At 60.9% G+C, this 44170-nt stretch carries 23 protein-coding genes and 1 tRNA gene; 8 read left to right on the forward strand and 16 right to left on the reverse strand.

Translation table 11 applies throughout. The features are described 5' to 3' along the window. The coding region (locus tag B384_RS19750; protein ID WP_050994965.1) for a malectin domain-containing carbohydrate-binding protein at positions 1 to 9240 on the reverse strand (9240 nt) is incomplete at its 3' end. Between the two features lie 524 nt (positions 9241 to 9764). On the opposite strand from B384_RS19750, the gene B384_RS0111190 reads away from it, so the two are divergent. Both B384_RS0111190 and B384_RS0111195 read left to right on the forward strand, forming a co-directional pair. Then, a complete protein-coding gene (locus B384_RS0111190; protein WP_192813089.1) occupies positions 9765 to 10679 on the forward strand; it encodes a beta-1,6-N-acetylglucosaminyltransferase in 915 nt (304 codons plus the stop codon). Positions 10680 to 10776: 97 nt separating this feature from the next. Further along, complete coding sequence (locus B384_RS0111195) at positions 10777 to 12075, forward strand: lipopolysaccharide biosynthesis protein (RefSeq protein ID WP_019483203.1); 1299 nt, start codon at positions 10777 to 10779, stop codon at positions 12073 to 12075. A gap of 70 nt (positions 12076 to 12145) precedes the next feature. Here B384_RS0111195 and B384_RS0111200 read toward each other — a convergent pair whose 3' ends face one another. Genes B384_RS0111200 through B384_RS19755 form a run of 6 tightly spaced genes read right to left on the reverse strand, consistent with a single transcriptional unit; the run spans position 12146 to position 19067 of the window. Beyond that, on the reverse strand, positions 12146 to 12904 hold the full coding sequence (locus B384_RS0111200; protein WP_156809072.1) for a hypothetical protein: 759 nt from the start codon (positions 12902 to 12904) through the stop codon (positions 12146 to 12148). 13 nt (positions 12905 to 12917) lie between these two features. Then, positions 12918 to 13790 carry a glycosyltransferase family 2 protein gene (locus B384_RS0111205; protein WP_019483205.1) on the reverse strand — a complete coding sequence of 291 codons (873 nt, stop codon included), beginning with the start codon at positions 13788 to 13790 and terminating at the stop codon, positions 12918 to 12920. A gap of 3 nt (positions 13791 to 13793) precedes the next feature. Then, the gene (locus B384_RS0111210; RefSeq protein WP_019483206.1) at positions 13794 to 15182 is read right to left on the reverse strand and encodes an O-antigen ligase family protein; all 1389 of its coding nucleotides are present in this window, start codon (positions 15180 to 15182) and stop codon (positions 13794 to 13796) included. Further along, on the reverse strand, positions 15172 to 16074 hold the full coding sequence (locus B384_RS18690) for a glycosyltransferase family 2 protein (RefSeq protein ID WP_019483207.1): 903 nt from the start codon (positions 16072 to 16074) through the stop codon (positions 15172 to 15174). Before B384_RS18690 ends, B384_RS0111210 begins: the two co-directional genes overlap by 11 nt. Positions 16075 to 16128: 54 nt before the next feature. Beyond that, positions 16129 to 17073, reverse strand: coding sequence for an NAD-dependent epimerase/dehydratase family protein (locus B384_RS0111220; RefSeq protein ID WP_019483208.1), 945 nt, complete (start codon positions 17071 to 17073; stop codon positions 16129 to 16131). Next, positions 17070 to 19067 carry a WecB/TagA/CpsF family glycosyltransferase gene (locus B384_RS19755; RefSeq protein WP_083850924.1) on the reverse strand — a complete coding sequence of 666 codons (1998 nt, stop codon included), beginning with the start codon at positions 19065 to 19067 and terminating at the stop codon, positions 17070 to 17072. The genes B384_RS0111220 and B384_RS19755 overlap by 4 nt, the downstream gene beginning before the upstream one ends. Positions 19068 to 19557: 490 nt before the next feature. On the opposite strand from B384_RS19755, the gene B384_RS18700 reads away from it, so the two are divergent. The 5 genes from B384_RS18700 (at position 19558) to B384_RS0111250 (ending at position 26585) form a co-directional block, all read left to right on the forward strand. After that, positions 19558 to 21132 (forward strand): polysaccharide biosynthesis tyrosine autokinase, encoded by a 1575-nt coding sequence (locus B384_RS18700; RefSeq protein WP_019483210.1) that lies wholly within the window; start codon positions 19558 to 19560, stop codon positions 21130 to 21132. A 206-nt stretch (positions 21133 to 21338) separates the two neighbouring features. Beyond that, entirely contained in the window at positions 21339 to 22883 is a 1545-nt protein-coding gene (locus B384_RS0111235) for a sugar transferase (RefSeq protein ID WP_019483211.1), read from the forward strand. 37 nt (positions 22884 to 22920) lie between these two features. After that, a complete protein-coding gene (locus B384_RS0111240) occupies positions 22921 to 24234 on the forward strand; it encodes a UDP-glucose dehydrogenase family protein (protein WP_026041140.1) in 1314 nt (437 codons plus the stop codon). 401 nt (positions 24235 to 24635) lie between these two features. Then, positions 24636 to 25913, forward strand: a complete 1278-nt coding sequence (locus tag B384_RS0111245) for a carbohydrate-binding domain-containing protein (protein WP_019483213.1) — start codon at positions 24636 to 24638, stop codon at positions 25911 to 25913. A 105-nt stretch (positions 25914 to 26018) separates the two neighbouring features. Beyond that, positions 26019 to 26585: an arsenate reductase/protein-tyrosine-phosphatase family protein gene (locus B384_RS0111250; protein WP_026041141.1), complete on the forward strand. Its 567-nt coding sequence runs from the start codon at positions 26019 to 26021 to the stop codon at positions 26583 to 26585. 297 nt (positions 26586 to 26882) lie between these two features. Here B384_RS0111250 and B384_RS0111255 read toward each other — a convergent pair whose 3' ends face one another. The 6 genes from B384_RS0111255 to B384_RS0111280 form a co-directional block, all read right to left on the reverse strand. Then, entirely contained in the window at positions 26883 to 29504 is a 2622-nt protein-coding gene (locus tag B384_RS0111255) for a LuxR C-terminal-related transcriptional regulator (RefSeq protein WP_019483215.1), read from the reverse strand. A gap of 46 nt (positions 29505 to 29550) precedes the next feature. Further along, the gene (locus B384_RS0111260) at positions 29551 to 32223 is read right to left on the reverse strand and encodes a helix-turn-helix transcriptional regulator (RefSeq protein WP_272942573.1); all 2673 of its coding nucleotides are present in this window, start codon (positions 32221 to 32223) and stop codon (positions 29551 to 29553) included. A 246-nt stretch (positions 32224 to 32469) separates the two neighbouring features. Then, the gene (locus tag B384_RS0111265) at positions 32470 to 35121 is read right to left on the reverse strand and encodes a helix-turn-helix transcriptional regulator (RefSeq protein ID WP_019483217.1); all 2652 of its coding nucleotides are present in this window, start codon (positions 35119 to 35121) and stop codon (positions 32470 to 32472) included. Between the two features lie 31 nt (positions 35122 to 35152). Next, complete coding sequence (locus tag B384_RS0111270; protein ID WP_019483218.1) at positions 35153 to 37795, reverse strand: helix-turn-helix transcriptional regulator; 2643 nt, start codon at positions 37793 to 37795, stop codon at positions 35153 to 35155. A 363-nt stretch (positions 37796 to 38158) separates the two neighbouring features. After that, positions 38159 to 38746, reverse strand: coding sequence for an aminoacyl-tRNA hydrolase (pth, locus tag B384_RS0111275; RefSeq protein ID WP_019483219.1), 588 nt, complete (start codon positions 38744 to 38746; stop codon positions 38159 to 38161). 19 nt (positions 38747 to 38765) lie between these two features. After that, the gene (locus B384_RS0111280; RefSeq protein WP_019483220.1) at positions 38766 to 39389 is read right to left on the reverse strand and encodes a 50S ribosomal protein L25/general stress protein Ctc; all 624 of its coding nucleotides are present in this window, start codon (positions 39387 to 39389) and stop codon (positions 38766 to 38768) included. Positions 39390 to 39721: 332 nt separating this feature from the next. On the opposite strand from B384_RS0111280, the gene B384_RS0111285 reads away from it, so the two are divergent. Beyond that, a complete protein-coding gene (locus B384_RS0111285; protein ID WP_026041142.1) occupies positions 39722 to 41035 on the forward strand; it encodes a UDP-glucose dehydrogenase family protein in 1314 nt (437 codons plus the stop codon). A gap of 30 nt (positions 41036 to 41065) precedes the next feature. Here B384_RS0111285 and B384_RS0111290 read toward each other — a convergent pair whose 3' ends face one another. From B384_RS0111290 to B384_RS0111300, 3 genes are all read right to left on the reverse strand, one after another. Then, positions 41066 to 42046 carry a ribose-phosphate diphosphokinase gene (locus tag B384_RS0111290; protein WP_019483222.1) on the reverse strand — a complete coding sequence of 327 codons (981 nt, stop codon included), beginning with the start codon at positions 42044 to 42046 and terminating at the stop codon, positions 41066 to 41068. Next, positions 42043 to 43593, reverse strand: coding sequence for a bifunctional UDP-N-acetylglucosamine diphosphorylase/glucosamine-1-phosphate N-acetyltransferase GlmU (gene glmU, locus B384_RS0111295; protein ID WP_019483223.1), 1551 nt, complete (start codon positions 43591 to 43593; stop codon positions 42043 to 42045). The genes B384_RS0111290 and glmU overlap by 4 nt, the downstream gene beginning before the upstream one ends. 91 nt (positions 43594 to 43684) lie before the next feature. After that, positions 43685 to 43756, reverse strand: a tRNA-Gln gene (locus tag B384_RS0111300). Between the last annotated feature and the right edge of the window lie 414 nt (positions 43757 to 44170).

Here is a 44170-nt window from a genome sequence, read left to right on the forward strand (position 1 = left end):
GGGGATGATTTCGATGGCTGAGATCTTCGCCTGATCCACCGTCGAGGTGAAGTCCAGGTCAAGATTCCCATCCGTTACCGGGACCACCGTCGAGACCACATGGGCCGTCATCGGGGCCACCACAGCATTCAGGTCAAGCCCTGCGATCTCCACCGGACCGCCCTCAAAATTGACGCTGAACACCCGCTTACCAGCACCACCCGGACCACCACCGCTCGCACCATGCCAAATCTCGGCGAAGTGCAGCTTCACCGTGTACTCCCCGGCCGGCAGCGGCACGTTATAGCCAAACGACGCCGCACTACGCTCCGAGAAATACAGGTCATCCATCGTGGTCCCAGCAATCTGGGTCACCTTCGCGTTAGTGAACGACTTCCCACCAGCAAACTTCTCATCCGCCAGCCACTGCACCCCACCAGCAACCACCGCAGAACCACCAGCATTAATCCGCACCACATCCCCCACCTGCTCCTCCGGCGGCAGCGTGGCTGTCACCACCGTTGAGGGACCTGAAAGGTTGGCTGCCGCATCCGTTGCAAGGACCCGGTAGTAGGACACGGCGCCTGCAGGCGCCGAGGTGTCAGCGTAGGCGGAGGTTGTTACCGGCGAGCTGGTGAGCCGCTGCCATGGACCGGAGGCACTGGTGCCCCGCTCCAGGTAATAGCCCGCGAGATCGGGTTCGGAGTTGTCGTTCCAATTCAGATTGACTGTGGATCCGGACACCGTCGCGGCCAGTCCGGCGGGAGCCGCCGGTGGTGTGGTGTCGGTTGCTCCGGCTGGAGTCGCATTGGTCATCAGGTAAACGTTGTCCTGATAATCACAGTTCACGTCGCCCGTGCCGCACTGGTTGGCGGCCGTGACATAGTCGTGCCCTACGATCCAGGCGCCCGGAACTGCAGCTCCCGTCCGATCCTTGACTGGCCAGGTCTTGATTGGGACGTGCGTGTTGTTCTGGGTTGATTGACCACCGACCACCAGTGGAAAGTTGACCGTCGGGCTGGCCGAGAGCTGAGCTCCACCGGTCAAGGCACTGTTGAGCGGGAGGGTGGTCTGGCCGTAGGTAGGATGATGTGAGGCGGTTGTTCCCGCAATATTGATGGTTTCCGATGCCGTGCAGCAGCCATGGAACGCGGCTATCTGACGCACCGTGACGGGCTTCGTAGTATCCATCCGTTTCCAGGTCTTGGACCGGACTTCGTCACCGTTGAGCGGCGAGCCGGTGTTTTCGGCACCGTTCCCCAGAGTTCCAAGGTTCGTGGTCCAACCGAAAGCCTTGGTGATCTCAGCCAACGGCAGTTCATTGTTTCCTTCGGGGCTGGGCATATAGATGCCCCGTAGCTGAATGGTAGTCATCGGCTTTGCTGGGTCGCTCGTGGTCAACTCGACCTGCGCGGTGCGCACTGACGACAATCCTGTGACAGAAGTGAAGCGGGCCTTGAAGGCCTGGGTTCCGCCCGGTGGGATGACGAAGGGGCGGGCCGGCAGGTCGATAAGCACGAACTGGGACGCGTTGAGGCCGCTCAGGGTAGCGTCAGACACCCTGAGGTCCTTGGTGCCCGTGTTCGTGATAGTTGCCGCCGCTTCGTCGACCACCTTATGGGTGGTGACCCCCGAGTTCAGCCGATGCATGACCAGCCAATCCTCGGAGAACCCTGGGATAGGTTGGCCCGCAGTCCTCGTTGCCTGCTCATTTCGAAGGGTGAGGGTGCCGCCCACATCCAGGACCTCAAATTTGACGGTTCTTTTGAAGGTTCTACTTGCGGAGTCCGTAGCGGCGACATCGAGCGTGTAGTTGCCTACCTCATCGAAGGTGAACGGTGCCGTGTAGGGCGCCGCCGTACCGCCGTTGATTGAGTAGGTCAGCGAGGTGAGGGTAGCGTCAGGAGACGCTTCGGCGGCCAGTGCCACTTTTGCGACACCACCCGAATATTGAGCCCCTACCTCAAGGCCGTTGGCAGTGACACTAATGTCAGGTACCGCGAGATTCACTCCCTTGATACTGACCCAGTTGATCTTCGTGTTGGTGCCCGTGGGAACCAGGGTTAGCATCCCATCGGTGACCTCCACAGTGATCGTCCCCGTTTTGAACGGGGCAGATCCGGTAGGGGTATACGGCGCGAAGACGGGCTTGCCCTCAACAGAGATCGCGTGCGTCGAGTCGAGGTAATTGGCATCGCCGACCGCGAGGGAAACCTGGTAGGTGCCGTTGCCGACGGCGTGCTGCCAGACTCCTGTTGAAAAGGCGTCCTGCATTTGCACCAGGGACTGCAGCGTGGGATCCGCCGGATAGATGATGCCCGTGGTTGGGGTGGCCCTGTTCCGGGCCGAAGTAAATCGGTCGGTGGGTTGTCCGTTGACGAACCAACCGTGAGCGTCCTGGTCGAACGCTCCCCCGGTGTCTGCCACCCAGCCTGACGGTGTGGGCACCGACGATGGCTGGAAATTGTATTTCACCTGCGGCGCCGTGTCCGGAACGGCACTGAGAGCGTCCCCCTTAATCGACACCCAGTTGAGCTTGGTATTGGTGCCTGTTGACGCGAGGGTGAGGGCCCCGTCGGTGACTGTCACTTCCCGCGTTCCTGTTTGGAATGGGGTTGCGCCGGTGGGCACGAACGATGCAACGAGCGGCTGACCCTCTACCGAAACACCATGAACCGAGTCCAGATATCCGGCGTCACCCACCGATCCTGCTACCTGATAGGTGCCATTGGGAACTTTGTACTCCCAGACACTGCTGGGAAATGCGGCTGCCGGTCCCATATGGATATTGGTCTGGAGCAGCGGGTCACCCGCTGGATAGTTGATGCCAGCCGTAGGCGACGTCCGATACCGTGTTCCGCCGCTGGCGTCGTACGGTGTGCCATTGACCGACCAGCCGGAGCCGCGAGTCGCCGAGTACGCTATTCCGGTGTCAGCCGTCCACCCTGCGGGAGTCGGCGCCGTCGTCGTTTGGAAGTTGACTTTTACCTGGGCACCCTCGGTGGGATCATCCCCAGTAATCGGGCCCTCAACCGGAACGATGTCGAGGTAGTTAATCTTGGTGTTGGTACCACCGTTGGCATCCACCGTAAGGAAGCCATCGTTCACTGTGACACGTGTTGTAACGGTCCGGTGCCGGGTGGCTGAACCTGAGGTCCCACTGGGGGTAAACCGGTTGATGACACTTTGGCTCTCCAGGTTGATTGAATGCGCTTCCGGCGCAGTCTGGGCCAGTGCATCCCCAACCGCCACGGTGACGTCATAGTCGCCGTCCTCCAGACCGATCTCCCAGTAGGCGTAGGTCGATACGCCGTTGAAGTTGGTGATGTCCCCGGATTGCATGTGCATTAGGGTGCGCAGCCGCTGATCGGACTGGGGCGCGAACGTTCGGTCGCGCCCGTTACCTTCGGTTCCGCCAGTGGAGATGTCCAGGGGATTCTCGGTGGCCTGGCTCTTCCAGCCGTACTTCAGCCCGCCTGGCTGGTCGCTCCTGGTGCGATCGCCGAACGCCTGTCCAAAGTCCCGTGCGTAACCCGCTGGGAGAGTCCCAGCGAGGTTCGAGAAGTTCACCCTGATCGCTCCAGGCGACTCAGGCGGAACATCTCCGGCAGGCCGCACTCCGGTCACCAGAAAGACGTAGTCCTGGTAGTCACCGTTGGATGCGTCCTCGAAGGTAATGAGATAGCTGTTCGCCAGGGAAACACCTTGACGGTCCTTGGCCGGGTAAATGCGGGCACGGTGGGCGATTCCGGTATTCAGCCGGTCCTCCGTGTAGCCGAACCGCTGGAATGCGTTCGAATAGTAGTAGAGGCCAAATGCATCAGTTCCCGGATCGAACGTTTCAGCCGTTCCGGTGCTGGTCGGGGGCAGCAACGACTGGTAGCCCTCGATTGCGATGGACCCCAGCTTGCGCCGTTCCTCGGTCGCTGCGTTCCCGGTGTACCAGCCGTAGGGCAGGTCTTCACGCGGCGCGTACTGTGCCAGAGGCTTCATCGTCACCGGTGCCAGCCCGGCCTTGACGAAGAGCGGCTCCAGCACCTCCTCGCCTTTAGCGGACGGCTGGACTCCAGCCTCGAGGTTCTGCCAGCCCGGATCAACCTTGTAACCCAGGGTGCCGAAAACGTTGGCTAGCGTTGGCTCGTTGAGTCCCTCGATCCCGTTCATCGTCAGCCCATAGAGGCCGACGTCGACGGCGATACCGTCACCGCCGGTCAGTCGCAGGATCGCGCTGCGCTGCCCCACGGTGGTGCCTGGTTTGAAGGTGACGTTAATGGTGGTGGAGGCACCCGCTGCGAGGCTCACACCGTTGCCCCCCGAAAAGGTGAATTCGCCGCTATTCGCCCCAGCCAGGGTGGCGCTCAGGGTGAGTGAGCTGGTGCTGGAATTGGTCACAGTTACCGGCTTGGAGGAGCTTGTGGTGCTCTTCACCGCCGAGAAGATGACCTCGGGCACTGATGCCTTCACGGATGCCGCCTGCTGGGCTGCGGGTACCCGCAGCAGGAACATCTTCTGGTTGCTGCCGCCGCGATCGTACTGGTTCACGTAGAGGTTGCCTGTCTTGGGGTCCTCCACAACTTCCAGGGGATCGATAAACTCCGATACGTTGCCGATCATCGAATCGGCGACGCCGGTGATCCCAACCGAGGTCTGGGCGCCCAGAATCTTTCCGCTGGCAGTGTCTGGCTGCAGGAAAATCAAATCATTGTTGTTGGAGAACCGGGATACGATCAACCGGCCTTTGAGCTGACCCCCAAAAGTGTCGCTCTTGTACTCGATTGCTCCGTTGGGTGACTTGTTGTATTCGAAGTTGTAGGCCACTCCGCGATAGTTCGGGTCGGCCTTTACGCCGGAAGGATATTTGCTGCCGCCCTGCCCCGCATACAGCGGGGGCTTCGCAGGATCGTTGCCTTCGTTCAGCACCCATTCGCAGCGTTCCGGGTTCGGGTGTCCGTAGTAACCGCCGGCTACGACATCGAAGAGGAAGTCCTGCTGCGTGGGGTGATTGGCGACGGCCGGAACGCTGCCGCCCTGATAGTTGCGGCGCTGGCACTGTTGCGTCACATCCAAACCGTTGACCGAGCTGTAGCCGGGGATACCGGTGGCAGCTACCCGTGTGAAGGTCCCGTTGGAGTTGGCCGTCACCCCTGGCGAGTTCGCACCACCCGCGGTGCCGTTGGTTGGCACATACAGGTGACCGTTGGAGTGCCACACCAGGTCATACGCATTACGGATGCCCGTGGCGTAAATCTGCAGCGGGGCTCCGGGCGCGTAGGGATTATAGGTACCGCCATCAGCGGTCTTCACGTTAATGGGCTCACCCGAGGTCGCGGCCTGCTGCACTGCTGAGTGATTGGGATCAAAAACCAGGGTTGCCGCGGTGAGGAGTGTCTCCCCGCGTTGGCCCCACGAATTGTCGAGGTCTCCCGCCGCCTGGTTGGAGCCCTGCAGGAAGTACAACCGCCCGTCTGGGCCGTATGCCATGGAGTTGGTGAGGTGATCCGCCTGCGAGCGTGGCAATCCGATGAACACCTGGGACTCGACCTGCAACTGGGCCCCGCTCAGCACACTGACACTCGATACCCATTCGCCCGTTTCATTGAAGGTGTTTGCCGTGGTCGATGTGATCCAGACACGGAGGTTGTTTGCCGTAGACGCCTTGTCGAAGACCAGGCCCACGATGGCCCGGCCCCCATAACCTAAGGCCTCTTTGTTACTGAGTGACCCGTCAGGACCGACGGTGAACCGGTACAGGCCTTGGCCGATAGACGCGGCATACATTTTGCCGTCCGGGCCGAACGTCATGGAGGACCAGTAGGTGCCCTCCGCAACCGGCTGTTCTTCCCGCTCGAAGCCGACTCCGCGTACCGGGGTGAAGTCATCCGACGCTTCAATAACATCGGTTCCCGTGGTGAAGATTGAAGTGAACGGCGCGAAGGCCACCCCGTAATTGTCTTTCACCCCGGAGGTGACGACGAACCGGTAGTTGGTGTTGGGTTTCAGCGCGTTGTCGGGTTGAGTCGCGATAACATCGTTGCCACCTGATGTTCCTGTTGAGGAAGGCACCTCCGCACCCGAGGAAACCTCATAGATATGAACGTTCCCGGGCAGCGATGTCGGGTCGACGCCTACCCCGGCGTAGGGAACCCGAATGGTTGCGGAAACCCCATCATTGGGACTGTGGCCCGTGCCCCGGTTGTTCGGGCGCATGGTGTCCACGTGTGGAGCCAGGTCCATCCCGACGATGTCGATATAGGCAATCTTGCTGTTCTTCCCCCCGGTGGCATTGATCGTCAGGGCACCATCCCACACACCGACCGTCGTCGTCTTTATTGCGTACTCGGCAGCCTCAGTACTCTGGAAGGACTCAATTCCAACGCCAGCTTCAATGTTGATTGCGTGCAGGGAGTCGTACACGCTTCCAAACTTCATGTCGCCGACTCCGACGGTGACCTTGTACAGTCCGTTGGGGACCTGTGCCTCCCAGACACCTTCGGTTTTGACCCCTTTCGTTCCCGGATCGTCCCCGTATTGCATATGGATGATCGAGTCGAGACGCGGATCTATCCCGGCCCGTCCCCGGTCGCGGCCATTTCCTACGAGGCTCAACGGATTCCCGTCAGCCGTCTTCCAGCCGTAGGTTGCCCCTTCGCCCTGTCCGGCACTTGACCGGGCGCCGAAGGCCTGCCCCCAGTCGGCGCGGTAGCCGGTCGCGGGCCCGCTCGTATCGGTCGTGAAGTCGACCTTCAGGACTGTGGTGTTCGGAACGTTAGGTACGGCGCGGACCTCCGCAGACATCGCCGATTCGTTGCCTGAGGTGTCAACCGCGGTGACGGTGTAGAAGTAGGTGGTCCCGTTGACCGCCGTCGCGTCGGTGTAGGTTGCACCCGGCACAGTGCCTATCCCAGTAAGAAGGTCGCCGGTCTCGCTGACGTTGGGCTGCAGAGAGCGGTACACGCTATACCCGGACAGATCGGTGGCAGACGATGCCGCCCACGTGAGCGCCACTGATGTGTCGCCCGCCGCGGCGGTCAGCCCGGTTACGACTGGAGGCGCCGTCGTGTCGGACGGCTCAGCCAGCATGATGCTGGTTTCGTTCGACGGGAGTGATTCGTTGCCGGAGTCGTCAACGGCTACGACCGAGTAGGTGTAGGTGGTGTCCTCTTCAGCTGTGGAGTCAATAAATTCCGCTGTGCCTTCGGGCTGTTCTGTCAGGACAGTCTCTGCCTCAGCGTCAGCCGGGGTGCTGCGAAGTATCTGGTACTCGGCAGTGTCTTCTGACGGACTTTCCTCCCATTGCAGTTTGATAGCGGCGTTTCCGTCCTCGCCCTTGTCGAGGCGCGCCGTGAGATCGGTGGGAGCGACCGGCGATTCGGTATCCTCCCCGATCTGCTCAAACGACACCGCGAGCGACGCCGGACCAGAGGCCTGGAAGTACTCGACGGTTACCGTGTGAGGACCAGCCTCAAGCGATACGGTTTTCGAGTCGCTGCGGCCAGGGGAATCCCAGTGATCAAGGACTGTCGCACCGTCAACCAGGACCCGGACGCCATCATCGGCTGCCGCAGAAACCAGATAATCTCCCCCACCTTCGATGGTCCTCTCCCAGCGACCCGAATAGTCGGTTCCGCCAACACCGGTTGGTCCTTTGCCATCCGCAAACTGATAGTCGATGCCGACGACGCATTCAGAAACGATCGCCGACCCGCCTAAAGAGACGCCGTCGAAGTACTGCATCGACCACAGACCGTCTGTGCATCCCTCAGAGGGCTCTGGGATGAAGATCTCGACGACGTTCGACGGACCGGATTCGCTTGAGTCCTCCGCCACAGCCTGTACCCGGTAGTGGTAGGTAGCACCTGGTCTCACTGACGCGTCGATAAATCTCAGTGTGTTGATGGGGGTGTCGCCGCTGACGAGGTCCGCATCGTCTGTGAATTCGGCCGTCTCGCTGCGATAGACGTTGTAGCCAATTGCGTCCATGCCTGGGCTCCAGGCCAACGCGACTCCCACTGTCTGGACCGTCGCCGACAGATTGGCTGGATCAGCAGTTCCGTGGTCAGGCGCCTCGGGAGCGGGCGCTGGCTCAGGTACCGGTTGCGGCTCTGGCTCTGGCTCTGGCTCTGGCTCTGGCGATGGTTCGGGCGATGGTTCGGGATCCCGCTCGGGCGAGGGCGAGGGTTCGGGAGTCGGTGAGGGTTCGGGAGTCGGTGAGGGTTCGGGAGTCGGTGAGGGTTCCGGGGTCGGCGTCCTTGACGGTTCAGGTTCAGGTGCCGGCTCCGGTTCAGGTTCAGGTTCAGGTTCAGGTTCCGGCGATGGTTCCGGCGCTAGCGTGGTCTCGGGTCCGGGGGCGGCCTCAGCCGGGAGCTGCTCGACGGTGAAATCGGCAAATGCCGTGATACCCGGGGTGGTTGCGGTTGCGCCATCGGAGGCGAGGATCCCGGTAAAGACGGGTGAGCCTGGGACTTCCGCTGGTTCGTTCAGGAACTCCTGGGGAAGCTCGATCCTGCCCACCGCCACGGGATCGGAATTGTCGATCTGGTAAACCCCCATGAGTGATTGGGCACTGGTATCCACATCAAGGGTTAGGCGGAGCCGCTTTTGCGGCGCGGCGTCGTCGGCCGGCGCTGTGAGTGCTTCGTCGGACACGGTGGTGCTGGAGTCAGGCGTGGAAGTCTCCTCGCCGTCGATTTCACTGACAAGTTTCACTGCGCGGTCCGACCCGGCCCCAGCCCCAGAGAGCACCAGTTGGACGAGGTTATCCTCATCTGCACCCAACCAGATCCCGGCGTCCTGCGTCTCGGTAAGCGTTTCTGGAAGAATCATTTCAGTAGAGATCCTGATGGTCTCTTCACCCGGGTTCAGTCCGACGCCCAGAGCATTGACGAGGTTGTTCGAGTCATCGGCCGCGCTACCGAGCGCAGCAATGTATAGATTTCCGTCCTTCATGCTCAGATTGCCGGGAACATAGCTCCGCTCCTCTTCCGTCTCCGAGGAGGGAAGCACCATGGTGAATCCCGAACCTGGCTCGGCTTGCCCGTCGAGTACTGGCAGGTCACCGTCGAATTCAAGTTGGATGGTATTCGACTCAATTGCAATCTTTTCGATCGGCAAGGGCGACCAGGGGGAAGGCCAGCCGGGTTCGGCGTCATTTGCCGGCTCTTGAAGGGGCTCGGCCGCAGCTGGCAGTGCAGCGAACGTTGAGGTGATCAGGCTGCAGCTAACCACGACGCCAAGGACTGCACGCCAGCGACGGTTAGCCACCCGATCGGAATATCCTGATTGAATTATTACGTGGCGACCCGCCATGTTTATCCCCTTTAAACGGCCTGGTGTTGTTCACCAGTTCAAGCCGGACTTATATTCACAGCAATGGCGTGGCATAGCACGGAATCGCCCCATACTGAGGTCTACCAAGGGTTTGCGCGGCTTCGCCATAGTTTGAGAAAAGACTGGTAGCCGCTTCCGCCAATGTGGGTGCCAGGGCGGTGAAGGATAGGTACCGAGGCGGCGGAACCGCGTAGTACCCTGTAGTGCCGGTCGTTCGGTTGATCCTTTCGGGATGCCTACTCTAATGGCGCGCTTTTTAGCCCGGATCATCGGGGCGGACTACGTGTTGTTCGTTGACCGAACACGGTACTTCCTTCGCAGGGCAGGTAACTAGCAGTCCCAAGCCCTGATCAATCCCTAGACTTCAGGGATCACAACCAATCCTTGCAAGTCTGTCCAGGCCTGTTATCTGCTCCATGGTCTCGCCGCGCGGGTTGGCTGACATGGGAGGGCCGGCTTTGACGATTCGTTATCTAGTGTTGGCGCACTACAACCCTGCTCAATTTGCGGAATTGCTGACGGCTTTGGAGCATCAGGGCAGCACGGTGATCGTCCACATCGACCAGAAAGTCGACGACGCACCGTTTCGTGCCGCAGCGGGAACCAGCGGAAATGTCCGGTTCATCCCGGATCGCTTCCGCGTTCGGGTGAACTGGGGCGGTTGGTCCCAGGTGGAGGCCAGTCTCAGCCTCTTGCGCTTCGCCGTCAACGGTCCTGATTTCGCTGCGGAGGACAGACTGGTCCTCCTCAGCGGCGATTCCTACCCCGTGCAGGAGCAATCGGTGATTCATGACTACTTTGCCGCCCTGGATGACCAACAGTTCATCAATTGCCTACCGATGGATCCGGCGACCAAACCATCGAGCCGATTTACCCGTTTTCATCTGGAATACGATCCGCACCGCAAGTTCATGAGCGTTCTCCCCCGACTCGTCAACAGGTGCGGTGTCCCCCGCAACCATGAGCGCGCATTAAACGGACGGCGGGTTTATTGCGGGAGTCAGTGGTGGATGCTGACCGGGGAGGCAGTGACGTGGATCCTCGACGAGATTGATGCTGATCCAGCGTTCACCCGATACTGCCGTTTCACCCGGATTCCCGATGAGTTCTTCTTTCACACATTATTGGCAGACTCTCCGTTCACCCATCAGCTCAAACGGAGCCTCATGTACTCAAGCTGGACCGATGCCTCGGGGGCCAGCCCCGAGGTGCTCCGGAAGCGACATATAAAGGATCTCAAGGTGGCCTCCCTCATGGTCAATCAGCGAGGCTATGGCGTCGCTCTTGCCCTTTTTGCCCGAAAGGTGGTCAAACCGAAGATCACCAAAAAGATCCGGCGTGACCTCTGGAAATTGACCCTGGACTCTGCATAATGAAGGAACAGGGCTTGGTTCCCGGACGACGGCGTCACGGTTGCTTCGAAAGACGTTTCTTCCATAGACCGTTCGACGCTGAAGGCTGGAGCACTTCATGAAACTGCAATTCCTCGTCATGCTGGCAACCCGGGTCTTCGCGAGCGGCGTCCAGGCTGTATCAGTAGTCCTCCTCGCCCGCTGGGTGGGTATCGAGACTTTCGGGCTCATCGCCGTCGTCCTCGGCATCGGCGGAGTCCTGTTCACCGTCTCGGATTGGGGCTTGTCCTCTTACATCCCCCGCGCGAGGGCTAAGGGAGACCACGGCGACGTCGCAACCGGACTTCGCATGAGCTGCGGCGGCAATTTGATCGCAGGCATCTTGTTCGCACTTGCCATTCTGGTCATCGGGCTTTCCACAGGAGCCTCTTCATGGTTGTGCCTGCTACCGATCGCGCTGGCCCTCGACCAGTTCACTGAGGCGGGACTGACGGTTCCTGTCGCTGACAAGCTCAAACGTCCGATCATTGTCTCGGTTCTGCTCCGGCGATGCGCCGCGCTGGCAATTTTCGTCGGACTGTTCATGGTCGACGTCGATCCCCTCGCCGCCTACACGCTCGGTATGCTCATCAGCGGTTTACTGGGCCTGGCCCACATCCTGGTGGTCCTCAGGTCCCGGATGCGCGGCATAAGGGAACGGTCCCCGTTTCGGGTGCTTTACCGGTCACTAACGCCGTACATGGTGGCTAATCTCAGTGCCGCCTCACGATCCCTGGACGCGGCAATTGTCGCTGGCACCACATCGGTAGCTTCTGCTGGCCTGTACTCGGCCGCATTCAGGATCACCCGCCCACTGATGCTCGTGGGGAGCGCAGCCGTTGCTGTAATTTTGCCGCATGCTGCCAGGGAGTCGCTCGCCACTGTAAAACGCTTGGGCTGGCAACTCAGCGCGGCCGCTGGCTTGAGCGTCATTCCACTCGCGGTCGTGGCGTATTTCGCCGAACCCATTGTGATCCTGCTGTTCGGCGCCCCCTACGCTGATGCTGCCCCGGCGTTTGCCCTTGCCGTCCTGGCTATCCCCTTCCTCTCGCTGGCGCCCCCTCTCGGTGGCATGCTTCAGGCCCAGGGATACCAGAATTTTGTGGCCCGCAACGGAGTGATTTTTGCGGCTGTCACGTTGGCTTCGGTGTGGGTAGGTGCGGTGTATTGGGAAGCAACCGGAGCCGCGGGAGGGATTCTTGTCGCCTACGTCTTGAAGGTTGTGGCGCTGCTGGTTCGGTTGTTGACGGCGAAACCCGTAAGTCCGGCTACGGGTGCAAGGAGTTCAGCGGATCCTGATCTGCCGCTCGTCAGCGCCGCCGAGGTGGCAGGTATCGGCCGCACTACGCACGACGCCGTCCCGGGCCGCCAAGGTTGACCGGCTAACTTCGGCTGACCTGCTAACTTCGAAGGCCCCGGCTTGCTCCGAGCTGACCCGCAAGCTCCGATCAGCCGGGAAGTGGCTGCCCCGTGACCGAGGTGGGGTAGATCCGTCGTAGGTGGATCGAGCAGACAAGCATCAGCGACATCGAGACCAGCTCACCGCCAGTTTCCAGGAAGGTGAGGAACTGCCGTACTGGAGCGTCAAACACGGTGGTTGTCATGACGTGAACCATGTCGATCCCGACGCCGAAGAGCACCAGAATGCCGGCAAGGATCATGAACAGCCTGGATCCGGCGCGTGCCCCAGGTGCCCCAACCCGGTGAGCAAGGAGGAGGGCAATGCCCAGCGGAACTGCCACACCTCCCCAAACCAGCAGCTCCCCCAGATCTACCGGCCGCAACCCGGCCACCGCTGGGAGCCCGAGCGCATCGGCCAGGAACCCTCCGACGCGCTCGTGAATCATCAAAAAGTCATCAAGAGTGATTGCCGCAAGGATCGCCGTCCACGCAGCATAGACCAGCGACGGTCTAAGTTGGCCGGACCGGCGTCGGTGGAGCGCCACCAGGCTGAGAAGGAAGAAGCCCGCGAGGGCAAGCTGGATGTGCCCTAACAGTTCAGGAATTGATCGATCAGTATCCCCGTCCCATCGCTGACTGGAAAACAGGGCCACAGCCCCGCCGTCGTCGGCGCGGAGGTGGGTGGCGTACGCCAGAAACAGCAACGCATCTACCGCCAGAACGATCAGGCAGCAAAGAATCGTTACTCGATCCGGGCGCACCGTTCGTAGCGGCGAGCTGGGAACCTCGAGAGGTAACGGTGCCATGACTACCTTTCGATTAGGCGTAGATCTTGGCCCTCCGGGTTGATTTCTCGCGTATCACCCTGACCAACTGCCGGGGGCTTGAGTTCGCCCACATGAGCACAAAGTGGGCGCCTGATCTCGCCAGTTGCTGCCCCTTGTACCGTTGCGCGAGGTGGAAGTCCCGCCGGAGCCTCCGCAGTTGACTGCGGGTTGCCTCCGTCCGGTGTTTTGCAATGTACTTCTGGATCCCGGCCGCCCGTGACGCTCCCCGCGATGACAGGTGCCCGGCGCCGTCAGCAGTTTGAATCACCAGGGGCTTGGCAACCACCCCATAGGTATGGCCTGCTTGGAGGAACCGAACGAAGAAATCGAGGTCGTTGTACACCGGTAGACCGGTATCAAAGCCGCCGAGCTCGTCGAAGACCGAACGGCTTATCAGGAAGTTGCTTCCGGTCACCCCCGGGTTGTGGGCTAAGGCTTGGTTGCTTGTCACCCCGGGCTCAACTGACAACGACTTGGGGTAGACCTTGCCGTTCACTTCGCGGGATCCCCACGCGGCAACCAGGCTTGTCCCGGATCGTTCCATTTCGGCCAGACACTCGGCCAGGAAGGCCGGTTCCCACCGGTCGTCGTCGTCCAGGAAGGCCAGATGTGTGGAAGCTGCCCTTGAGGCTCCGACATTTCGCGAGCTGGAGGCGCCAGGGTTCCCCCCTCCAGAGGCATTCAGGTACGAAAACCTCTCCCCATATGACCGGACCAATCGGTCGGTGTCCGGGGAGCCGACGTCGTCGACGACCACGACAGCGTCCGGCGGATAGGTCTGTACAGCCACCGACGCGAGCGCGATCGCCAGCAGATCGTCCCGTGCATGAGTCGGGATGACACAGGTGATTGAAGATTCAGACATCAATCAATCCTGTCCTTGTTGGGTGACCCGTAGCGGTGGGAGATCCGTGATCAAGTGGATTGAGGGCACTGACCGCTGGCTTGAATGGGCGGCAAGGGGCTTATCGACGCCCCATGGCCGGCGCCAGACTTTTTCGGGTGTAGTCGCTAGATGCCGTGGGCGACTGTATCGGATGCTGGCGCAAAGTACGCCGCACGCGAGTGCGATCAGATACATCGCTGGAGTATAGCCGAGGAGGTTCGATTCTGATCCGTTGACCAGGACGAAGGTTGCGAGCGCCAACAAGAGGGCAGCCTCCCACCTTCCCTCCTTAAGGACGCCGAGGACCCAGAAGATGACGATGGCAAACGTAACCGCGACCAGTGAGCAGCCAACGATTCCAGTTTCCACGAGGAGCTGGATCGGGAGACTGTGGGCCGGCGCCTCTAACGGCATCAGGGTGGTCGAGGATGCTCCCAGTCCGTAACCGAACCAGGGCTTTTCCTGCCACGCCTCGATCAGGAGGTGCCAGTTTAGAAGCCTCCAGTCGAGGCTGTTTGTCGTGACCCCCTGGTCGAGGGCGGCCTGGAAATTGAAATTAATGAAGTCGTTGAATCGATCAGGTAGTCCGAGAAAAGTGACAGCGGCTAGTGCTCCAACGCTGCTGGCAATCATCAGGAGGCCCTTTTGCAGACCGCTAAGCGCAGAGGTGGCGATGACGAAGACCGCCAACGCCGCTATGACCCCGATCCACGCGCCGATGCTCTGGGTGACGATAAGGCCGGCGACACTCACAGCACCGATCCATAGGAGCCGCGGACGCCGGAGGTTGAGGGCCAGACACAACGCTAGGAGAGCCGAAATAGCGAGAAAGGCTCCAGCCGTGTTGGCGTGGTTGAACGTTCCGTTCATCCGGTCGCCAGAAGCGGCCATGGCCGGAACCCCTCCGAAGAATCCCACCGTCGAGATTACTGCGGCGGGAAACGAGCACCAAAGAAGATACTTCAGAGCCTTGTCGAGGTGCTGCGCAGCAAACGAGTATGCAAGAACGAAAACTGCGAGGATTGAGCCGAGGGTGATGGCTTCGCGGAAAGCGCCAAGAGGTGGCTCTCCGCCGACGAGCCTGATCACCGACCCGAGGATCAGGACCAGCAAAATCAGGGCAATGGGTAAGTGAAGACGGTGTGGAATCCGCGTTCCTCGTGGCATGAAAGCGGCGATGATCGCCAGCAGGCCCAAGGCTGCTGAGAGAGCCGCCGATGCCGTCGACAGTTCACTCCCGGCGCCAAATTCTGTGAGAGACCGGCCGACCACAATGAAAAGCAGAACCTTTCCAGCAGGCAGAACCGGTAGCGACAGGATGAGGACCGTCCCCACAATTGCCAGTGGTATCAACAGGGAATCAGCCAACATGGTGAACCTCCCGCCCAAGCCGAGCTGACCCTACCTTTCGGCACAGCCGCGAAAGATCGAGCCGTTCACAAAGAGTAAGTCTGCCTGCCTTTTTTCGAAGGTCGGCAAGAAACCCAAGCAGCTTCTCAGCTTCCTTGTCGGTGACGACGGGACGCCGTAGTTCCTCGAAGACCTGATGGTCAGCGCCAAGGACCATTTGACTCAGTCTTGAGTGAGCGTGCGCAGTAACAGGGTTACTCCTGGCCGCCGCAATCCACTCAGCTCCAGCAGTGACCTGCTCTAAATGGTGCCGGTACATCACACCAGGTCGCGCCAGACGGCGAAGGCGGTACCCGCGCGCGGCCATCCTTAGCCAAAGGTCGTAATCCTCGGAAGGTACTTCCCGATACCCGCCCGTTTCAGCCAGGACCGAGAGCCGACCCACCATTGTCGAGTGAGTAACTGGATTGATGAGCAGCAGGAAATACGGCATAGCCACCGGGGAGATAGGAAACTGAGCTGCTGGACGTAACCGCCGTCCCGGCCCGAGGTGGACAAGGCCGCCAAAGACGACGTCAGCAGTGTTGTGTTCCAGTGCCGATAGCGCGCTTCTGAATCGCCCGGGGATGACGACGTCATCCGCGTCCATTCGAGCAACGTACTCCCCAGTTGCGGTGGCAAGAAGAGCGTTCAGGGTTTTCGCTACGCCTTGGTTCGATGATGCAACGCTCACCCTCAGCCGCTTGTCCGAAGATGCCACCCTGTCCAGGATGTCCAAGGTCCCGTCAGTGCTTGCGTCGTCGAGCACATGCAGTTCCGCGTCACCGGGTAAATCGGAGAGAGTGGACCCCACCGCACGGACGATCGTGGCCTCAGCGTTGTGCGCCGGCATGATTACGGTCAGACGTGGCATCGGTCGTCCCGTCTGAAGCCGACACTCGGCAGTGTTCCGCTGTTCGCCGTAGGATCAGTGAAACGTCGCATGTGCCCACTCCAGATGCCGGGACAGGCCTTCTGTCAATGAAATCTCGGCTTTCCAGCCGAGTGCCCGGTCGATGGCGGCGGTACTACCACCCGTACGCCAGACATCACCAGCGACGGCATCGATGTATTCGACGTCGAGGGGGGTGTCCCCCATCTCGGCGAGCAAGCCCAACACATCGTTCACGCTGGTGTTGCTTCCGCCAGCCACATTGAAGACCGACCCCGGGGGGACATCGGGGGTGGTTCCGGCAAGCACGTTGGCCTTCACGACATCGTCGACATAGGTGAAGTCCCGGATCTGTTCACCTGATCCGAAGATTGTGATCCGTTCGCCCAGCACCGCCGCCCGAGTGAACCTGGTGAAAGCCATATCGGGTCGCTGGCCGGGACCATAGACGGTGAAGTACCGCAACGAAACCGTCGGAAGACCAAAGTTGGCGGCATACAGCGAACACATGTGCTCAGCGGCTAGTTTGGTCACCCCATAGGGGCTGATCGGTTGCGGCCGGACGTCCTCAGTGGTGGGGAACCGCTCGGCGTTTCCGTAGACCGACGAGGATGAGGCGTACACGAATCGGCTCAGCGATGTTGCGTCCTTAGCTGCCTCGAGCAGGCGTTGGGTGGCCAACACATTGGCTTCGACATAGATGCCAAAGTCGGCACCCCAGGATTTGCGAACCCCCGGTTGTCCGGCCTGGTGAAACACCACGTCAACGCCGGCTAACAACTCAACCAGATCGACCGTATTGAGGTCATCCTCACGGAAGTCCAGCCCTGGCGGGAGTGAGGCCAAATTGGCCTTTTTGATCCGGACGTCGTAGTAATCGCTGAGAGTGTCGATCCCAACAACCTGGTGACCTTCGTTGAGTAGGTTGCGGGCCAAATTGCTGCCGATAAAACCGGCCACGCCGGTGATGAGAGCTTTCATGCGAACCTCCGCGTAAGAGAACTGATGGCTGGCCGGATGAAGCGCGGCCCCTTGACGAGATAGCGTCCTGCGAGTCGACGAGGCTCCTGGATTAGCCGCCAGGTCCACTCCAGGCCGAGGTTTTGGACGGCAGCAGGTGCACGCCGTTTGCTCCCGGCGGCGAAGTCCGCAGCGGCCCCAGCACCGATATAGACGGCTGGCGGGNNGGCCCGCCAGTGGGAAAAGAAGGCCTCCTGTTTAGGCGAGCCAAGACAGATGAAAACGACAGCTGGTTTCCATGCGGCGAGCGCGTCCACCGCATTGCTCGAGGCCGTTTCCGAAACGTCTTTGACGTAGGGGAAGGGAATGCTGTGGACGACGCTGCCGGGGTAGCTGTCCATCAGGGTGGCGGCAGCCCGTCGACCCACGTCTCCGTTGCCGCCCAGAATAGCGATTCTCCAGCCGGTATCGGCGGAGTGTTCGGCCATCAGCGGCAGGAGATCCGCACCGGTGTGGCGGTGAATATCCCGGGCGCCAAGCAAACGCAATACTGCAACCAGTGGCGCACCGTCCACCAAACGCAACGATGCTGCATCGTAGGCTCTTCTCAGTGCTGGTGACTCCTGCAGATCAAGCACCTGGTCCACATTCGGGGTGACCACCAGGTGTGGTTGCTTCGAATCAACCAGGCTCCCAATTTCGGTCAGCAACTGAACCGTGTCGCCGTTGAACAGGCGCCATCTGCCCAGACGGACGCCCTCACCGTCCAGCTCAAGCGCAATCTCCTGGCGTGCCGTGTCTCGCAGCTTCCTGTTCCGGCCACGGGCTGACCCCTGGCCGATAGCTACGGGCCGGGGGCCACTGAATGAGAGTAAATTACGGACTACCGCTGGTGCGCTTAGAGCCTCAACAGCCTTGATGACGGCCGCTGGCTGGATATCTTTAACCTTGTCCACCGCAACAGCGATCTGTTGCGGATCCCGCGGGGTCACGTACCCCGTCACGCCGTCAACTACCAATGATCCAGTGTCTGATCCGTCAGTGACCACTGCGGCTAGTCCCGAGGCCATCGCCTCGACCAGCACCCGGGGGTATCCCTCATACCCCGGATGGGAGGTCATGAGGAAAATATCGGACCGCTCCATAGCCGCTGCTACTTCAGGCGGGTTAACTCGTCCACGCACCGAGATCGTGAGGTTACTGCGAGTGGAAAGGGTTTCGGCACGGCTGGTGACTGCGTCCAGCAGCGTTCCCGAACCGAGTAGCTCTAGACTCCAGTGATCGCCGGGATAGCCATCCGCGAGACTTTCCATCACGTCCAGGGCTAGCAGCGGATCCTTGGGGGTTTCGAGGCGACCAACCCAGCACAGGGAACGCCCCGTGGCGGAGCCGTTGCCCCTCCCGCGAATGAGCTTCGGGTCATACCAGGTCGGGGAGAAACGAGCTGCCTGGTTCCACTGCACGACAGTTTGTGCGTAGTCCTCGTTGAAGACCACGACATCCACCGCACGGGTGACAACCGACTCCTCCAGCCGGCGATGAACCCCCGCCGCCCGGCGCCAGATGGAATCTGAGGTAGCCCCGGTGAGCCCATTCTCCTGCGTGTGGATGAAGTAGACCAACGGTGCGGCCACCAGCCGGGAGACGGCCAGTGCCGTGTCCATCCGGTGAGCCTGCACAAGGTCGGCTGCCGGCAAACGGCTTCGAAACCTCATCAGCCCACCGATCAGACGGAGCGAGTGCGGGACTCTTCTCCGCTGGTCCCCCGGATCCAACCGGGCGACAGGAAGGAACCAGACCGACCGACCGTTGAAGGTATGCACCTCCCAGGTGCCCAGCACCCGGCCTGATCCGCCGCCGCCGGTATCGACGCCAACAACCGCCAGCTCCTGGTCCGCCGGGGCGTAAGCGCAGATCCCCCGCAAGCACGTGTCAATGCCGCCCGGAGAAGGCTTAGCCGGATCGAACTGATGAACAATTAGACGGTCGACCTGCAAAGGCCCTGATTTTTTCATGATGCTCCCCAGCTCAACATCGACTCACGAATTCGGTGGCTTTAACCAGAGACCCCTTGCCTTGACTATTAATCGGCTAGAGCACCACAGAGTCGGAAGAAAATGTTTGGAATTGATGGCCCATGCTAATCATGGCGCCATCAATAAATCTATGGAGTTCATCGAAGGCAAGTAGGAAGCCGGCTCAATCGAGTAGTTGGGCGACTGCTACTCATGCACACGCTTGTGCGACCCGAGCATCCAGTTCCGCCTCTCCAGTACGAATATCAGGCTTTCGGGTGGGGCAACCGATTGAATACCCGTTGCTGGTGAGCAATTCTTTCTCTTAGCAATTAGATTTCGCGGGACCGAAACTAGCTTTTGCCTTTTACGGCACCTGGCGCCCCGGACGTCGGTCTTATTTCCCCACCAACAGATCTATTGCGTCGCCGCGGACAGGAAATTAGGTTCCCGCGGAGACTTATTAACAATATTTCGAAAGGTCTCAGTCATGGAGTTACGAAACTACCTACGAATACTTAAACGGAACTGGCTGATCATCGTCGGTGCGACGGTAGCTGGCCTGCTTGTCGCTGGTATTGCCTCGCTGCTCACCAGGCCCATCTACACGGCCTACACCGAGCTATTCGTCGCAGTTCAGGACGTCGGCTCGGTCTCGGAGTTGCAGCAAGGCAACACTTTCATGCAGGACCGGGTACACACCTACACGCAGATGGTCGACTCGCCCCGGGTGCTTCAGCCCGTGGTCGACGAGCTCGGCCTCGATCCAGTGACAGCAGCTAACCTCTCGTCCAACGTCTGGGCAGCGAGCACACCCAACACAGTTCTGGTCGAGCTCGGGGTCAGCAACGAATCACCAGAGTTGGCAACCGCCATTGCCAACAGCCTGGCCGCGAATCTTATTACGGTGATCGACGATCTTGAGACCACCAACGTTGCGACCACGTCCCCGGTGCAACTTTCAGTACTTACCGAGGCAGCGGAGCCCACTACGCCCTCCTCACCGAACGTTGGTATGAACCTTCTAGTCGGGCTGTTGACCGGGCTTGGCATCGGCCTCGTCGTTGCCCTGCTCCGCGCCAAGTTCGACACCCGGATCAGGAGCGCCGCTGACCTACATGGAGTTACCAAGGCGCCAGTTCTGGGAATGGTCCGCTATGACGCCGCAGCCGCCGGCAACCCGATGCTGACGCAGACCGCTCCCCAAAGCTCACGTGCCGAAGCTTTCCGGCAACTTCGGACAAACCTTCAGTACACGCAGCTCACCCGTGGTTCAAAAGTAGTCCAGGTGACTTCCTCCTTGCCTGGGGAAGGCAAGACGACAACCGCGATCAACCTCGCTATTGCCATGGCTCAGGCCGGAAAGCGGGTCGCCCTGGTGGACGCGGACCTGCGGCGGCCAGCGGTCGCCGGATACCTCCAGCTTGAAAGCGATGCCGGGCTCACCTCAGCACTCATCGGACAGGCAGCTATCGTCGACCTGATGCAGCCCTGGGGGCAGAACGATCTGCAGGTGCTGACCTCGGGTCCCATTCCGCCGAACCCCAGTGAACTGCTGGGATCACCACAGATGCTCAACATCCTTGCTGAGCTTGAAGCGGCCTATGATGCGGTGATTGTGGACGCCCCGCCGGTACTGCCGGTAACCGACGCCGCCGTGCTGTCGTCAAACGGCGTCAACACGGTCTTGGTCGTGGGCGCACAGGGGGTCAACACCACGGATGTCTACGAGTCCCTGAAGGCACTGGAGCTGGCTGGCGGGCGAGTGCTTGGTCTGATCCTCAACAAGTTGCGCATCCCCGAACCGGATGCCAAGGCGCGCGCCTACTACAGCTCGGTTGTGCCACCAGCGCCTGGGTCGGCCGAGGTCGCTAATGAAGCGGGGGGAACGACGCGAACGGCTGACTATCGAAAGCCGGACCCCCGAAAACCCCTGGTCCCGCCGAAGCAGGCACCGAACGGGAACCACCCACCGAAGCGTGACCTCATCCCTGCAGGCATAGGCAAGAAGAACACCACTTCGGCCCGGGACAGCCCGTCGCCGAAGGTTTCCTCACGATCATAGGACGAGATCTCCGAGTGTCGGCAACGGCGTTCAAAGGATCACGCACCCTTTCTCCCACCGTCAATGACGCCGGTGGCACCACAACCCGGATCCGTTAGCGGATACCGCTTTAGCGGGGCCGGCGGCGTAGAAGCTCTCCTGAGACCGGAGCTTCGTCCCCAGTCGTCGTCGGCCCCTTACTCACCAAACAGGAGATGAGGACCACAATGAGTGAGTTCAGCATAGCCACCGAAACCGGGACCCGAACCCCCACCACCCACTTCGACGTCCGCTACCCGGCGACAAGCTACCGCACCAGCCGCGCATCCAAATCCCCCGTGAAATCCCGCCGCGACTGGATCCGCCCCTACCGTGCGATGCTCCGGGTGGCTGACACCCTGGTCATCTGCGCGGCTCTGGTGGTCGCCCAACTGGCGCGATTCGGAACGGGCAGAGTCCAGGTGCCGGTTGCGGACACTGCCATAGGGTACGACTTCCTTGGCCTTGCGATCGCTTTGATGTGGTTGGGTGCACTCAGCGCATTCCGAAGCCGTGACCCTCGGGTCCTCGGACTGGGAAGCGACGAGTACAAGCGAGTCATACATTCAACTCTCCTCGTCTTCGGCATTACAGCAATCTTGTTGGTCGTAGCCCAGGTCGACGCGTCTCGAGGCTATTTCGCTCTTGCCCTGCCGCTCGGAATGGGCGGTCTGGTGCTCACACGCTGGATGCTTCGGTCCTGGCTTACCCAGCAGCGAACCAAGGGACGATTCCTTTCCCGTGTCGTCGTTCTCGGGCGCCCCAAGGACGTCAAATACGTGATCAAACAGATCAGAAGCAAAACCGGTGCGGGCTACGAAGTGGTGGGGGCAGCCCTTGCCGGGCACTGCACCCAGCCGCGGCTTTATGTCGACGGCGCAGCGGTGCCCGTCGTGTCGGACCTGAACTCAGTGGTCGAGGTCCTTCCCGGATTAGGGGTTGACGCAGTGATTGTGGCCGGGCCCGTTCAGGGCGGGAGCGGGTTCATCCAGAAGTTGGGTTGGAGCCTTGAAGAATCAGACACCGAACTGGTTCTTGCTACTGGCCTGACAAACGTCGCTGGTCCAAGGATTCATGCCAGGCCGGTGGAGGGCCTGCCCCTGATGCATGTTGAGCTACCTCAGTTTGGCGGGGCCAAACATCTGGTCAAGCGCCTGTTGGATATTGCGGCCTCGGCGTTGGCACTGGTAGCCCTGCTTCCGGTCTTTGCCGTAATCGCACTGTGTATCAGGCGGGATAGTCCAGGTCCGGTCCTGTTCAAGCAGGAACGGATCGGAAGAAGCGGGGAAACCTTCACCATGTACAAGTTCCGCTCCATGGTGGTGACCGCTGAGGAAGAACTCGCAGGCCTCTTGGGCAGCAATGAGGGGTCCGGGCTGCTCTTCAAGATGCGCAACGACCCCCGCGTCACCAAGGTTGGCGGCTGGTTGAGACGCCATTCACTCGACGAACTCCCCCAGATCTGGAACGTCCTGGTCGGTGATATGAGCCTCGTTGGCCCTCGGCCACCACTTGGTCGGGAGGTGGACGGCTACGCCAAGGATGTGCACCGCCGCCTCTACATCAAACCGGGGCTGACGGGGATGTGGCAGATCAACGGCCGATCCGAGCTGAGCTGGCAGGACAGCGTCAGGCTTGACCTCTACTACGTCGAGAACTGGTCCATCACGATGGACCTGATGATCATCTGGCGCACCGCAAAAATGCTGATCAAACCGGTCGGCGCCTACTAGTCCCCTCACAGAAATCGTCTCAGTCTAAGGAAGAATTATGCGTATCTCTGTTATTGGTTGCGGATATCTAGGTGCCGTCCACGCTGCGTGCATGGCGAAGCTTGGCCATGAAGTAGTTGGAGTAGACGTCGACCAGCGAAAGGTCGACGATCTGGAGGCCGGGCGTGCACCGTTCTTCGAACCCGGTTTGCCGGAGCTTCTGGAGGAGCTTCAGTCTTCGCAGCGGTTAAGTTTTACCACCGATATGGCCGCGATTGCCGAATCTGATGTCACCTTCATCTGCGTCGGGACACCCCAACGAAAGGGGGAGTTCGCCGCTGACCTCCGCTACGTCGATGCGGCATTCGTGGCAGCTGCCGAACACCTTTCGGAGGGTAGCGTCGTCGTCGGCAAGTCGACGGTGCCCGTGGGAACGGCCACACGGCTGTCCGAGGAACTTCGCTCGTTGGCTCCGGGCGTTGTCCTCGCATGGAACCCCGAGTTCCTCAGGGAAGGTCATGCGGTCGAAGACACCCTCAGTCCCGACCGTTTTGTCTACGGCATTCCGGATGGAACCGCTGGCGCATATGCGATGACCGCTCTCGATGGGGTCTACCAGGTGCCAATCGCCAACGGCACCCCCCGCCTGGTGATGGATTACGCGACAGCAGAGCTGGTCAAGGCCGCGGCGAACTCCTTTCTCGCCACCAAGATTTCCTTCATCAACGCGATGGCTGAGATCTGCGACAGCTCGGGCGGCGACGTGACGCTCCTCGCGGAGGCGATCGGGCTGGACGATCGAATCGGTCGAAAGTTCCTGAATGCTGGGATTGGTTTTGGCGGGGGGTGCTTGCCGAAGGACATCCGTGCGTTCATGGCCCGTGCAGGCGAACTTGGCGCCGACCAGGCCCTCACCTTCCTTCGCGAAGTTGACACCATCAACATGCGGCGACGTTCGAGGGCTGTGGAAATCACCAGGGAACTTTTGGGCGGCTCTCTCCTCGGCAAACGCATTACTGTGCTGGGTGCCGCCTTCAAACCGGATAGTGACGACGTAAGAGATTCGCCCGCCCTCAACATCGCCGCCCAGCTGCAGCTGCAGGGAGCCAACGTGACAGTGACGGACCCTGAGGCAATCGAGAACTCTGCCCGCAGGTTTCCCGAGCTCAACTATGAATCTGATCTCAATTTCGCGGTGCAGGATGCGCACGCGATTCTCCTGCTGACCGAATGGCAACAGTACCGGGATCTCGACCCGTATGCCCTTGCCGAGAAGGTGAGTGCCAAAGCGATTCTCGACGGACGTAATGTGCTTGAGCCTCTGAAGTGGCGGGCCGCGGGCTGGACCTACCGGGGAATTGGGCGCCCCTAGCAACAACACTCCAAGTCAACAAAATGGCACTAACTTCGTGCGCTTCGAGCGCCGGGGGTTAGTGCCATTTTTTATGAGGCGTGGGTCTTCGACTGACGATGAATCCTCCCGCCCCAATGACAGAACCGTAAAAACGTGTTGTACGCTGTTACCGGTCTCTATCTGCAGCAAACCCCTCATTGCGTTAGCTCCAACTAACAGCTCCTGCTGGTTTGCCTTCCAAGATGCCGGGGCCCTTGGGGCGCCTTCGGCTTACCGCGTGGCTAAAACTGCCATGCCGACGAGAGAGTTGCACAATTAAAAAATCACTCAGTTTACTCACCGCTGCCGCAATTCTAGGCACGGGGCTAATCGTATCAACACCGGCTCAGGCCTCACAAGCAAAATTAGAGTCAGAGTCCATGAGAAATGGTGGCGGAAACTATGTCATCTGGAAGACCGGCGACGCCGATACCGTCCGATCGCTCCTGACCAACGGGTCGGCCACGGGATCATTCACCGCAACTGAAGCATTCAGCACCCTGGAACTTCGCGCCGCCGGCACCTACACCGGCACCACTGCTCCGAAGGTTCGGGTGACCGTCGATGGGAAGACAGCCGGCGACATCACCCTCTCAAGTAAGTCGCAGCAAACCTACGCCCTCACCGGCGCTTGGGAATCAGGTACCCACAAGGTTGAGGTTGTGTACCTGAATGATTCGGGGCAGAACAGTGCGGTCCTGGATTATCTGGTTCCCGTCCCTGGGACCGAGGCGTCCCCCGCACCTGCACCCGCACCAACGCCAGGTCCCGCACCGAGACCAACTCCTCCTCCGACTGCTCCCGCGCCGGCTGCCAAGGACTACTCGCTGCACCCCTTTAGCTCCTCCGCCTTCTCCAACACCCCGGTGGGCCCCGCAGTGAGTTTTGCGGCTGCCGGTGATTCCCGCCACGGGGTTTTCCAACGAGGTGGAACGAACGTCAACAGCTCCCGCTGGTCCATCTCGGTACAGCAAGCAAAAACCAGCGACCCAGTGGCAACAGTCAGGGCGACTGCTGGTGGAACTCACTCGATCAGGATTCCGGTGAACGCCACCACCACTGGCGGAACAGATCAACACATGACGGTCATCCAGCCGGACAAGAAGACTGCCTACGAAGTGTGGGGGATGAAGCGCATTTCATCCACTGAGTGGACCGCCCGCTACCTGGTCAAGACCGATATCCAGGGCGAAGGCATGGCCGCCGGCGCGAGGGCCTCGGGCATCAGCCACCTCCACGGTTTGATCCGCAAGGACGAGTTAAAGAACCTGTCCATCAAACACTCAATTGCCATTGGCATCGGCAATGCCCAGCTTAAGAGCGTCAACAACGGCACGGGCGTCTGGCCGGCCCAGAAAGAGGACGGCGACTCGGCTAGGGCTTACACGGGAAACATCCCGATGGGTTCCATGTTTGCCCTGCCTGCATCCACCAACATTGATGCGCTCGGCCTGACCCCCGAAGGCAAGGCGCTAGCCCAGGCGTTGAAGGAATACGGAGGTCACGTGTTGATCCGTTCAAGCGGTGTCACGATCTACGCCGAAGCCGCGGCCGACCAGACCCAGGTCGAGTCCCTCAAAAAGGACTGGGCAAAGCTCCGCCCCCTGCTGCGCGTCGTCACCAACAACACCTCGAGCAATATCGCTGGTGCCCGCTAACCGACTGAGACAGGCCNNNNCCGGGTCGCGGCCAGTTCTGTGTTCAGGCCAGAGTCTCAGGAACACCTCGCGTCGGGCGAAGTGACCGGTTAGACTCCGTAGGCCATGGTTGAACAATCCCCGTTCCGCATCCTGACGGTATGTACAGGAAACATCTGCCGCTCCCCTATGACTGAGCGGCTTCTTCAGCAGGGCCTCGACACCCAGCATCCCGGGGTATTCAGTGTTGCCAGCGCCGGGACTGGAGCAATGTCGGGGTGGCCTATCGATTCCCGCGTCGCCGCGCAACTGGACAGTCTGGGAGTGGATCCGAGCGCGTTCGTTGCCCGATCCGTGACCGCCGAAATGCTTTCTTCCCAGGATTTGGTCATCGCCCTGACCAGGGCACACCGAAGCGAGATCCTTCGACTTGCCCCGTGGCTGCTGCAAAAAACCTTCACACTCAGGGAGCTGGGCCGACTCCTCCCCGGGGTGAGCCGCGACGAGTCGCTTCCGCCGCAGGAACAGCTTCGCAACGCACTACCCCGTGCGCTACGCGGCCGGTCAATGAGCTCTGTCGAGCCGGCAGATGACGACGTCGTCGACCCGTATGGGCGCGAGGAAGAACAGTTTCGGCATATGTTCGGCCAGGTTATCCCTGCTGTGGAAGCTATTTTGGCGTGGACCAAATAGCCACCAATGCATCATGCGGTGGGAAGTGGGCGGGGCCGGCGGAGGCTGGGGACAGAGTCTTCCATTGAAAGAATTCTCGTACACCGCCGGCCCCTGTCAGGGGCCGCTTCGTAGAGGCTGGCGTGGTCCGGAGTAGGCACACTTGGGGTATACGGCCTTTTCACGCCTTCGGAATGCCGTAGTTTTCCACGACCCCGACATAACGAGAATAATCCGCAAGTCGGCACTTTTCCCGGGTAACCACACCTTCATTTGGCGGTCCCGGTACTGATAAAAAGGGCCGGGACTACCTAACGTCTACCCGGCGCTACCAGCATAGGAGGATGATTCAACTACGAGGGCGAGGTCCTCCCGCCGGGTGATTCCAAGCTTCACATAGATCCGGTAGAGGTGTCCCTCAACAGTCCTGGGCGAAAGGGTGAGGCCCCCCGCAATCTCCCGGTTGGATGCTCCGTTGGCTGCCATCAATGCTATCTTCAGCTCCCGCCCGGTGAGATCACGAAGCTCGGTGGGCGCGACGGCCGACGCCGACAGGGGGCGCTCCAGCGCATCCCGACGACGGCGAAGGACTCTCAGCACTCCTCTGGACACGCTGGCATCTCCCTTGTCCTTGAGCAGTCGTAGCGCACGCGCCGATGCATCCACGGCAACGAAATGCTTCTGCTGTTCCTCCGCTAGATCACCCGCCTGTATCAACCGGTCAGGATCGTTGGCCAGGACCCCCGCGGCGTACTCCTGCAGCGCCCGAGCCTCCCCACCTTCGAAGGACGCCGCCAGCTCGTGGAGCCGCTTGATGAGTCGCTCGTCCCCGGTAAGAACCATAAATTCAAGGATCTCTTTCTCGCATCCCTCCATCCCCGTTGACCGGGCGCAGTCAGCAAGCCGGAACAATTCTTTGGAGAGCTCAACCGATGGGCTCTGCTGGTCCCTGGCCATAGCGACATAGGCAGCACCCAGGAGGCCTGAGGCCGCTGACCCCTTGGGCGGTGTTTGCTCAAACTCCGTTGCGAAACGTTCGGCCGTCCCGGGTTCGGACACCATCGCCGCCACCCAACTCGCTGCTGCAAGGGCGTAGGGAAGCATTGCCTGATGGTCCGATACTCGCAGCACAGTGATTGCCGGCAGAATGATCTCGTAGGCCTGCGTGAAGCGCCCCCGACGAGCACACAATACGGCGTCGAGCACTGCGATGGTGCCCCCGCTGAAAAAGCGGTCACCTATCCGTCCGCCGAAGTGTTCGTCGATGGCAGCCTCAGCGGCATCAAACTCCGCGTTATGAATTAGCAGGGAAACATGGCGCACTACCGCGAAGTTCTCTAGATCGGCTGACCCGCCAGCGTTCTGGGCAATCCTGTCAAGTGCCCGTTGCAGCAGAGCAGTACCTTCCTCGCTACGACCGGTGCTTCCCAGTGACTCCCCCAGAAGGCACAGCGCCACCGTTTCATTTAGAGGACAATTCCCGCCACTGGCCAGGAACTCCCGCATTAGCTGCTCTGATTGCCTGAAGCGTCCCTCCAGATTATGTGCCAGCGCCCGCAACAGATTTGCGTGCCGCGAGGGTTGTCCCTGGACGAGTTCGTCTGCACGTTGCGACCAGTGGTCAGCAAGCGTATGGATGACAGCTGTGCGTCCGTCGCGCGCCAGTTCTATCTGGGCGCTGAGCACCGCCGCGCTGGCGAGAGTTTCTAAGTCCTGAGGCTGATTAAGCAGAGCGTCCAGGTCGAGGTGTCCCTCCAGCGGGAGTCGAAGAAGGAATCGTGCTCGGAGGGCCTCAACCATTGCGGCTGGTGCAAGAACCGAACCTCTGACTGCTGCTGCAAGTCTGAGGGCGGACTGATGGTCGTGGTGGATGGATGCCAATCGTGCGCCTTCGACGAGGGCTTGATCGTCGACCTCCACACCACAATCCAACGCCCAATTCAGTTGCTGGACCTGATTATGCGCTCCAGCTGTCCACGGCTCGGTAACAGAGTCAAGGAAGGCGGTGCGGAGCTCGGAACTTCGATGAGACGGCACCAGCGAACGGATGATGCGTGAGTAGAGGGGCGGGTAACATCCAATAACCTGTGGGTTTGTGGGGTCTTCGCGAACTAACCCCAATTCGATCAGGCGGTGCACCGCCGGGGATGCGCCCAACCTCGCAACGTGGTCAGTACGCTCCGGTCCTGAGAGTGCGAGGCAGTCCAGGACATCGCGTTCCGCATCCGAAAGATCCAGTATCGAGCTCTCGCCGAGGTCCCTCAGCGACTCGTCAACACCAAATGGTTCCTCAATCAGCACCCAATGTCCTTCGCGTTGGATCAAAGCCTGGGACCTCACCGCATGGCTGATAGCTGAGCGAAGAAAGAGTGGATTACCCCCCGACTCTGCAGTGAAGTAGCTTACGGCGCCCCGAACCATCCGCGCACCCAGGAGACGTTCGCAGATTTCACCTGCCTCCTGAATGGTCAACGGCTGTAGGTCGAAACGCACCAGTAAGCCGTCTTCTTCAAGCGCTGGCAGGTCGCGGTGATGCCATCCGCCGTTTATCGTCAGGGCCGCTACCTTCACCGTTCCTGCGATGGCGAGTTGGGCCAGAAGGTAGGAGCTCTCTTGATCTAGCTCGTGGGCATCGTCGATGACCACCAGCGGTACCCGTCCTGGGCATTCCTTCCGAAAGAAGCCGACCAGGGCCCGCAAAACCGACAGTGAATCCACCATGTCGTCAGACCGTGCGTCACGGAGATAGGGCGCGAGTGCGCCATACGGAATGCCCGCCAGACCCCGGGTAGCCTGGACAAGGAAAGGCGTCGAAGGGAAGGTTGACCGATCGTCCATTAGTTGCCGGGCGAGGGTACTCTTACCCATACCCGGATGGCCGTAGATCAGTGCACCAGTGCAGTCAGCCCGCTCCAGGGCCGCAGCGAGCGCGGCTTCCATCTGCCGACGACCACCATTTCTGTTGCCTGCCGTTGTAAATCGCATCTCAGGCCTGCCCCGCTGGAACTAGTTCGGTAAGTTCAGCACGGGTACACACGTTGAGTTTTGAATAAACTTGATAGAGGTGTCCCTCGATTGTTCGAACTGACACGCACATTCTTTGCGCGATCTCCCGATTGGTCGCTCCAGCTGACGCGGCAATAGCGATTTCCCGTTCGCGCCCGGTCAGGGCTTCGAGGCGGCCTCCGAACGAGCCGTTCTCGTCGATGCCCGGGAGCACTTCCCTTACCCGTCGTTGGACATGGCGGATGAGTCTCCTGTCCGGCGATTGCACTGCAGTCTGAAGAGCGGTTTGGGCTGCTTCTTTCGCAAACATGGTGTCGCCGATCTTAGCCGCAAGCTCCATCGACTGGATCAGAAGCTCACAGTCCCTGCTGGCCAGTCCCTTCGCGTAAGTTTCGCTTAACCTGGCGAAGCTCCCTTGAAGGTGAGCTGAAATTGCGCTCAACGGTCCGATCGCCGACCGATCGCCTAGCCGTGCGGCACGACACACGGCCATTAGCTGGAACACTGCTACCCCTCGTTTAGCGTCCTCATCAGCAAACGCGAGCAGGTCCTTCGCCGCCGCTGCCTTCGACTCGGTATGTGAGGCGGCCACCAACTGGAAGTAGCGTGCCATGCGTCGCACCTTCCAGGGGCTGCTCGGCCCCGCTTCGCTGAGTGGCAGGAAGTTGATGACTTCCGGCAGATTTCGGGTGGAAGCGTAGCAGTAGCTCAGACCCGCAGCGGCGGCAGGCCTAACACCAAAGGGATCGCTGATGCGAAGCTGGTCAAAGGTGGGGGTGAGGATCGCCAGTGCCTCTTCAACCCGGCCCTGATGGGCGTGGCCGAGTGCCCGTGAGACCTGTTCATAGGATCGGGGTGCAAGATCAACTGCGGACAGGTCGGTGAGTGCCAGATCGCGAAGGTGTGCCACGCTACCGGCCTCGCCCAGCAGGCGGTGCGTCTCCCAGACCTGGACAAAAGCGAGCTCCCGGGTCTTGCTGGTTGTTTGATTGACCCGTAAGAAACTGGCGAGGCTTCGCGCCAACTCCATTGCCTCAGCCTGACGTGCCATCATGGTCCATGCCTCACACAGCAGCGTCTGGATCCGTGCCTGCGCGTCGGCCGGACGAGGTGTGCTGGGCTCGTTCTCCTCGGCGAGGAGGAGCGTAACCTCAGCATATGAGCCGTCGAATGCCGCCGTTTCGGCGCGGGCAATCAGGAGTTCGTCTTCCAGTGCAGCAGCGGTTGCTGGTAGCAGCCCAGCCGCACGTTGCGTCTCGAGAAGGCTGGCTGCCTGGTCGAGAACCTCCAACAGCGACCCCCGCCCAAGCCGCTGGTTTAGCTCAGACCGCAGAATGGCGAGCCTGACCTGGCTGGCGATCTCGGTGGTCTGGGTTGCTTCGGTGGCTTCGGTGGCAAGAGGAACCAACAGCGCCGCCGTGAGTTGCTCGGCCTCATCGAAACTTCCGAGGGCAAGGAGTGCGCGTAGCGCTTCTACGGCCAGTGAAACGTGGCTGGTTGCCGCTCGCCGGTAGGAGCACACACCCAGCGCCTCACTGTAGCTTCCCTGATCATTCAGTTCCTGAGCGGCCTCGACCGCCTGGCCTACCGCGAGGTCTGAACCGGCCCGCATCAACCACGCAGCGCGATGCACGGGGTCAAGCCCTCGACTCTCCCAGCCATCCGCAGTGGAGCAGAGCTGTGCATACAAGGCACTTGCTTCATCGGTTGAAATTCTGCTGAGACAATTGTCGGAAAAGACCAGACTGGCACAGGTCACAGTCGCCTGGAGGTCACGACCTACCGTGATCAGCCCGGCCCGCTGCAGACCGTCGACATCGTCGCCATGCACGAAAGACAAAAGGAACTGCTTCGGCAGACCACCACTGAGCGCAATGAGGTTTCCGGCGGTGCGACCTGGAGAACCAACCCCCTGTCCCACCGGAGAAGAGTTCGACACCGCCCCGTCTTGAATGTTGATTCCCGGCACTATCACCCAGGACCTGTCACTGGGAATCACGATGCCCCGCCTCGTCAGATCCTGGAGCGCAGCACGGATCAGACGTGGCACGCCGCTGCTCCGCTTCAACACCGCTCGAACCACTTCGCTGGATGCGGGACCTTCTAGCTCGGCCTGGACGAACATTCCCGTTTCCTTGAGGGAGAGCTCGTGGAGATCCACGCGACGCAACGACCCATCCCGCCACAGGCTCATGAAGGCTGAATCCGCCTGGGCAAAGGCGCCAGTTGCCAGCAGCAAACGGGCAGTTCTTGTTGCTGCGAGCTGCGCGATCACTGTCGCGGACTGAGGATCGAGTAGTTCCGCATTGTCGACGGCTAGCACTGCGGTCTTGCCATCTGCCAACCGATTAATCAGTTCAGTGATGCTCTGGATCAACTTCACCGGATGGCCAAGACCGGTTGGGTCCACTTCGGACAACAACGAAATTAGCGCACCATAGGGGGTGTTCGACGTTGCCTCGGATCCCCTGATTCGGATGACTTTTGTCGAGGGCGCCAGCTCTGAGACGAGTTCCTGCAGCAAGGCAGTCTTCCCTATCCCGGCACTGCCCACGAGGACTACGCCTGCTGACAGCGGCGACATCACTGCGCGTTTCGCCTGACTCAATTCCTCAGACCGTCCAACAAAGAACGGCTGGGCTGGCGCCCTCACGAGTCGCCGCCGACAGATGAGCTATTTTCGCCACAGCAACAGCAAATATTGAGAGACCCCATGAGACCCGTTCCTTTTCCCCAGATTGAATAGCAACAAGACCGAGTCTAGGAAGGTGTGAACAGGACCACACGAGTAGCCACTACTGGAAAAACACGTGGGCTACTCACTCGATGGGTGGCCCGGGGGCGCGGGACACTACTCGATCTGTGCTGGTGCACCACTTAGCCAGCGGGAATCGGCCCACTAGAAAGCGCCAGGCTCAGGCAGGTCCTCGCGTCGGCTGATGCCAAGTTTCGCGAAAATCCGGTACAGGTGACCCTCGACGGTCCGCACTGAGACACCGTGTTGGGAAGCAATTTCCCGGTTCGAATAGCCTTGGGAGGCCAGCGTCACGATGTCCTGTTCACGTCGGGTCAGCCTCGTGCCTGAGTCCGTGTCGGTGCTGGCTGGGCTCCGAAATCCTTCAAGACCGACCGTCAGGTCGTTCAGCTGGAGTTGCACAGCTCGGGAGTGCTGGATGTGGCCGTCGCGGGTCAGATGATCAATGGCCTGGCCGAGGCATTCAGCCGCGATCAAGAGGTATCCGGCCGTTTTGGCACTTTCGGCGACCGTCTCCAGCGATTGGGGATCCCTGGCCAGCATCGCCGTCGCCATCGCGTGCAACACAACACCTTCGCCGCCGTCGAAAGCTGCCGTCACATCCTGCAGCCTGGCCAGCGACCCGGTATCCCCAAACCGCACGGCGAGTTCCAGAGCGGTGGCAGCCAATGTCAGCATCCCCGCGGCCTCTGCTTCCCCGGCGATCCTGCGTAGTTCAACGATGCTGCGCGTTGCGCCGACAAACAGGGAGTTGCCTGCAGCGGAATACGCTTCACCAAGCAGCCAGGTCTGGGCAGGCCCGCCTCGGGACATCGATTGGAATTCGGTTACGTACCTCCGCGAGCCGGCGGAGTCGCCCACCATCGCGCACGCGTAGGCAGCAAGCCCGGTGGCCAGAGGCAGCAGTTGAGCAATGTCGGTTTCCCGAAAGCCTTCTACCGCGAGGATAAGCCGTTTACGGGCCGTCCTCATTTTTCCCTGGCGCAGGGCAACGAGCCCGTCCGAGAACTCCAGCACCCCACCGAAATAGACCAGCCCGCCGTTCGCCGACTGCGAGTATTCCTGGAGTAGCTCGCGCACCTCCCCCCAGCGGCCCGCATGAGTCAAGGCGGCTCCGTGGCGGGCCAGCACAAACTCCCGATGGCCCAGGTAGGAATGTCCTCCCTCAGCGACGATTTTCAGTGCGGTGGCGGTTGACTCGGTCCCTAGCGCTGGGCGGCCGGTAGAATACTGGGCCTCCCCGAGCAGAGCGTGAGCCATCAGGCTCGTCTCCTCCGTTCGGTTGACAGCTGAGAGCACTGCGCGAATATCCTTCTCAGCTTTAAAGTAGTTCCCTTCCAGGTTGAGGGCGAAACAGTGAAGGAGCCGGCAGCCCAGACGTGACACGGCAACGGACAGGGCGGCTTCTTCTCCCCTTGCGCTCTCAATCGAGGTGACCAGGGTTTCCCACCGTCGCGCGTCACTTCGGATGTCAGCCGGTCGGCTGCCATCACGCATCCTGAGGTCGACCGAAAGCAGCGTTGCCTCTTTCGCTAGCCGGAGGCTGTCACAGGCAACCAGCGCCTCATCGACCAGTTCCCTGGCGTAGGCAAACTCCCCGTGGGTCATCCTGGCCCGTGCAATCTCGACCAACGCCCTGGCCTTCAACGTTGAGGACCGGACCACGCGTGCCGCACGCAGGGCGAATTCCGGGTTGAAGAGACGATTGGCAACGATCGCAGCCCGAAGTAGCGTGTCGTCCTCCAACACCGCACCACAGTCGAGTCCCCACGACACACTTCGCAGGAGACCATCGACGGAATTGGTATGACCAACGCTGGACTCGAGAACCCGCCGCCGAATAGCGCGGCTGCGGCCAATTGGCACCCTGGCACGAATCACTTCACCGTAGAGGGGATGCCCCAGGCTTACCCTGGGATCCAACCCGCCGGGCATCGCGATGAGTTGGTCCTTTAGCAGCTTGCTGACAGCCTGTTCATCGCTGCAGTTTCGCAGTACGTCGAGAGCGATCGGCTCAGCAAGGGCGACCGTTTCGAGAACCTCGACCTCCTCAGCGGTCAGCCCACGGAGCTGGCCTTTGATCAGATCGGTAAGCCGCAGGTTGATTTGCGGTAATTCACCCGAGAGACACCAGACCCCGTTGCGCAACACCAGGTACTTGTCCCGGGTCCCTTCGCTGAGAAGGGCGAGAAGGAACATCGGGTTCCCGGCTGTGGTGCGCGCCAGAACTGCGCTCACGCTGGAGAGGACCTCTGCACCGAGCTCTCGGAGACATAGTTCGTGGATTTCCGAGGTAGTCAGCGGTTCGAGGACGAACCGGGGGAGCAACCCCTCACGCCACAGCGCCACAAACTCGGACGGCGGCCCCGGTGTGGAACGGGAGAAGACCAGCACCTTGGCGCGGCGGGTTGCAGCCAGTTGGGCAAGTAGTACCGAGCTGCCATCATCGAGGTCCTGGGCATCATCAACGACCACCAAAGGAAGTGCTGCACCTGCAGCCTGATTCCCGAGGCGGGCCAGGAGCCTGCGGTAGATTCCCACGGGTGAGCCGGCCTCCGCTGCTGACACATCGGCAAGGAACGGCGCCAGTGCCCCAAACGGTACTTGTTTCAGCGAGGGTCTTGCCCTGACGTTGAGGGCATCGCGACCGCCGTCCGAGTCACTCACCAAAAGGCGTGCGAGGGCCGTTTTGCCCAGTCCCGGCTCCCCCACCACCAGCACGCCGAAATGCTGCTTGTCGCCGAGGGTTTGCACGATGCTCGCTACCAGCGATTCCCGCCCCACGAGCGAATTCATCCCGGGCTCGGAGCGGGTCTCCGGATCGCTGCTATCCAAGGATAGCCCGGAGTTGTTGACGGTTTCTTACCTCAAGTTTTGCGTATACCTGATGCATGTGCGCTTCAACAGTTCGGACCGAAACGGTGTGAGCTTCCGCAATGTCCCGATTCGATGCTCCGTTGGCTACCTCTAGGGCGATAGTCCGTTCCCGTTCAGTGAGTTGGTCGAGTAACCGTTGCCGCGCTTCGGCCCCCAACTGACCGATAGCAGCAAAAATGCTGCCCGTGTCAGTGCTCACCTCGTCGTCCCCTGCGCCATGCGACAAGGTGCGAGCAAGCTCTGCTGCATCATGGGCAAGCCGATAATTGCCACTGTCAGCGGCAGACCGTGCAGCCTTGAGGAGCTGGTCGGAATCGCCCGAGGCTACTCCCTTGCCATAAAATGCACACGTCCGGGCGAAGACGCCCTGCCCATCACGACCAGTCGTGGCGAGCCGATCGGCAACTTCGGTGAGCCCGAGCTGGACGGCCTGGCAGAGGAAGAACAGCTCATGCCCCCTGTTGCCCTGCTGCCGATCCTCATCGGCCATGCTCAGCATGTCGTGTGCCACTTCGAGATCATCACGGGTGGCGGTTGAGGCGAGTGCTGCGAAGTACTGAGTGGCCCGCAAGGTCCGCCAGTCCAGCCTGTGCCCGTCCAGGTCAACGTGTTTCAGGTGCCCGAGTGCTGCCTGAAGATCTCCCACCAAGGTGAAAGCGTATGCGGTCGCAGCCTCTGCCAGGACCCTCAGTTGGTGCCGGTCGCTAATACGTAGCTGGCTGACGGCTGGAAGCAGCTTCGTCAGCGCCTCGGCGCCTCTGCCCGCGTACGCGTTGAGGCATCCCTCTGCCAGTTCAGACGACGACCCGTCATACTTGCCCGCGATCGACTGCTCGTCGTGATGGTGCAGGATCGACTCGCACTGGCTCCAGTTTCCGGAGACCAGCAGCACCGAAAACATCCGTGCCTGAGCTGCCTCAGCCACCAGCGGATCATCCGTGTCGTCAGCCAGATGTGACACCACTGACTGGCACACCCGGATTGCCTCATCCTGGTGCCCGGTAATACATAGTGCTTCAGCCAGCCAGGAACACAGTTCGTGCCGCATTGTTGGCTGCATAGTCGAATGCTTTTTCAGGAGGTCGTTGACTGGAGCCAGAATGTCCTGGTACTTGCCGTTGTAAGCGTTCAGTTCGGCTGCCAGCAGCTCGGTCTCAAGCAGAAGATCGGTCGCCCCCTGCGTGCCCTTCACGAGTTCGGCATTTACTCGCTGGCGGACCTCAGCGATCAGGTCATCCACTTCGGTGTACCGCTCATGAAGCCGGGTGAGCAGCCGACATCTGAGGAGCCGAACCTTTACCCAGTTGTCAAGATCATGGTGCTCGTGGCCCACTTCGATCTCGCGGTCAAGGATGGCCACCGATCTGGTGATCTTGCCTTGAACTCCGTATGCCCAGGCTTCCTCGATAGCGAAATCCGCTGATCGTGCGGCGGTCGGCACCGTCTGCAGGAACCGTTGCGCCCCGGCGGAGTCAAAGTGGCGATTTGCCAGCCGTGCAGCCTCCAGTGCTGCTTCGGGCGCGATCTTGATACCGTTCTCCAGGCACCAGTGGGCATACCTGATCCTGCTAATGGCTGGCATTGGGCGACTGAGGATTGACGCTGCGAGTGTCGTGAGAAGCTCTGGCTTGGGGGCGCCCGCCATCTGCTGGCCGATGACGTCCCCGACCAGGCTGTTGGCAAACCGAACGACCGGACTGAGCGCGTGATTGACTTCAATAAGTCCGGATTCCAGCAGTGAGTCAATTGAGTCGGAGTCCACGAAGTCCGCGAGCATTTCTAGCGGAAGCGCCCCCATGATCGACACAATCTCCGCAGCGGCGCGCTGCGGCGGTGGCAGCCTGGACAGGCGCTCGATAATCCACTCGGTGAGGGATCGCCCCACTTCAGGGGACTTCTCTGAACCGTTCACCCAGATTCCGTCCTGCTTAACCAGATATCCTGAGTCTCTTTGCTCGCGGCTGGTGGCCTGCAGGAACAAGGGATTGCCGCCGCTCGCGTGCCACATATCAACCACGACGGCCCGCGCTACCGGTCCTCCCAATCCGGCGGTCAGTAGCTCGGCGGTGGCGCTGAGATCCAGCGGCTCCAGGTCGACACGCTTTAGGAGCCCGTCTTTCCACAGGTCGCAGAACTCTTCTGGTGCGGCGCTGAGGCTTTGACACACAACCAGAACCTTTACCGCGTTGATCCTGGCCAGGTGGGCTATCGCCATGGCCGATGAGCCGTCGAGTGCTTCAGCGTTGTCTACCAGCATGAGTGTCTGGCGGCCGTCGTTGCGGACCGAAAACAGTGTCTGCAATCTCCGTAGCAGCAGTAGCGGGTTGGCGACGGCGTCGTCGCTCAACTCGCTGAGCACAAAGTTCAGGGCGCCATAGGGCATTCCCGCGGCGCCGGTCGTACCCCGAACGTAGACCAGCGCAAAGCCGTCCTCCGCTTGACGGGCAATGTGTTGTGCCAGAGAGGTTTTCCCGATCCCGGCCTGGCCGGTGAGGATCGCGCCCCTGAACCGCTCATTCCGCAAAGCAGCCAGCAGTGAAGTGATCTCGTCCTTTCGGCCGACCAGCGGCCAACTTCCTTGCACCCCAAACATAGCGCCCCACTACATGGTGCAGGCCGACACGGCGAGTCGTCCCAGCCCGACAGATTTAACGGTGTTGTGTCACTTCACCGCCGGTTTCCGCTAGCGCCTCCGAGTCCGCCTCGACGGGCGCATGCGTTAGTGGACAACGATACGCCGGGGAACGGAATATGGCACGGGAATTTAGAAGAACCTTTTACCTCGGTCCAAAAGGACCAGCTACCAAAGACAGCAAAAAAGGGACCGACGTTGGGATGGGGGTGGCCCAGTCTCAGAGGCCGCCCAACGTCGGCCCCCGCATTTGGGGCCTACTAGGCCTGACGCGGTTTGGGCTTTAGCTGTCCCTGACCGGTGGTCGTGAGTATATTTTATACGCTATTTCCCAGCGGAGTGGAACTTCTGCTGAGCGCTGACAAGCCCATCCACGATGAGAGATTCCACCGCGTCGGCTGCATCTTCCAGGAGGAACGCTAGATCCTTCTTTTCCACCGGGCTGAAATCCCTGAGCACGTGATCGGCGGCGTCCTGGCGGCCCGGCGGGCGGCCCACTCCGACCCTGACCCGAAGGTAGTCCTTGGTTCCGAGTGCCTTGGAAATGTCGCGGAGCCCGTTGTGTCCGCCTTCACCGCCTCCGGTCTTCAGTTTGACCGTGTTGAAGTCGATGTCAATCTCATCATGCACCGCGATAACGCGCTCGGCGGGAATGTCGTAGAACCGACACAGCGCGTTCACCGGGCCACCTGTCAGGTTCATGAAGGTCAGCGGCTTGGCGAGCACCAGCCGCGGCCCGCCCAGACCTAGCCGCCCCTCAAGCACGGCGGCATGAGCTTTGTGGCTTTTGAACTTTCCGCCCAGCCGCGCGCCCAGGACATCGAGAACCATCTGTCCAACATTGTGCCGGTTATGGCTGTAGCCGGGCCCGGGGTTGCCGAGCCCGACTACAAGCCAGGAGTCAGTCGCCATGAATGCGCCGGAGAAGTGGCTACTCGCCTTCTTCTGACTTCTCGCCGGAGGCAGCTACAACGTCGCCTTCTGCAACTGTCTCTTCGTCATCTTCGCCGAGGTCCTGGACGGTCGGCTCGCTGATGTTGACGATCAGGGTGTCGTCTTCGATCAGCAGGGTGACGCCCTTCGGCAGTACGATGTCCGAAGCGTGGATGTGCTCGCCGACGGTGCGTCCCTCGACGTTGACGGTCAGCGAATCCGGTAGGTGGGTTGCTTCTGCTTCAACCTCAACCGAGGTGTGCTCAAGGTTCATCACGGCACCCGGTGCCAGTTCGCCTTCGACGTGGATGTAGACGTCAACAGTGACCTTCTCGCCGCTACGAACGGTCAGGAGGTCAAGGTGCTCCACGATGCGCTTCAGCGGGTTGCGGACCACGTACTTGGCAAGGGCGAGGTGCTTTTCCCCTTCGACGTCGAGGGTAAGCAGGGCGTTGGAGGTCCGCAGGGCCAGCGTGGTGGCCTTGGAAGGCAGCAGAACGTGGATGGGATCGGCGCCGTGGCCGTAGATGACCGCGGGGATTTTGTCCTCGCGGCGTGCGCGGCGGGCTGCACCCTTACCGAATTCGGTGCGTACTTCTGCGGGAAGTGTGAGGTCAGACATTGAGTCTCCTGTGTTGACGAGTAGTGGATCGTTGCTGGGCAAACGATCGGCATCTGTCTAGAAACAGTCAACACGCTTAGTGTTGGACTCTCGTCACTAGCCACCGTCGATCACGGAACGAATCCCGGAGGTACCGGGATGCTCCCTCGCCTAGGCATCGCGTTCAATCTTACAGCACCCTGAGCGTCCGGAAGGACACCGCCGAAGCCCGGAAACCGGCGTCGTCATCTGGTGTTCCTCATGATCCTCTATTGTGTGACACGTACCGTTGAAATCGAGGACTCCCGGCGGGTTTCCCGAGGAAACCCACCTAGGCCGTACGAAGGATCAGCATGCGAATATCTGTTATCGGTTGTGGGTACCTTGGCGCGGTTCACGCGGCCTGCATGGCGAAGTTGGGACACGAAGTCGTCGCAATCGATGTGGACGAGCGGAAGATCAGCGAACTCCAGGCTGGCCGGTCCCACTTTTTCGAGCCCGGTCTGCCGGAGCTTCTTCACGAAGTCCTCCAAACCGGCCGGCTAAAATTCAGCTCAAACATCGCGGATGCCCGGGGTTCGCAGGTGCATTTCCTCTGCGTAGGGACGCCGCAGCGGAAGGGCGAATACGCCGCCGACCTGAAATACGTGGACGCTGCGTTCTCCTCGCTCGTTGACGCGCTTGAGGCCGGAAACCTGGTGGTCGGGAAGTCAACGGTTCCAGTGGGCACTGCTGCGCGGCTCGCCGATGACCTGTTGGAGAGGTTTCCCGAAGCCACCCTGGCGTGGAACCCTGAGTTCCTGCGAGAGGGCTTCGCCGTCAAGGACACCCTTAGCCCCGACCGACTGGTGTACGGAGTGCCGTCCGGCGAGGACGGGCATCGGGCCACCGAGCTGCTTGATGAGGTGTATGCGGGACCGATGGGGCTGGGCACCAGGAGGCTGGTTGTCGACTATGCCACCGCTGAACTGGTCAAGTCGGCGGCGAACTCGTTCTTGGCAACCAAGATTTCTTTCATCAATGCGATGGCGGAAGTATGCGACGCAGCGGGAGCGGATGTCACCCTCCTGGCGGACGCCATCGGGATGGACGACAGGATTGGCCGCAAGTTCCTCAACGCGGGCATCGGTTTTGGCGGGGGCTGTCTTCCCAAGGACATTCGTGCGTTCATGGCACGAGCGGGCGAGCTCGGCGCTGATCAGGCCCTGACCTTCCTTCGGGAGGTGGATGACATCAACCTCCGACGCCGGATCAGGGTCGTCGAGCTGACCCGCCAGTTGGTGGGCGGATCGCTCCTCGGGAAACGGATCACTGTGTTGGGGGTAGCGTTCAAGCCCAATAGCGACGACGTCAGGGACTCCCCCGCACTCAGTATCGCTGCCCAACTCCAGCTTCAGGGCGCTGACGTGACAGTTACCGATCCGGAGGCTCTGAGTAATGCGAAGGGTCGTTTCCCGGAGCTAACCTACGAGCCCGATTTCAATGCGGCAGTCACCAAAGCCAACGCCCTGCTGGTCCTGACTGAATGGGATCAGTACCGCTCACTGAATCCGGCGGACCTGGCTTCGCAGGTAACGAGCAAAAACATTCTTGACGGACGTAACGTTCTGGATCCAGTCCAGTGGCGGGCCGCTGGGTGGACCTACCAGGGTATCGGGCGGCCGTAACGGCCATCCCGATACCCCAATCAGTCGACTCTAGGCGTTGCCGTCAAAGAGACTGGTGACGGATCCGTCGTCGAACACTTCACGGATTGCCCGCGCGATCAGCGGCGCAATTGAGAGCACGGTGAGCTGCGGGAACCGCTTTTCGGATGGGATGGGCAGGGTGTTGGTCACCACTACCTCGCGGGCGCCGGACTCGGAAAGACGGCGGGCCGCCGGGTCCGAGAACACGGCGTGGGTCGCGGCAATGATGACATCCTTGGCGCCCGCGTTCTTCAGAACCTGGACCGCCCCGGAAATGGTCCCGCCAGTATCGATCATGTCGTCGATCAGCACACAGGTCCGTCCCTCGACCTGACCCACTACCTGCTTGGAGACGGCCTGGTTGGGAACCGTGAGGTCGCGGCTTTTGTGCACGAAAGCCAGCGGTGACCCGCCCAACCGCTCGGCCCACTGCTCGGCTACCCTGACCCGGCCGGTGTCGGGGGACACCACGGTGACGTTGTCGGCGTCGACCCGGGTGCGGATGTAGTCAGCGAGCAACGGAATGGCCATCAAGTGGTCTACGGGACCGTCGAAGAAGCCCTGGATCTGCGAGGTGTGCAGGTCAACGGACATGAGCCGGTTGGCGCCGGCCGTCTTGTACAGGTCGGCGACGAGCCGCGCGGAGATCGGTTCGCGGCCGCGTCCCTTCTTGTCCTGCCGGGCGTAGGGGTAGAACGGGGAGACAACAGTGATCCGTTTGGCCGATGCCCGCTTCAGCGAATCGATCATGATGAGCTGCTCCATCAGCCAGTTATTCAGGGGCGCCGGGTGTGCCTGGATAACGAACACGTCGGTGCCGCGCACGCTCTCGCCGGATCGAACGTAGATCTCGCCGTTCGCGAAATCGTAGGCGGAGATGGGCAGCAGCTCGGTGCCAAGTGCTGCAGCAATTTCCTCCGCAAGTTCCGGGTGGGCCCGGCCAGAGGCCAGGACCAGTTTCTTCTCGCCGCGTGCGGTGATCTCACTCATGAACGGTCGCTTTCGTCAGTGCTGGTGATGCTGCTGGTGGATTCACCGGTGGCAAGTTTTTCGGGAGCGGCCGCTTGGGCCGCGTTTGCGGCTGAGCTGCCGGGGCGTTTGGCCTGCACCCAGCCCTCGACGGTGCGCTGGGGTGCGACGTTGACAGCAAGTGCGCCCGGCGGAACCTCGTTGCGCACAATGGCGCCGGCGCCAGTGTAGGCGCCGTCGCCGATTGTCACCGGGGCGACGAAGACGGTGTTCGATCCGGTGCGGACATTGCTGCCGATGGTGGTGCGGTGCTTGTTGACGCCGTCGTAGTTGGCGGTGATGTTGCCGCAGCCGATGTTCGTGTCCTCACCGATCTCGGTGTCCCCCGCGTACCCGAGGTGTGACAGCTTCGATCCGCGACCGATGATGACGTTCTTCGTCTCGTAGAATGCCCCGATCTTGCCGTCCTCGCCGAGGACCGTTCCGGGTCGCAGGTAGGTGAACGGGCCAACGGTGGCACGGGCGCTGATAGCGGCACCGGATCCATGGGTCCGAAGCACTGTCGCCCCTTCCCCCACCACCACATCGGTGAGGGTGGTGTCAGGGCCGACGACGGCGTCGCGCGCAATCTCGCAGGCGCCGTGAAGCTGGGTGCCAGGCAGGATCGTGACGTCCTCTGCCAGCTGCACCGAGGTATCGATCCAGGTGGTGGCGGGGTCGATGATTGACACACCGGAGCGCATCCATCGGGTCAGGGTGCGACGGTTGAGCTCGGCGCCGAGGGCTGCCAGCTGCACGCGGTCGTTGGCTCCCTCTACCTGCCAAGGATCGTCGGAGACGACGGCGGCGACCCTGCCGCCCCGGTCTGAAGCGATGCCTAGGACATCGGTCAGGTACATTTCGCCTTGGGAATTCCCTGCGGTGACTGAGGTGAGGGCGCTGCGCAGAATTGCCGCGTCAAACGCGTAGATGCCCGAGTTGATCTCGTTGATGGACCGCTGGGCGTCGGTGGCATCCTTGTGTTCGACGATGCCGGTGACAGTGCCGTCGGCGGCCCGCAGAATCCGCCCATAGCCGGTAGCGTCCTCAAGAACGGCGGTCAGCACGGTCACCGCGTTGTCCTTGGTCGAGTGGGATTCAACCAGCTGAGCGAGAGTGTCGGCTGTCAGCAGCGGCACGTCGCCGTAGGTGACAACTATGGTTCCTTCGAGGGGCGCCCCGGCGGCCCGGTCAAGTGCGTCAAGCGCTACCTGGACTGCTCGACCGGTGCCTGGCACATCGTCCTGGTCGACGATGACCGCTCCCGGGTCGAGGCTGGCAATGTGGCTGGCGACGAGGTCTCGTTCGTGCCGGACCACGACAGCCATTGCCTCGGGGACCACTCCCCTGGCCGCGGCCATGGCATGCCCCACCATCGATCGCCCGCCCAGAGTGTGGAGGATCTTCGGTGTACGGGATTTCATCCGGGTACCCGCGCCCGCGGCGAGCACGATGACAGCGGCCGGGCGAAGGGCTCCTGCCTCTGAGTCTGATACCTGGGGATGCGTGTTTGAGGTCTGCGGACCCATTGAGGAGACACTCCTGCCTGTAGTTTCTCTGTCAACCGGAAAAGTACAGGCTCACACCGGCAATACTACCCGCGGCACTACCGCCCGACAGTTCCGCCCATAGGATTCGAACCTATACTCCACAGCTCCAAAGGCTGGGGTGCTGCCATTACACCAGGGCGGACTGCGCTGAAGGAACTGACTAATTTCCGTCCCTAAGCGCGGTTATCCAGTTTGCCACGAGTCGGGGGCATCCTGCGACTTGGTAGCCCCCATCCGGTCAGTCCGTGGCGAAGTGGGCAGAGTCACCTCGGTTGGAGCCAATCCATGCCCCCTTGGAACCTATACGTGGTCCGCAAGCAGCATTTCTCCTGCTGCTACCCAGTGGGATGCACCGGGTTCGGACACCTTGACCTGCTGCGTCTCACGGCTTGGCGGGTGGTCAGCGGGCGGTCCGGTGCCTGATCTTCGGTGCTGATTTCTGGTGCTGAAAAATAGTTGAGAAAGTTTTTCTGGTGGCCCTGAATCGGCCCCTATTTTGTCAGTGCTCGATGATGGAATAAAGGTATGAAAGGCAGCGACGCTTCTGCTCCCGGAT

This window comes from Arthrobacter sp. TB 23 (assembly GCF_000294595.1).
GTDB lineage: Bacteria > Actinomycetota > Actinomycetes > Actinomycetales > Micrococcaceae > Arthrobacter_D.

Excerpts from the sequence above, each read along its gene's own strand:
- B384_RS18700 (WP_019483210.1), top strand. The coding sequence starts at position 19,558 with ATGGAGTTACGAAACTACCTACGAATACTTAAACGGAACTGGCTGATC.
- B384_RS0111255 (WP_019483215.1), bottom strand. The coding sequence starts at position 29,504 with ATGGAAGCCGCGCTCGCTGCGGCCCTGGAGCGGGCTGACTGCACTGGT.
- pth (WP_019483219.1), bottom strand. The coding sequence starts at position 38,746 with ATGGCGACTGACTCCTGGCTTGTAGTCGGGCTCGGCAACCCCGGGCCC.
- B384_RS0111235 (WP_019483211.1), top strand. The coding sequence starts at position 21,339 with ATGAGTGAGTTCAGCATAGCCACCGAAACCGGGACCCGAACCCCCACC.
- B384_RS0111220 (WP_019483208.1), bottom strand. The coding sequence starts at position 17,073 with ATGAAAGCTCTCATCACCGGCGTGGCCGGTTTTATCGGCAGCAATTTG.
- B384_RS0111205 (WP_019483205.1), bottom strand. The coding sequence starts at position 13,790 with ATGTCTGAATCTTCAATCACCTGTGTCATCCCGACTCATGCACGGGAC.
- glmU (WP_019483223.1), bottom strand. The coding sequence starts at position 43,593 with ATGGGTCCGCAGACCTCAAACACGCATCCCCAGGTATCAGACTCAGAG.
- B384_RS0111265 (WP_019483217.1), bottom strand. The coding sequence starts at position 35,121 with ATGAATTCGCTCGTGGGGCGGGAATCGCTGGTAGCGAGCATCGTGCAA.
- B384_RS0111245 (WP_019483213.1), top strand. The coding sequence starts at position 24,636 with ATGAGAAATGGTGGCGGAAACTATGTCATCTGGAAGACCGGCGACGCC.
- B384_RS0111210 (WP_019483206.1), bottom strand. The coding sequence starts at position 15,182 with ATGTTGGCTGATTCCCTGTTGATACCACTGGCAATTGTGGGGACGGTC.
- B384_RS18690 (WP_019483207.1), bottom strand. The coding sequence starts at position 16,074 with ATGCCACGTCTGACCGTAATCATGCCGGCGCACAACGCTGAGGCCACG.
- B384_RS0111240 (WP_026041140.1), top strand. The coding sequence starts at position 22,921 with ATGCGTATCTCTGTTATTGGTTGCGGATATCTAGGTGCCGTCCACGCT.
- B384_RS0111285 (WP_026041142.1), top strand. The coding sequence starts at position 39,722 with ATGCGAATATCTGTTATCGGTTGTGGGTACCTTGGCGCGGTTCACGCG.
- B384_RS0111270 (WP_019483218.1), bottom strand. The coding sequence starts at position 37,795 with ATGTTTGGGGTGCAAGGAAGTTGGCCGCTGGTCGGCCGAAAGGACGAG.
- B384_RS0111195 (WP_019483203.1), top strand. The coding sequence starts at position 10,777 with ATGAAACTGCAATTCCTCGTCATGCTGGCAACCCGGGTCTTCGCGAGC.
- B384_RS0111280 (WP_019483220.1), bottom strand. The coding sequence starts at position 39,389 with ATGTCTGACCTCACACTTCCCGCAGAAGTACGCACCGAATTCGGTAAG.
- B384_RS0111290 (WP_019483222.1), bottom strand. The coding sequence starts at position 42,046 with ATGAGTGAGATCACCGCACGCGGCGAGAAGAAACTGGTCCTGGCCTCT.
- B384_RS0111250 (WP_026041141.1), top strand. The coding sequence starts at position 26,019 with ATGGTTGAACAATCCCCGTTCCGCATCCTGACGGTATGTACAGGAAAC.
- B384_RS0111200 (WP_156809072.1), bottom strand. The coding sequence starts at position 12,904 with ATGGCACCGTTACCTCTCGAGGTTCCCAGCTCGCCGCTACGAACGGTG.